Consider the following 56,858-nt stretch of genomic DNA (forward strand, 5'->3'; position numbering starts at 1 on the left):
GGCGTTGATTTTTGGCACGCTGTTGAGTTCTCAAGGAACGGTCGCTTCCTTTGTACTCACCCTCTCGGGCTTTCCTCCGGGCGCTTCCCTTCGGTCTTGCGTTTCCGACTCTATCAGATCTTTTCTGACCCGATTCCCGGTCGGCGGGGGTTGTCTTTCCGGCCGTTGCGGGCCGTTCCGACGAGTGAGACTCTAGCGGATTCCCGGCCCCAGAGCTAATCGGGGGCCGTGTCCTTTCGGACGCGGATTCCTCATTCCGCAAATACACACGCCGAAGCACCCGACGACGTGTCGCCGATTCTTGGCTGTACTTGAGGGATGGCTCTCCGGGGCCGACCAGGGTCAGCGCCTCACACCGGAAAACCCGAAGAACTTTACGGGCCCGTATGGGGGATGTCAAACGGCGGCTGCGGCCGGTCGGGGGGCCCGTCGGCCCGGTCGGTCGGGCCGGGTGGCCGGCGCTCGACCGGTCCCGCCCGGTGGGGGGCTGACGTGGCGTCGGAAACGCCGCAGCGCCCGCGCCGGCCGGAGCCGATGCGGGCGCTGCGCAGCAGGTCAGAGGCCGTATGGCTCGCCTGCGGACGGTAGGCCCTGTGGGACTCGAACCCACAACCAATGGATTAAAAGTCCACTGCTCTGCCAATTGAGCTAAGGGCCCAGCGTTGTTGCCTGTCCGAGCATAGCGGGAGCGGGCCGGGTCTCCGATCGAGTATCGGCGACCCGGCCGCGTCGGGCGGGGTCTCGGGTCCCAGGCCGTCACTTCCCGGCCCGGTCGGGGGCGGCCGCTGGGGCGGGCCGGAGGAACCAGTGCCGGGCCGACGCCCCCCACCAGACCGCCGCGAAGCCCAGGACGACCAGGACGGCGACGGGGGCGTAGTTGAAGGTCTTCCAGGTGACCGGGGAGACCTGCGGAAGCATGAAGAGGACCGTGATCGCCAGGACCCAGAGCACGGAGACCACCCCGACGGGGACCGACCAGCGGCCCAGGTGCCAGGGGCCGCGGGCGAAGGCGGTGCCCTTGCGGACCCGGAGGAAGGTCGGGATGACGTACGCGATGTAGAGGCCGATCACGGCGATCGAGGTCACCGCCGCGTAGGCCGTCGTATTGATCAGGTAGGGCAGGCCGAGCACGAGGGCGGCGAGCGCTGCCAGCCAGACGGCCGCGACCGGGGTGCGGGTGCGCGGGCTGACCGTCTGCCAGAGGCGGGAGAAGGGCAGCGCGCCGTCGCGGGAGAAGGCGTAGATCATGCGGCTGTTGGCGGTGACGGAGGCCATCCCGCAGAAGAGCTGGGCGCCGATCACCACCAGGAGCAGCAGTTTGCCGGTCGTGGCGCCGAGCGCGTCCAGCAGGATCTGGGCCGGGGGCGCGCCGGTGGGGGACGCGACTTCGCGGTCGTAGGACTGGATGGCGAAGGTGAAGCCGAGGAGCAGGACGAAGCCCGCGATCCACGAGGTCCAGATGGAACGGACGATGCCGCGCGGGCCGGCCGTGGCCGCCTCGTGGGTCTCCTCCGTCATATGGGCGGAGGCGTCGTACCCGGTGAAGGTGTACTGCGCCATGAGGAGGCCGAGGAGGACGACGTAGGGACCGCTGCCCCAGCCCGTCTCGTTGACGAAGTGCGTGAACACGAAGGACGCGGACCGGTGGTGGTCGGGGACGAGGGCGAGCGCGCCGACGATGACGGTGACGCCCAGCACGTGCCACCACACGCTGACGTCGTTGAGGAACGCGACGATCCGCACGCCGAAGGTGTTCAGCAGGCCGTGCAGCAGCAGGATCGCGGCGAAGAGCAGGACCGTGCGGCCGGGGGTCACCGCGAAGCCGAACTGGAGGTCGAGCCAGGCGCCGAGGAAGGAGGCCGCGCCGAAGTCGACGCCCGCGGTCACCGCCACCTGGCCCAGCACGTTGAACCAGCCGGTGAACCAGGCCCAGGCCGCGGCCGACCGTGGGGGCGCCAGGCGGTGGGCCCAGAAGTAGAGGCCGGCCGAGGTCGGGTAGGCCGAGCAGATCTCGGCCATCGACAGGCCCACGGAGAGGGTCATCAGTCCCACCGCCACCCAGCCCCAGGTGATGACCGCCGGGCCGCCGGTGGTCATGCCGAAGAGATAGAGGGTCAGGCAGCCGGAGAGGACGGAGATGATCGTGAAGGAGACGGCGTAGTTCGAGAACGCCGACATGCGGCGGGCGAGGACCTGGGTGTAACCGAGCTGGGCGAGCCGTTCCTCGTCCGACGGCGTGTCCACTCGCGCATCTTCTGTCATGCCCCCAGCAATTCCCTCGGCGGGGACGTGACATGCGTCACTGCGGACGGAAGAAGGGCCCGTACGACCGGAGTCGTACGGGCCCTTCGTCAGGTCACTCGGCGTCAGCCGTTGCGCTTCCAGCGCGGCTTGTCGTCGCGGCGGCCGAAGGAGCCGGTGCCGCGGTGGTCGTCACGACGGCCGTACGGGCGCTCGTGGCCGCCGGAGCGGAAGCCCGGACGGTCGTCGCGGCGGTCGCGGTTGAACGGACGGTCGCTGCCCCGGTGCCCACCGCGCTCGTCACGGCGGAAGCCCGGACGGTCGTCACGGCGCTCGAAGCCACCGCGGCCACCACGGTCGCCGCGCTCACCACGGTCACGGTCGAAGGAACGGCGCTCGTCGCGGTCACGGTCGAACGGACGACGGTCGTCACGACGCTCGAAGCCACCACGGCCACCGCGGTCGCCACGCTCACCACGGTCACGGTCGAACGGACGACGCTCCTCGCGACGCTCGAAACCACCACGACCACCACGGTCGCCACGGTCACGGTCGAAGGGACGACGCTCGTCGCGGTCACGGTCGAACGGACGACGGTCGTCACGACGCTCGAAGCCACCACGGCCACCGCGGTCGCCACGCTCACCACGGTCACGGTCGAACGGACGACGCTCCTCGCGACGCTCGAAACCACCACGACCACCACGGTCACCGCGGTCACGGTCGAAGGGACGACGCTCCTCACGGCGCTCGTACGACGCCGAAGCCGCCGGACGCTCCTCGCGCTCGGTCTCGCGCTCCGTCGCCTCCTCGGCCACGGCCAGCTCCTCGGCCGCCGTCGCCTGGGCCTCGGCCACCGCCGTCTCCGGGTCCTCGCCGCGCTCGCGGGCGACCCGGGCGACCAGCCGGTCGGCCTCGTCGCGCAGCTCGGTCGCGCGGCGCTGGGCGCGCTCCAGCTGCTTGGTGAGCTGGGAGACCTCGCGCTCGGCCTGCTGGGCGGCGTTGGCGGCGGACTCGGCCTGCACCTCGGTCATGGAGCGGGCGCCGGTGATCTCGGCGACCTCCGGGTCGAAGGCGGCGCCGCCCTGGATGATGTGGCGGGCCGCGTCGACGCCGGCGTCCTCCATGAGGCGGAAGATCTGGCGGCGCTGGTGCGGCAGGGACAGCGACACGACCGTGCCGGTACGGCCCGCACGCGCGGTACGGCCGGCGCGGTGCAGGTAGTCCTTGTGGTCGCCGGCCGGGTCCACGTTCAGGACCAGGTCGATGCCGTCGACGTGGATGCCGCGGGCGGCGACGTCGGTGGCGACCAGGACGTTGACGTACCCGTCCTTGAAGTCGGCCAGGGTGCGGGTGCGGGCGCCCTGGGTCATGCCGCCGTGCAGCGCGTCGGCCTTCACGCCGGCCTCGCGGAGCTGCTCGGCGACGCGGTCGGCGCCCAGCTGGGTGCGGACGAAGATGATCGTGCGGCCCTTGCGGGAGGCGATCGCGGCGGTGACCGGCGCCTTGTCCTTGGGCTTCACGATGAGGATGTGGTGCGACATGGTCGTCACCGCGCCCTGGGCCGCGTCCACCTCGTGGGAGACCGGGTTGTTCAGGTAGCGGTCGACGAGAGTCTGGATCTCGTTCTCCATGGTGGCGGAGAAGAGCATGCGCTGGCCGCCGGCCGGGACCTGGTCGAGCAGCTCGGTGACCTCGGGCAGGAAGCCCAGGTCGGACATCTGGTCGGCCTCGTCCAGGACGGTGATCTGCACGTCCTCGAGGGAGCAGGCGCCGCGGTTGATGATGTCGCGCAGGCGGCCGGGCGTGGCGACGAGGATGTCGACGCCGCGCTCCAGGGCGTAGATCTGGTTGCCCATCGAGGTGCCGCCGCAGACGACCTTCATCTTCAGGCCGAGGACGTCGCCGTAGGGCTGGAGGGCGTCGGCCACCTGCATGGCCAGCTCACGGGTGGGCGTGAGGATGACGGCACGCGGCCGCTTCTTCTCGGTGCGGCCGCCGGCCAGCGTGGCCAGGGTCGGCAGACCGAAGGAGAGGGTCTTGCCGGAGCCGGTGCGGCCACGGCCGAGGATGTCCTTGCCGGTCAGGGCGTCCGGGATGGTCGCGGCCTGGATCGGGAAGGGGGTGGTGACGCCGTTCTGTGCGAGCTTGCGCACGATTCCCTCGGGGAGGCCGAGGTCGGCAAAGGTGGTCTGGGGGGTGGTGTCAGCGGCCTCGGGGGCCTCGGTGACCTCGGTCGTCTCTTCCACGAGAGAGTCGTTCTCGAACTCGTTCTCGGACACGACGATCTGGTCAGTACTGGACACGGACATGCGAATGCGAAACCTTCCGGAGTCTCTTCGGCACGCGCCCGTCAACTCCGTGATTCGCTCACGACCGCCTCAATGCGGTCCGCCACGGCAAAGGAGAGTACGCGCCACACGGCGCGCTCTGTGGTGGCGCCGGGCAAATGGGATCAAACGATCTACCACCATACGCACCTCCCACCCCTGATGGCAAACCGATCTCCCGGCGACCCCGGTGAGCTGCGCGTTCTCTCACGCGGGCGCCCCCGCCTCCGGGGCGGGTTCCCGCTGCACCAGCTGGGTGCCGGTCTGCTCGTGCGCCGAGGACGACGGTTCGGCCGACGGCGGCGCCGAGGTGACCGGGGGCGGGGTGGAGGCCGGGGGCGGCGGCGGGGCGGCGGAGGTGGCCGGGGGCGGCGGCGGGGTGTCGGTCGGCGCCGGATCGCCGGGCTGCGCGGACGGGGCGGGCTTGCCGGGCTTGCCGGGGGGCCGCCGGGGCGCGGTGGAGGCGCTGTCCCCGGCGGACGGGGCGGCGGCCGAGGCCGAGGCCGACTCCCCGGGCTTCGCCTTGCCGCCGTCGCCGTGCTTGCCGTCGCCGCCCGCGGCCTCGTCCCGCCCCGCGCCGGCCACTCCGGGCGCGGGCCCGCCGTCGGGGGCCTTCGCGCCGTGCCGGTCCGTCGCGTGGGAGGGCCGGGCCGGGTCCGCGTTCGCGCCCACGTTCACGCAGCCTGCGGCGACGGAGACGGCCAGCGCCGTGACGACCAGACGGACAGGTACGTACAAGGGGCGCACGGCGGCCACCTCCGAGGGCGAGGGAAGGAGTCAACCTCCCCAACTCCCGCCGCCCGCAGGAGGACACGCGCCGCGTGCGCACCGCCGGCCCGGCCGCGGCTCACCCGTATCCGAGGCCGTGCAGACGCGCGTCGTCGATGCCGAAGTGGTGGGCGATCTCGTGGACCACGGTCACCTCGGTCTCCGCGACGACGTCCTCGCGGGTCTCGCACATCCTGAGCGTCGGCCCCCGGTAGACGGTGATCCGGTCCGGCAGGACGCCGGCGTACCACTCGCCCCGGTCGGTCAGCGGGGTGCCCTCGTAGACCCCGAGCAGCTCGGGGTCGTCGGCGGGCGGCTCGTCCTCCACGAAGACGGCCACGTTGTCCATGAGCCGCGTCAGCTCCGGGGGGATCCGGTCCAGCGCCTCGGCGACCAGTTCCTCGAACTCCTCGCGCGTCATCTCCAGCACAGGGTCATTGTCCGGTACCGATGCCGCATAGCGCGGCTGGGACTTGGGCATACGGGACCAATGGCCCGCGTCCCCCGCGCAGCCCTGCGCCTCCTGCCGATCCGGACCGCCCGCCGCGCCCGCCGTCCCCGCCCGCATTCCGCCCCGGACCTGCCCGACCTGGACCTCCCTGAGCTGAATACCGCCGCCCGGCGCCGCCCCTGGCTCGGCGCGCTCGGCCTGACCGCGGTCGTCCTCGTCGGCGCCTGGCTGGGCCTGCTGGTCGTCGGGAACGTACGGACCCCGGTCGGCCCGATGGACACCACGATGGCCCTGCGGCCCTCCCTCAGCGGCGGTACGAAGATCAACGTGTCCCCGCTGGGCTCCCTCACCCTGGACAGCCATGTGGCGCCGGTCCGCCTGGACGTCAACGTCGACCAACTGGACCCGGCGCGCTCCCAGGCCCTGGTCGACCACCCGGAGCGGCTCTCCGGCCTCCAGGGCCAGGTGGTCCACGACGTCGAGCACGGAACCCTCGATCTCGCCGTGCGCTCCTGCGCCGCCGTCGTCGTCGGCGCCACGGCGCTCGGCCTCGCCGTCTACCGGCGCCCGCGCCGCGCCCTGACGGCCGGCGGGCTGGCCCTGGCACTGCTCGGCGCCTCGGGCGCGTCGGCGTACGCCACCTGGAACCCGCAGTCGGTACTGGAGCCGAAGTTCTCCGGACTGCTGTCCTCGGCCCCGTCCGTGATCGGCAACGCACGCAGCATCGTCACCGAATTCGACGTCTACCAGCAGGAGTTGGCGCGCCTGGTGACGAACGTGAGCAAGCTGTACGACGTCACGTCCACCCTCCCGGCCTACCAGCCCGACCCCTCCACCCTCCGGGTGCTGCATGTGTCGGACATCCATCTCAACCCTGCGAGCTGGAAGATCATCGCGTCGCTTGTGAAGCAGTACCGGGTGGATGTGATCGTCGACTCCGGCGACACGATGGATCACGGCACGACGGCGGAGAACGCCTTCCTGGACCCGGCCGGCCGCCTGGGCGTGCCGTATGTGTGGGTGCGGGGCAACCATGACTCCGCGGCCACCCAGCGCTATCTGGAGCGCACGAAGAACGTGCATGTGCTGGACGGCGGCCGGGCGGAGACGGTGGCCGGGCTGCGGTTCGCGGGCATCGGCGATCCCCAGTTCACCCCCGACCGCTCGACGGTGCCCGGCGGTGACGCCGCCGAGCGGCTGGCCGGCGACCGGCTGGCCAGCGCCCTGCGGGACCAGAAGGCCCGGGGCACCCCGGTGGACGTCGCCGTCGCGCACGAGCCGGCCGCGGCCCGCGAGACGGACGGCACGGTGCCGCTGGTGCTCTGCGGGCATCTGCACCACGAGGGCACCGAGACACTGCCCTTCGGCACCCTGCTGCGGATGGAGGGGTCCACGGGCGGCAGCGGGCTGCGGGCCGTGGAGCGCTCGTACCCGGCGCCGATCGAGGCCTCGATCCTCTACTTCGACCGGCACGACCACCGGCTCCAGGCCTGGGACGCCATCGAACTGGGCGGACTGGGACTGACAACGGCCGAGGTCAGCCGCCATCTGGCCGACCAGAACCACCCCGGCTCGGCCCCCGGTGGCACCCCGTCCGGGGCGCCGTCCCGCCACTCCCCGTAAACCGTTTTGGCGATCCCCGCCGCCATCCCATATGCTTCTCACGTCCCCGACGCGCTGAGAAGCGCCAGGCGGGCCGATAGCCCTCATCGTCTAGCGGCCTAGGACGCCGCCCTTTCAAGGCGGTAGCACGGGTTCGAATCCCGTTGGGGGCACGCATTACCGTGTGCGACACTGTTGCATACACGCTTGGTCCTGTGGAGCAGTTTGGAGTGCTCGCCACCCTGTCAAGGTGGAGGCCGCGGGTTCAAATCCCGTCAGGACCGCTGGTGTTTCACGTGAAACACCGTGGCTGGGTAGCTCAGTTGGTACGAGCGTCCGCCTGAAAAGCGGAAGGTCGCCGGTTCGACCCCGGCCCCAGCCACAGCCAGAAGGCCCCGTTCGTCAGAACGGGGCCTTCTTCGTTACCGGTGGTTCTTCGTGGGGGAACGATGAGCGGCAGCGAGAGCAAGGTCGTCCGGGACACCGACATAGAGAAGACGCGGGCGCGGTACGGGCTGCTCGCGGTCCTCTTCAGCAATCTGGCGATCGTCGCCGTCGCGGGCATCGGGGTGTGGCGGCTCGACGGGGACAAGGGCGTGATCGTCGGGGTCCTCACCGCCGCGTTCACGGCCGTGAGCAGCATGACGACGGCGTACCTGGGGATCAAGGCCGTCGCCAACACGGCGAGGGCGGTGAGCCTCGGGGGGCATGCACAGCCCAGCGCCTCCACGCCGCCCGCTCAGCCCGCTCCTTCGGCGCCGTCGGCACCGCCCGCGCAGCGGGCCTCCTAGGGCGGCTCGTCCTGGGCTTCGCCGGGCCCGGAGCAAATCGTTCGCGCGTTTTTCGGGCGGGGTGAGATCCTGGATCGCGTATGTCTACGCATCCCGCCCCCGCCCTCGGCACCCTCGCCCCCCGTCTGACCGAGCTGTCGCTGCGTGACGCGCACCGGCTCGGGCGGCGGCTCGAGGGCGCGCGCAAGATCCGTAAGCCGGAAGCCCGTGCCGCCGTCCTCGCCGAGATCGAGGCGGAGGTCGACCGGGCCGAGGCCCGCATGGCCGAGCGGCGCCTCCGCGTGCCGGCGGTCGCCTACCCCGAGCAGTTGCCCGTCAGCCAGAAGAAGGACGAGATCGCGGCCGCCATCCGCGATCACCAGGTCGTCATCGTCGCCGGTGAGACCGGGTCCGGTAAGACCACGCAGATCCCGAAGATCTGTCTGGAGCTGGGCCGGGGTGTCCGGGGCATGATCGGGCACACCCAGCCCCGCCGGATCGCCGCGCGCACCGTCGCCGAGCGGGTCGCGGAGGAGCTGCGGACGCCGCTCGGCGAAGCCGTCGGCTGGAAGGTGCGCTTCACCGACCAGGTGAACCAGGACGCCACCTTCATCAAGCTGATGACGGACGGCATCCTGCTCGCGGAGATCCAGACCGACCGCGAGCTGCGCGCCTACGACACGATCATCATCGACGAGGCCCACGAGCGGTCCCTCAACATCGACTTCCTGCTCGGCTATCTGGCACAGCTGCTGCCCAAGCGGCCGGATCTCAAGGTCGTCATCACCTCCGCCACCATCGACCCCGAGCGCTTCTCCCGGCACTTCGGCGACGCGCCGATCGTCGAGGTGAGCGGGCGGACGTACCCGGTGGAGGTGCGCTACCGGCCGCTCCTGGAGGAGGACTCGGAGGACGCCGACCGGGACCAGATCACGGCGATCTGCGACGCGGTCGAGGAGCTCCAGACCGAGGGCAAGGGCGACATCCTCGTCTTCCTCTCCGGCGAGCGGGAGATCCGGGACACGGCCGACGCACTGGAGAAGAAGAAGTACCGGTTCACGGAGATCCTTCCGCTGTACGCCCGGCTGTCCCATGCCGAGCAGCACCGGGTGTTCCAGCCGCACACCGGGCGCAGGATCGTTCTGGCGACCAACGTCGCCGAGACCTCCCTCACCGTGCCCGGCATCAAGTACGTCATCGACCCCGGCTTCGCCCGGATCAGCCGCTACAGCCACCGCACCAAGGTCCAGCGGCTGCCCATCGAGCCGATCTCGCAGGCCAGCGCCAACCAGCGCAAGGGCCGCTGCGGCCGGACCAGCGACGGCATCTGCATCCGGCTGTACAGCGAGGACGACTTCCTGTCCCGGCCGGAGTTCACCGACGCGGAGATCCTCCGCACCAACCTCGCCTCCGTCATCCTCCAGATGACCGCGGCCGGCCTCGGCGACATCGAGAAGTTCCCGTTCATCGACCCGCCGGACCACCGCAACATCCGCGACGGCGTGCATCTGCTCCAGGAGCTGGGCGCGCTCGACCCCGCCCAGAAGGACCCGCGCAAACGGCTCACCGACCGCGGCCGCAAGCTCGCCCAGCTGCCCGTCGACCCGCGGCTGGCCCGGATGGTGCTGGAGGCCGACCGCAACGGCTGTGTCCGCGAGGTCATGGTCATCGCGGCCGCCCTGTCCATCCAGGACCCGCGGGAGCGCCCGGCCGACAAGCAGGCCCAGGCCGACCAGCAGCACGCCCGCTTCAAGGACGAGACCAGCGACTTCCTCGCCTACCTGAATCTGTGGCGGTACGTCCGCGAGCAGCAGAAGGAGCGGGGCTCCAGCTCGTTCAGGCGGATGTGCAAGCAGGAGTACCTGAACTTCCTGCGCATTCGCGAATGGCAGGACATCTACACCCAGCTGCGCACGGTCGCGAAGCAGATGGGCATCCATCTCAACGAGGAGGACGCCCCGGGCGACCGCATCCATGTCTCGCTGCTCGCCGGCCTTCTCTCGCACATCGGGATGAAGGACGTACGCGACGGCAACAAGAACGAGTACCTGGGCGCCCGCAACGCCAAGTTCGCGATCTTCCCGGGTTCGGCGCTGTTCAAGAAGCAGCCGAAGTTCGTGATGTCGGCCGAGCTGGTGGAGACCAGCCGGCTGTGGGCGCGGGTCAATGCCAAGATCGAGCCCGAGTGGGTCGAGCCGCTCGCCGGACACCTGCTGAAGCGGACGTACAGCGAACCGCACTGGGAGAAGGACCAGGCGGCCGTGATGGCGTACGAGAAGGTCACGCTGTACGGCGTACCGATCGTCGCCCAGCGGAAGGTGAACTACGGGCGGGTCGACCCCGAGGTCAGCCGCGAGCTGTTCATCCGCAACGCGCTGGTCGAGGGCGACTGGCGCACGCACCACAAGTTCTTCGCGGACAACCGCAGGCTGCTGAGCGAGGTCGAGGAGCTCGAACACCGCGCCCGGCGCCGGGACATCGTCGTGGACGACGACACGCTGTTCGACTTCTACGACCAGCGGGTGCCCGAACACGTCGTCTCCGGCGCCCACTTCGACTCCTGGTGGAAGCGGAAGCGGCACGAGCAGCCGGACTTCCTGGACTTCGAGCGGGAGATGCTCATCCGGGAGTCGGCGGAGGCGGTCACCAAGGCCGACTATCCGGACTCCTGGCGGCAGGGCGACCTCACCTTCCGGGTCACCTACCAGTTCGAGCCGGGTGCGGACGCGGACGGTGTGACGGTCCACATCCCGCTCCAGGTCCTCAACCAGGTGGCCGACGAGGGCTTCGACTGGCAGATCCCGGGTCTGCGCGAGGAGGTGGTGACGGAGCTGATCCGTTCCCTCCCCAAGCCGATCCGCCGCCACTACGTGCCCGCGCCGAACTACGCGAAGGCGTTCCTGGAGAAGGCGGTGCCCCTCCAGGAGCCGCTCACCGTGGCGATGGCCCGGGAGCTGAAGCGGATGGTGGGCGTGCCGTTCGAGGCGGACGACTTCGACTGGTCCAAGGTGCCCGACCATCTCAAGATCACCTTCCGGATCGTCGACGAACGGCGGCGGAAGCTGGCCGAGGACAAGGACCTGGAGACGCTGCGGCTCCAGCTGAAGCCGAAGGCGCGCAAGGCGCTGTCCCAGGCCGCCGCGGCGACCGCGTCCCGCGAGGGCGGCGAGTCCCTGGAGCGCAAGGGGCTGACCGACTGGACGATCGGCACGCTCAGCCGGGTCTTCGAGACCCGCCGGGCCGGCCAGCCCGTGAAGGCCTACCCGGCGCTCGTGGACGACGGGGACACGGTCTCCGTGCGTCTCTTCGACACGGAGGCCGAGCAGGCGGAGGCGATGTGGAAGGGCACCCGGCGCCTGATCCTGCGCAACATCCCGGTGAACCCGGCGAAGTTCGCGTCCGAGAAGCTGACCAACCAGCAGAAGCTCGGCCTGTCGGCCAACCCGCACGGGTCCATCCAGGCCCTCTTCGACGACTGTGCGATGGCGGCGGCGGACAAGCTGATCGCGGACTTCGGCGGGCCGGTGTGGGACGAGGAGTCCTACCGGAAGCTGTACGACAAGGTGCGCGCGGAGATCGTGGACACGACGGTCCGTACGGTCGCCCAGGTGCAGCAGGTGCTGGCGGCCTGGCAGGCCTGTGAGCGCCGTCTGAAGGCCACCAGCAGCCCGGCGCTGCTCGCGAACCTGACGGACGTCCGCAAGCAGCTGGACGCGCTGGTGAAGCCCGGTTTCGTCACCTGGGCCGGGATACGGCGGCTGCCCGACCTCATGCGCTACCTGGTGGCCGCCGACCGGCGCCTCCAGCAGATGCCGACGGGCGTCCAGCGGGACACCACGCGCATGGAGAAGGTGCACGAGATGCAGGACGAGTACGCCTGGCTCCTGGAGCAGCTCCCCAAGGGCCGCCCGGTGCCGGCCGCCGTCCTGGACATCCGCTGGATGATCGAGGAGCTGCGGGTCAGCTACTTCGCCCACGCTCTGGGCACGGCGTACCCGGTGTCGGACAAGCGGATCGTGAAGGCGATCGACACGTTGGCACCGTAACGGACTGCACACGGAGGGTGAGTTCGACCAGACACCTCACCCTCCTGTACAGTCCTTCTCGCAGCGCAGGAAAGAAACAAAGCGCCGCGAAACCTGGTCCTGTGGAGCAGTTTGGAGTGCTCGCCACCCTGTCAAGGTGGAGGCCGCGGGTTCAAATCCCGTCAGGACCGCACAGTAGAGAAGGGCCCTCATCCAAGCGGATGAGGGCCCTTCTTCGTGTCTCCGTCAGGGGTCCGCGTAGGGAGCGGTGGAGGGCGGCCGGGGTTGACGGGGGTGGGTTCCGTCGGTAACCAGGGAGCAGGGTCCGTTCCGCCGTGGGGGGCTCCGGAGGTGGCGTATGGCGGCATCGGTCAGGCATGAGACGCGGGCGCTCCTGAGGGCGCATCTGGCGGCCGCCTCGTCGTACCGGCACCTCACCCGGCACTGTCCGGTCTGCCACCACCTCCTGCGGCTCGCCATGGCCGCCGGCCCGCTGCCCCCGGAGGGCGAGGAAGAGGCGGACGAAGGTCCCGGGAGCGCGTGACCCCGAGGATGCCTGCGGATGTCCCAACGCCCTTACGGGTATGGGAATCTGGAACAGGTGATTCCACTAGTGGATGAGGGCCACCGGCGACAAGCGCCCAGGCGTGTGACGGGAGTCACCGCATGTGTTTTTGAAATGGTGGAACTTAACCCCTCCCTACAACAGGTCAATTTAATATGTGCAATTGCACCTCCCCGAGGGGCACCGCACAGCGCTTCCGACAGCCCTCCCCAGACTCCGACAAGCCCGCTCACAGGGCCGCCCCCACACGGCACCCGGCGCACAAAAAAGATCGCGCTGGACTCGGCGGAGTCCAGCGCGATCTACGACGCACCCTGTGTCGCTGCCTGCAACGTTGTCTTCGGCTTGGGCGAGGGATCTGTTGGGGCAGGTCCCGCGTCGCTTGGAGCTAGGGGTTCGGGCACCACGGCCAGTTGGGGGACCTGCCGTTTTGCCCGGTTATGCAGTTGTTCAGGCCTCGCTGCGCTGCTGCGGGATGCCCGCCAGCAGAGCGCGGACCTCAGCCTCGCGGTAGCGGCGGTGTCCGCCGAGCGTGCGAATGGACGTGAGCTTGCCGGCCTTCGCCCACCGCGTGACCGTCTTGGGGTCGACACGGAACATGGTGGCGACCTCAGCCGGGGTCAGCAGCGGCTCGGCATCAGGGGTGCGAGCGGTCATGAGCGGCCTCCTCGGGAGAACCGAACCTTCTCGGTTCTTTCCTCTAAATTCTGCACCTTGACCCGCGTTGCCCGAAATGGCGGACGCGAGTCGAGTCGGTTATAGGACGAACGGCTTGTCCTCGGCACTACAACTACACCATCTGTCCAGCCCCGTCGGCCAAACCGATGGAATTGCCCTCCCAGGTGTTCATCAGCGACGGAAGCCGATGGACCATGCCATAGCGGACAGTCACGCCACTGTGACGATCAGTCACAGGACGATCAGGAGTCACCAGACCCCCCAAAGCGTGCAATGCGGAGATTCCGCCCATAGTGGAGCATAGTTGGACGGTGAGAGCCCTCCCCGGGCTCCTTGTCCTATTTTGGCACGAGGGGCGGCAAGAGGCGCAAGGGCCGCGTAAGTGCAGTCCGTCACCCTTGACGTGAAAGTCCGGATCGGGACCAACGTCCCGTCACACCGTCAAGTGCCCTAGACCGTACGTCGTTCGAGGCCGTTCGAGCCGTGACCTACGTCACTCAGTTCGCGGAGCGCCGGTCCCGTACCGTGCGCCACCGCTCCACGAGCCGGGTGTACGCCTCCCCGGCCGCCCCGCCGTCGCCCCGGCGCAACGCCTCGATGCCGGCCGCCACGTCCGCCGCCGAGTGGTCGTCCGACAGCTGCCCCGCCGGCACCACGTGCACCAGTCCGCCGTAGTCCAGCTCCACCAGCGAACGCGGATGGAACTCCTCCAGCCAGCGGCCGACGTCCACCACGCCGTCGATCAGCGGGCCCTCCTCGACGGTGTCCCGCAGCGTGCGCAGCGCCCGTGCCACCCGGCGTCGGGCCTGGACCATCGGGGTGCGGTAGCGCAGCACCGGGGGCAGCTCGGGGGTGCCCGGGTCGTAGCTCCGCTCCTCGTCCGAGACCAGCACGAACCAGTTCAGCGGCACCTGCCAGGTCGCCGTACGGATCCACGGGCGGGCGTCCGGATTGCGGGCGAGCCAGCGCTCGTAGTCCTGGGCCGCCTGGTGGCGCACCAGCGGGGGCAGCACCGCGTCCAGCACCGCCGCCGGCAGCTCCTCGGCCAGCTCGCCGAGCGCCTGCCAGCCGCGCAGCCGGGTCCGCCAGGGGCAGACGCAGACCACGCCGTCCAGCTCCAGCACGAAGGCGTCGCCGCTCTCGTGCACCGGCACCGCGACCGGCGGGGTGGGCAGCAAGTCCGCCAGGGAGCGACGCAGTTCGTCCTGGTAGGAGGGGCGCTCGGGGCGGCGGGCGTAGCGCGCCCAGTGACTGCGCTCGGGCTCCGGGAAGGCGCCCAGCGGCTCGTACACGCGCAGATACGCGGCATAGGGGACGACCACGGAGGACACCTTCGGCACGCCTGCTCCCTCCCCACCCGGCCCGGCTCGAAAACCGCGGCGGAAACCGCGGCAAAACCACGGCAAATCGTGCCACGCTCATACGTGCGGAACGGGCGCGGGAGAGTGATCCTGAACACTGCACGGATGGTGGTCGTGCCAAGGCTCTACGCTCATGCCACGGCACCCCGCCACCCGTACGGGGTCCGGCCCCACCCGCCGCTATGTACACAGGAGTCACCACAGTGACCGACGTAACCGGCGCACCTGCTGATGTCCTGCACACCCTGTTCCACTCGGACCAGGGAGGCCATGAGCAGGTCGTGCTCTGCCAGGACCGCGCGACCGGTCTGAAGGCCGTCATCGCCATCCATTCCACCGCCCTGGGCCCGGCCCTCGGCGGCACCCGCTTCTACCCGTACGCCACCGAGGCCGAGGCCGTCGCGGACGCCCTCAACCTCGCGCGCGGGATGTCGTACAAGAACGCCATGGCCGGGCTCGACCACGGCGGCGGCAAGGCCGTGATCATCGGCGACCCGGAGCGCGACAAGACCGAGGAGCTGCTGCTCGCCTACGGCCGTATGGTCGCCTCGCTCGGCGGCCGCTACGTGACCGCGTGCGACGTCGGCACCTATGTCGCCGACATGGACGTGGTGGCCCGCGAGTGCCGCTGGACCACCGGCCGCTCCCCGGAGAACGGCGGCGCCGGCGACTCCTCCGTGCTCACCGCCTTCGGCGTCTACCAGGGCATGCGCGCCTCCGCCCAGCACCTGTGGGGCGACCCCTCGCTGCGCGGCCGCAAGGTCGGCGTCGCCGGTGTCGGCAAGGTCGGCCACCACCTGGTCAGACACCTGCGCGACGAGGGCGCCGAGGTCGTGATCACCGATGTGCGCGCGGACGCCGTCCAGCGCGTCCTCGACCAGCACCCCGAGGGCGTGACGGCGGTCGCCGGCACCGAGGAGCTGATCCGGGTCGAGGGGCTGGACATCTACGCCCCCTGCGCGCTCGGCGGCGCCCTGAACGACGACACCGTCCCGGTGCTCACCGCCTCGGTGGTGTGCGGCGCGGCCAACAACCAGCTCGCCCACCCGGGTGTGGAGAAGGACCTCGCCGACCGCGGGATCCTCTACGCGCCGGACTACGTGGTGAACGCGGGCGGGGTCATCCAGGTCGCGGACGAGCTGCACGGGTTCGACTTCGACCGGTGCAAGGCCAAGGCGGCGAAGATCTTCGACACCACGCTGGCAATATTCGCACGTGCGAAGGAAGACGGGATCCCGCCGGCCGCCGCGGCCGACCGGATCGCGGAGCAGCGGATGGCGGAGGCACGGGCCGCCGGCACCGCGGGCTGAGCCGGTCCGAGCCGGAATCGATCGCACATATGAGCGGTACCCGCCGGTGGGACTTCGAGAGAACTCTCACTTCCGTCGGCGGGTCGTTCCCCGATAAGTGGTTAAAATCGCCACTGACCAGCGAGGACAGGGCGCCTCGAAGGTCCTGGGCACACGCGCGTGCTGCGGGCGACGTACCGTATGGGCGCGGGCTCAGGTACCGTGGAAGCCCTACGGACCGGCCTCTCCATGGAGAGTCCGTTCCAGAACATGAACGCGTGTCAGACTCTGGGGCCGTCGAGCCCCGTCGTTGAGGGGGTCGAGCCATGGGGCGCGGCCGGGCCAAGGCCAAGCAGACGAAGGTCGCCCGCCAGCTGAAGTACAACAGCGGTGGGACGGACCTCTCACGCCTGGCCGAGGAGCTGGGCGCATCGACGTCGAACCAGTCGCCGAACGGCGACCGTTTCGAAGACGCCGATGAGCATGACGACGACGACCTGTACTCCCGTTACGCCGACCTCTACGAGGACGACGAGGACGACGAGGACGCGGGTCCCTCACAGCACCGTCGAGGCGCTTGACCTTGTGCTGAGCAACAGTCCGGTCGGTGGCACCGCCACCGACCGGCTTCTGTGCTGTCCGCACACAGGTCTGCACAACGGTCCGCGCAGCGGTCCGTACGGCCGCCCGCGCGAACGGGCGGCGTCCGGTCAGACGGCGTAGTCCCCCACCAGCTCCGCGCCGGTCTCCTGCGCGCCACGCTCGGTGATCTCGCCCGCGACCCAGGACTCGACACCCCGGTCGGCCAGCGTCGTGAGGGCCACCTCGACCGACTCCTGCGGGACGATCGCCATCATGCCGACGCCCATGTTCAGGGTCTTCTCCAGCTCCAGGCGCTCGACGTTGCCGGTCCTGCCGACCAGATCGAAGATCGCACCCGGGGTCCAGGTGGAGCGGTCGACGGTGGCGTGCAGCCCGTCCGGGATCACCCGGGCCAGGTTGGCCGCGAGCCCGCCGCCGGTGATGTGCGAGAAGGCGTGCACATCCGTCGTACGGGTCAGCGCCAGGCAGTCCAGCGAGTAGATCTTCGTCGGCTCCAGCAGCTCCTCGCCGAGGGTGCGGCCCAGCTCCGCGATCTCCGCCTCCAGGGCCAGCCCGGCCGTCTTCAGCAGGACATGGCGGACCAGGGAGTACCCGTTCGAGTGAAGACCGGAGGACGCCATGGCGATGACCGCGTCACCCGTGCGGATACGATCCGCGCCCAGCAGCCGGTCGGCCTCCACGACGCCCGTACCGGCGCCGGCGACGTCGAAGTCGTCCTCGCCCAGCAGACCCGGGTGTTCGGCCGTCTCGCCGCCCACCAGGGCGCACCCGGCCAGCACACAGCCCTCCGCGATGCCCTTGACGATCGCCGCGACCCGCTCGGGGTGCACCTTGCCGACGCAGATGTAGTCGGTCATGAACAGCGGCTCGGCACCGCACACCACGATGTCGTCCATGACCATGGCGACCAGGTCGTGGCCGATGGTGTCGTACACACCGAGCTGCCGCGCGATGTCGACCTTGGTGCCGACGCCGTCCGTGGCGGAGGCGAGCAGCGGGCGCTCGTAGCGCTTGAGGGCGGAGGCGTCGAAGAGGCCGGCGAAGCCGCCGAGGCCGCCGAGGACCTCGGGACGCTGCGTCTTCTTCACCCACTCCTTCATGAGCTCGACGGCGCGGTCGCCCGCCTCGATGTCGACGCCCGCTGCTGCGTAGCTGGCACCAGTTGTCTCAGACATGACTGTGAGAGCTTTCGTGTCGTACTGCGGGGGTCTACGGGCGACGGATGGCGTCGGCCGCGGCCGTGGCGGCGGGCCCGGCGGCCAGCTCGGTCTCCAGCAGCTGCTTGCCGAGCAGCTCCGGGTCCGGCAGCTCCATCGGGTACTCGCCGTCGAAGCAGGCACGGCACAGGTTCGGCTTGGCGATGGTGGTCGCCTCGATCATGCCGTCGATGGAGATGTAGGAGAGCGAGTCGGCGCCGAGGCTGGTGCCGATCTCCTCGATCGTCATGCCGTTGGCGATCAGCTCCGCGCGCGTGGCGAAGTCGATGCCGAAGAAGCAGGGCCACTTCACGGGCGGCGAGGAGATCCGGATGTGGACCTCGGCGGCGCCGGCCTCGCGAAGCATGCGGACCAGGGCCCGCTGGGTGTTGCCGCGCACGATGGAGTCGTCGACGACGACCAGGCGCTTGCCCTTGATGACTTCCTTCAGCGGGTTCAGCTTCAGCCTGATGCCCAGCTGGCGGATGGTCTGCGAGGGCTGGATGAAGGTGCGGCCGACGTAGGCGTTCTTCACCAGACCCGCGCCGAAGGGGATCCCGGAGGCCTCGGCGTAGCCGATCGCGGCCGGGGTGCCGGACTCCGGGGTCGCTATGACGAGGTCGGCCTCGACCGGCGCCTCCTTCGCGAGCCGGCGGCCCATCTCCACCCGGGAGAGGTACACGTTCCGGCCGGCGATGTCGGTGTCCGGGCGGGCCAGGTAGACGTACTCGAAGACACAGCCCTTGGGCTTCGCTTCCGCGAACCGGGAGGAGCGCAGGCCGTTCTCGTCGATGGCGACGAACTCGCCGGGCTCGATCTCGCGCACGTAGCTGGCGCCGCAGATGTCGAGGGCGGCGCTCTCCGAGGCGACCACCCAGCCGCGCTCCAGGCGGCCGAGGACCAGCGGGCGGATGCCCTGCGGGTCACGGGCGGCGTAGAGGGTGTGCTCGTCCATGAAGACGAGGGAGAAGGCACCGCGCACCTTCGGGAGGACCGTGTGAGCGGCCTCCTCGATGGTCAGCGGCTTGCCGTCCGCGTCGACCTGGGCGGCGAGCAGCGCCGTCAGCAGGTCGGTGTCGTTGGTGGCCGCGACCCGGGTGGAGCGGCTGTTGTTGTCGTTCGGGAGGTCGGCGACCATCTCGGCGAGCTGCGCCGTGTTGACCAGGTTGCCGTTGTGGCCGAGCGCGATCGAACCGTGCGCGGTGGCGCGGAACGTCGGCTGGGCGTTCTCCCACACGGAGGCACCGGTGGTCGAGTAGCGGGCGTGTCCGACCGCGATATGACCCTGGAGCGAACCGAGAGAGGTTTCGTCGAAGACCTGGGAGACCAGGCCCATGTCCTTGAAGACGAGGATCTGGGAGCCGTTGCTTACCGCGATTCCCGCGGATTCCTGACCCCGGTGCTGGAGGGCGTAGAGCCCGAAGTACGTGAGCTTTGCGACCTCTTCGCCCGGAGCCCAGACACCGAAGACGCCGCAAGCGTCCTGGGGGCCTTTTTCGCCGGGAAGCAGATCGTGATTGAGTCGACCGTCACCACGTGGCACGCCACCGAGTGTAGGCGAGGTCGACCACTGGTCCGAATTGGGGATACCGGCCCGTAACCGGGCGGAGGATACCGATCAGTTTGGCGGATCCTGCGTTTGTGCAGGTCAGCGCGGCGTGATGGTGGTGGGTGCGGCCCGTGGGCGGCGCGTGCGGGCGGCCCGTGGCGGCCTCTGTCGTATGCGCGAGTGAGGTGTCGCACATCATTCGGCGGTGGTGCGCACGAGGCGTACGAGGTCTCCGTCACGTGTGGTGAGCACGAGCCGGTCGTGGTCGCGGGCGGCGGTGAGGGTGTGCCCGGCGAGGGTCCGGGCGAGGGCCCGTTCGAAGGTCATCCGCGCCGGGTCGCAGGCCATCCGGGTGGTCCGCAGACCGCCGAAGGTGACGTGGTCGCCGTGCACGGTGGCCTCGGCGCTGAAGCCGTTGCAGCCGAGGTTGCCCGCCGCGCGGCCGTCCGCGTCGATGCGCAGCCGGGCGGTGGCGGGGGCGTGCCGGGTGGTGCCGTCGGCGGTGAGGCTCTCGACCCGCCACTCGACGCCGGTCACCGGTTCCCGTGGGGTCGCCTGTGAGGTCACCGCACCACTGTGCGCCGGGTTGCCGGCGCAGGCCAGGGTGAGCGGCAGGAGCAGGGTGGCGGCGGCGGAGGCCAGGTGCTGCTTGTACCGGTTCATGGTGGTTCGACGCCCGGCCGGCCGGGGCGGTTCCCTCAGCTCATCAGCGGCAGCAGGCCCCCGATGTCCGCGCGCTCCCCGCTCGCGCTGACCTTCGCCGCCGCGACGGCGTCCGCCCAGGCCAGCCGCCCGGTGGCGAGCCGGGTCCAGGTCAGCGGGTCGGTCTCCACCACGTTGGGCGGGGTGCCACGGGTGTGCCGGGGCCCCTCGACGCACTGCACGACGGCGTACGGCGGCACCCGCACCTCGGTCGAGCCGCCGGGCGCCTTCACCGCGAGCGCGTCGGCGAGCAGCCGGGTGGTGGCGGCCAGGGCCTGCCGGTCGTACGGGATCTCCAGGCCGGGTACGGCGGCGGCCAGGTCGTCGGTGTGGACGACGAGTTCGACGGCCCGGGTGACCAGGTAGTCGTCCAGGGACAGCGCGCCCGCGTTGGTCTGGAGCAGCCGGCTGCCGGGGTGCTCGGCGAGCAGCTCGCGCAGGGTGGCGTCGACGTCCGCGAGATAGGCGTCGAGGTCGGGGTGTTCGGCGGCCAGGGCGCGGGTGAACTCGTCGATGGCGGCGGAGCTGGCCGCGGTGGCGAAGGGCCAGTCGAGCAGGACGGCGTCCGCGCGGGCCGGCGCGGGCAGGGCGAGGGCCCGGTGTACGGCGGTGACCGCCATCCCGATGTGCGCGACCAGCTCGCTGACGGTCCAGGCGCCGAGCCGGGTGGGCAGCGCGAGCTGCTCCGGACCGAGACCGCGGGCGGCCGTGCGGACATGGCCCCACTGGGCGAGGACCGCGGCACGGGTCCGGGCGGGGTCGTAGCTGCGGGCGCGCTTCTTGGCCGGGGACATGCCGGCGAGCTTATGCCGTCGGGGCGGCGCTCTTCAGGGCGTTTCCGGGGCGCCGCCGGTCACCGGTGCGGAGTCGCCGCGTCCTGGTCGGCGGTCAGGCGCTCCCGCCACTCGCGGACGCAAGACGGGGACAGGGCGGCCAGGCGGGCTATCTCCGTGTCGTCACGTCCGTCGCCCCACGCCAGCACGCGGGTCACGGTGCGGTTCCGGGCGGCGCGGAAGTCCCTGAGCATCCCTTCGAGGCGTTCCACCTCCTCGCCCTCCTGCACGAGCTGCCGGTCGACGGCGGCCCGTTCCTCGGCGCGCATCTGCCACAGATAGCCGGGCAGGCCGGTGAGGACCAGGCCCTCCTCGCCCGCGGCGTTCTGGAAGCGTTCGGCGAGGGCGCCCAGCACGCAGTCCGGCACATCGGCGAGGGTGGCCCCGGGCGGCTTGGCCGCCTCCCAGGTGCGCCGGCCCGCCTCCGTCGCCTCCAGCCAGCCCCGGGCCTCCGTCGGGGTGCGGTCGCCGCAGGCCCGGGCGCGCCAGGCGTACAGCGCGGCGCGGTGGCCGTAGAAGCGGTACCCCTCCTCGATCCGCAGGCCGCTGTCCTGGCAGATCCGCCCCGGCACCCCGCCGTAACCGGAACCGGAGCCGGAACCGGACTCGGGGTCCGGCTCGGGCCGGTAGTCGGCGTAGGCGTCCAGTTCGGCGTCGGTGGCCGTGGCCCAGGAGGGGTCGCACAGACCGGGGTTGCGGGCGAGGAACGTGCCGACCTCGACCCGCCGGTCCGGCACCGGGCTCATCCGCAGCCGGGGCCAGACGACCGCCCCGGAGGCGTCGAAGGCGTAGGTCGCGGCCTGCTCGATGTCGTCCCAGGCGGTGGCGGCCTCGGCGGACCACTCCAACTCCCCGGCCGGGCCCACCCGGTGCACCGAGTCCACCAGCCGCTGCACGGCGGGCAGGATCCGCGAGCAGAGCCCGTGCAGTTCCTCGGCGGTGAAGAAGTGCCAGGAGTAGCCGCGCTGTTCGTCGTGGGACAGGTGGGTCAGCAGGTGCACCAGCACACCGGGGGCGGGCAGTGCCCCGTCGTCGAGCGCCCCGCGCGGCACGCCCGGAAGCCGGCTGTCGAGCTGCTCGCGCGGGGCCCGCCAGTCGACGTCGCCGAACCAGACCGTGCCGCTGTTCACATCGACGGCCAGCCACTGGTGGTAGCCGGTCCCGGGGCCGTACCGCTCCTCCTGCTGTTCGGCGTCCTCGTCGTGCCAGACGTACTCGGCGGGGGGCGGATTCAGCTGTACGGCCACGAAGCCGTCCTCGGCGCGGTAACCGGTGAGGATCCGGGCCGTTCTCGGCGTGCTGTCGGCGGCGGTCATGAGGGGTGTCCTCTCGGTGGAACAGCAACCGCCGCAACCGTAGTGCGCCCGCCGGGCATTACTTCATTTTTCAGTCATTTAGTACCGGACCGGCCGGGCCCCCGGTCCCCGGCGGCACACGACCGCACCGGCGTCTACGCGCATTGCGATCAGCCGTCAGGTTGGCTTGACGGCGTACCGCCGGATGCGACCTCCGCCACATTCACCGGCGAAGGGCCCGCCCGGACGGTGCCGGGCGGGCCCTCGGGTCGTACGACCGCTTACGCCAGGAGCGCCGGGATCGTCTCCTCGTGGGCCGTGCGCAGCTCCTCCAGGGAGAGGGTGAACTCGCCCTGGACGTCCACCGAGTCGCCGTCGACGACACCGATCCGGGTGGCCGGCAGACCACGCGCACCGCACATGTCGTTGAAGCGGACCTCCTCCGAGCGCGGCACGGCGACGATCGCACGGCCGGCCGACTCGGACAGCAGGAAGGTGAAGGCGTCCAGGCCGTCGGGGACGACCAGACGGGCGCCCTTGCCGCCGAGCAGGGCCGACTCGACCACGGCCTGGATCAGACCGCCGTCGGACAGGTCGTGCGCGGAGTCGATCATGCCGTCGCGGGAGGCGGAGATCAGGATCTCGGCCAGCAGCCGCTCCCGCTCCAGGTCGACCTTCGGGGGCAGACCTCCCAGGTGGTCGTGGATGACCTGGGACCAGGCCGAGCCGCCGAACTCCTCGCGGGTGTCGCCGAGGAGGTAGAGCAGCTGGCCCTCCTCCTGGAAGGCGACCGGGGTGCGGCGCGCGACGTCGTCGATCACACCGAGGACCGCCACGACCGGGGTCGGGTGGATGGCGGCCTCGCCGGTCTGGTTGTACAGGGAGACGTTGCCGCCGGTCACCGGGGTGCCGAGCTGGAGGCAGCCGTCCGCCAGACCGCGCACGGCCTCGGCGAACTGCCACATCACCGCCGGGTCCTCGGGCGAGCCGAAGTTCAGGCAGTCGGAGACCGCGAGCGGCTTCGCACCGGTGGTGGCGACATTGCGGTACGCCTCCGCGAGGGCCAGCTGGGCGCCGGTGTACGGGTCCAGCTTGGCGTAGCGGCCGTTGCCGTCCGTCGCGATGGCGACGCCGAGGCCGCTCTCCTCGTCGATGCGGATCATGCCCGAGTCCTCGGGCTGCGCCAGCACCGTGTTGCCCTGCACGAAGTGGTCGTACTGGGAGGTGATCCACTTCTTGGAGGCCTGGTTCGGGGAGCCGACCAGCTTCAGGACCTGCTCCTTGAGCTCCTCGCTCGTCCGCGGGCGCGGCAGCTTGTTCGCGTCGTCCGCCTGGAGGGCGTCCTGCCAGTCGGGACGGGCGTACGGGCGCTCGTAGGTCGGGCCCTCGTGGGCGACCGTGCGCGGGTCGACGTCCACGATCTTCTCGCCGTGCCAGAAGATCTCCAGCCGGTCGCCGTCGGTCACCTCACCGATGACGGTGGCGATGACGTCCCACTTCTCGCAGATCTCCAGGAAGCGGTCGACCTTCTCGGGCTCCACGACCGCGCACATGCGCTCCTGCGACTCGCTCATGAGGATCTCCTCGGGCGAGAGCGTGGAGTCGCGCAGCGGCACGTCGTCCAGGGTGACGGTCATGCCGCCGGAGCCGTTGGAGGCCAGCTCGGAGGTGGCGCAGGACAGACCGGCCGCGCCGAGGTCCTGGATGCCGACGACCAGCTTCTCCCGGAACGCCTCCAGGGTGCACTCGATGAGGAGCTTCTCCTGGAAGGGGTCGCCGACCTGGACGGCGGGACGCTTCGACGGCTTGGCGTCGTCGAAGGTCTCCGAGGCGAGGATCGAGGCGCCGCCGATGCCGTCGCCGCCGGTCCGGGCGCCGTACAGGATGACCTTGTTGCCCGCGCCGGAGGCCTTCGCCAGGTGGATGTCCTCGTGCCGCATCACACCGATGGCACCCGCGTTGACCAGCGGGTTGCCCTGGTAGCAGGCGTCGAAGACGACCTCGCCGCCGATGTTGGGCAGGCCCAGGCAGTTGCCGTAGCCGCCGATGCCGGCGACCACGCCCGGCAGCACGCGCTTGGTGTCGGGGTGGTCGGCCGCGCCGAAGCGCAGCGGGTCCACCACGGCGACCGGGCGGGCACCCATCGCGATGATGTCGCGGACGATGCCGCCGACACCCGTGGCCGCGCCCTGGTAGGGCTCGACGTACGACGGGTGGTTGTGCGACTCGACCTTGAAGGTCACGGCGTAACCCTGGCCGACGTCCACCACGCCCGCGTTCTCGCCGATGCCGACGAGCATCGCGTCCGACTGGGGCGCCTTCTCGCCGAACTGGCGCAGGTGGACCTTGGAGGACTTGTACGAGCAGTGCTCGGACCACATGACCGAGTACATGGCGAGTTCGGCGCCGGTCGGGCGGCGGCCGAGGATCTCCACCACCCGCTCGTACTCGTCCTTCTTCAGGCCGAGTTCGGCCCAGGGCAGCTCGACGTCGGGGGTCGCGGCCGCGTGCTCGACCGTGTCCAGAGGCGTCCGGCTCATGCGTTGACCAGCTTCTTGAGGATCGAGGTGAAGAAGGGGAGGCCGTCGGTGCGGCCGGTGCCGATCAGCGGCTCGACGGCGTGCTCCGGGTGAGGCATGAGGCCCACGACGTTGCCGGCCTCGTTGGTGATGCCGGCGATGTCGCGGAGCGAGCCGTTGGGATTGAAGTCCAGGTACCGGAAGACGACCCGGCCCTCCGCCTCCAGCTTGTCGAGCGTGTACTCGTCGGCGACGTACCGGCCGTCCATGTTCTTCAGCGGGATGTGGATCTCCTGGCCCTGGCGGTAGTCGCCGGTCCAGGCCGTCTCCGCGTTCTCCACCCGCAGCTTCTGGTCGCGGCAGATGAAGTGGAGGTGGTCGTTGCCGAGCATCCCGCCCGGGAGGAGGTGGGCCTCGGTCAGGATCTGGAAGCCGTTGCAGATACCGAGGACCGGCAGACCGGCCTTCGCCTGTTCGATCACGGAGTCCATCACCGGCGAGAACCGGGAGATGGCCCCGGCCCGCAGATAGTCGCCGTAGGAGAAGCCGCCGGGCAGCACCACGGCGTCGACCTGCTTGAGGTCCTTGTCCTTGTGCCACAGGGCGACCGGCTCGGCGCCCGCGAGGCGGATCGCGCGCTGGGTGTCCCGGTCGTCGAGGCTGCCCGGGAAAGTGACGACGCCAATACGAGCGGTCACTTGGCCGCCTCCGCGACTTCCGCCGGCTCTTCCACCTTGACGGTGAAGTCCTCGATCACGGTGTTGGCGAGGAAGGATTCCGCAAGATCGTGGATGCGGGCGAGCACGGCCTCGTCAACCGGCCCGTCAACTTCCAGTTCGAAACGCTTTCCCTGACGTACGTCCGAGATCCCCTCGAATCCCAGGCGCGGCAGCGCACGCTGGACCGCCTGGCCCTGGGGGTCGAGGATCTCCGGCTTGAGCATGACGTCGACTACGACGCGTGCCACTGGCACTCCCGGTGTGTGGTGCTGAGCAGGTTCCTTCAGACTACCCGCACAAAATTTCTACGCGGGTAGAGTTGTAGGAAACTACGTGAGGCGCATCACGATCGGGTGTCGAAGCCGTACGCTCGGCAAAAATTCTGGGAAAGTTCCCCAGTCCGCCCGCGAGACCTATTGATCCGGGACACGCGGAGGGATTTAGTCGGGCTTCACTTTGCATTGCCAGGCACTGTACAAATGAATTGGCAATAGCCGATACTCGGCACGTCATCGCGTTGAGCTGTATCGACGTGCCGCACGAAGGGACCGATATTCGTGGCGCAAAAGGTCGTGGTCACTCTCTTCGACGACATCGACGGCTCTGAAGCAGCGGAAACGATCGCCTTCGGACTCGACGGCAAGTCGTACGAGATCGACCTGAACGAAACCAACGCCAAGAAACTGCGTACGGCGCTCGCGCCCTACGTCGAGGCCGGCCGCAAGCGCTCGCGGTCCGGCAAGGCGTACAAGCAGACCGAGGTCGCGCCCGACCCGGCGGCCGTCCGCGCCTGGGCACAGGCCAACAAGATGGACGTCCCCGCGCGCGGACGCATCCCCAAGAAGGTCTACGAGGCGTTCAGCGCCGCGCAGTGAGCCCCGCCCAGGGGCCGGCCGAGCCCGCGAAGGGGCAGCCCTCAGGGTCCGTCAGCGCTCCCTGAGGGCCGTTCACTTGGGCCCGGCGACGGTGCGCGGGCGGTCTACGGGGAGCCGACTTGCGCTACCCCCCTGCTGATCAGCTAATGTCTGGAGCACGCCGAGGGGCGAGGCCGAAAGGCCGGATCCCAAGGACATGCGGGTGTAGTTCAGTAGTAGAACATCCCCCTTCCAGGGGGAAGGCGCAGTGTGCGATTCCTGTCACCCGCTCTGACACCGGTCAGAACCACTCTTGTGGATCAGGTAGGCTGGTGTTCGCACCGATCGGTGGGAGCCGGTCGGGAGCAGTGCGGACGTAGCTCAGTTGGTAGAGCGCAACCTTGCCAAGGTTGAGGTCGCGAGTTCGAGCCTCGTCGTCCGCTCGGGAAAAAGACCCCGGTCCTCTGGACCGGGGTCTTTTCTATGCGCGCGCACTTCCGATATCGGAGCGACCCGCTCGCACGCCCCCGCTCGAACACCTGTGAACGTCGCCACATCCAGGCCTTCCCCGGGCGCACCGGAAAGGCCCCGCGATCGGCGCCGAGGACTCGCGAGACATCCTGTAGGGGACGGCGAAAGCCCTGACAGCAGGCCGAAGTTGACTGCCGGAAGGCCGGCCGGGGGAACTCACGGAGATCGCCGGAGCGCCCCTTCCCCACCACTGCCGGATCCAGTGCCGAGCACCTCTCCGCGGAAGTGTGTCCCGCACCCCCGCCGGGTTGGGTATAGTTGCTCTCGCGCCACGGCGCAAGGCGGACGTAGCTCAGTTGGTAGAGCGCAACCTTGCCAAGGTTGAGGTCGCGAGTTCGAGCCTCGTCGTCCGCTCCAGAGAAAAGCCCCCCGGCTTCCACCGGGGGGCTTCTTCGTGTTCTACGGCATTCCGTCGGCGCGCCCTACGACCAGCGGGTGCCGGTCAGCCGCTCGTAGGCCTCCACGTACTTCTGCCGGGTCGCGGCCACGACGTGCTCCGGCAGCTCCGGCGGCGGCTGCTCGCTCTTGCGGTCCCAGCCGGACTCGGCGGAGGTCAGCCAGTCCCGGACGAACTGCTTGTCGTACGACGGCTGCGCCCGGCCCGGCTGCCACTGGTCGGCCGGCCAGAAGCGGGACGAGTCCGGGGTGAGGACCTCGTCGGCCAGGACCAGCTCGTCGCCCTCGAAGCCGAACTCGAACTTGGTGTCCGCCAGGATGATCCCCCGTTCGCGGGCGATGTCCCGGGCGCGCGAGTACACCGCCAGGGTGGCCTGGCGCAGCTGGGCGGCGGTCTCGGCGCCGACCTGGCGGGCGACCTCCTCGTAGGAGACGTTCTCGTCGTGCTCGCCGACCTCGGCCTTGGTGGCCGGGGTGAAGATCGGGGCGGGCAGTTCGGAGCCGTCGACCAGGCCCTCGGGGAGGGCCAGGCCGCAGACCGTCCGGGACTCGTCGTACTCCAGCAGGCCCGAGCCGGTGAGATAGCCGCGCGCCACGCACTCCACGGGGACCATCTTCAGCGACTTGCAGATCAGCGTGCGGCCCGCCCAGTCGGCGGGGGCGCCCTCGGGCAGCTCGGTGCTGATCACATGGTTGGTGGCCAGGTCACGCAGCTGGTCGAACCACCACAGGGAGAGCTGGGTGAGGATGCGCCCCTTGTCGGGGATCTCCGTGGGCAGCACCCAGTCGTAGGCGGACATACGGTCGCTGGCGACCATCACGAGGTCGCCCGCCTCGTTCCGGTACAGCTCGCGCACCTTTCCGGTGTGCAGGTGCACCAGGCCCGGAACCTGAATCGGCTCGGGCTTTTCTACGAATCCGGACACGGTTCCTCCCCGTGGTTCTGTCCAAGTGCCTCGATTCTCCCTTACGGGGGCGATGGGTTTCGGTCAGGGGTCAGTCGCGTTTGCAGATGCGGTCCAGCAGGTTCGCCGTGGCGCGCTGGATCCGGGGGTCCACATGGCCGGGGCGGTCCAGCGCCGGGGACCAGGCGAAGGTGCCGGAGGCGAACACCCAGGCGCCGGAGGGGGCCCGGTAGAGGGAGGTCTCCTGGTGGCGCAGGACGCCGGCGGTGTCGGTGTAGGGCGAGTGGGCGAGCAGGATGCGCTCGTCGTGCTCGGGCAGCGGGGTGCGCGGGAAGTAGCGGTCCGCCTCACCGGCCACCAGCCCCGGGATCTCGTCGCCCTCGACCGCCCCGGTCGCCTCCCACAGCCAGTGGCCGGCGTTGCGGACGACCAGCGGGTGCGGCTCGGGGACGCGGCCCGCGTACTGGATGCCGACCAGTTGCTGCTCGGGCCGGTCGATCTCCCGCCACAGCACCGGTTTGCCGGGTCCCTTGCGCTTGCGGCAGGTCAGCAGCCGGTCCGGGACGCCGGACGGCGAGGGGGCCAACTCCACCTGCCAGTACATGGTGTTGGCCGACAGGAACACCAGCGAGGTGCCCCGGTCCCGGGCGCCCTCGACGGCCCGGCGCATCGGCACCGACCAGTACTCGTCGTGGCCGGGGAAGACCAGCCCCCGGTAGCGGGCGGGGTCGACGCGGCCGGCGTGCAGGTCGCGGGCGTCGGCGTAGGCCAGGTCGTAGCCGTAGCGCTCGGCCCAGCGGATGAAGTCGTAGGCGTGGCCCACGTGGAGCGGGAGGCCGGCGCCGGCGTAGGGGCGGTCGAAGGAGACCGTGGTGGCCGCGTCCGCCTCGCCCAGCAGCCGGCCCTGCTCGTCCCAGGCGTGGTAGAGGCTGGCGCCGGTACGGCCGTCCTCCGGATAGAGGTTGTACGCCTGCCAGGTGATGTCCGGCAGCAGCAGGAGCAGGTCCGCCGGGCGGTCGTCGCGGACCGTGAAGGGCACATGGGAGCGGTAGCCGTCGGCGGTGGTCAGCACGGCCACATAGGCACCGGTGTGCCAGTGGGCGGGCACCTGGAGGCGCCAGGACAGCCACCAGTGGTGGCAGGAGACCGTGCGGTCGGCGGCCAGCGGCGGCGGCTGCACGATGCCCGACAGCCGGGGGCTGGTGGTGATCTTGGCTGCGCCGTCGCCGCCGTAGTGGCCGATCCGGTAGACGTCGACACCGAACTCCTGCGGCGGGTCGACGGTGATGTGGAAGTCGATCGCCTCGCCGGGCGCGACCGCGCCGGTGGCGGTGAAGCCCTTGATCTGCCGGTGCACGTCGTCGGCCGAGCGCGGGCCGGGCACGCGCGGGGCGGTGCGCACGCCGGTCAGCTGCTGCGGGCCCGGGTCGACGTACCACGGCAGGATGGCGCCGGAGTCGTAGTAGGTCTCGCTTCCGCGCAGCCAGGGCACCGGGCCCAGGCCGAAGGGGTCCGTGACGGCGTGCGCGAGTGCTCCGGACTCCCAGCGGGGGATGTGGTCCGAGGCCATGGTCGCTTCCCCTCCCTCGTGCCCCCGTGTGCTGTGTCGGTGGTGAACGGTGGTGGTCGGTGGTGATCGCTCGCGGTGCTGGGGTGGTGCTCGGCGGGCGCGGCCGGCTCACGGTGCCCGGCTGTGCTGTCGTATGTCGCACGCCTTTGCCAAGGGCGTGGTCGTCCCAGCACATCACATAACGCACGGGCTCGGTCACTACTCGTTGCGAATTGACCTGAAGTGGAAGTCCCTGCTCCGTTACAGCCGGTGATACGACCGTCGGACCAGGGCCCTCAGACGAGTCGTACGGGCTTCTCCGGGCGTATCCCGGACGCGGCCAGCCAGTCGCGCAGCGGGCCCGGGTCCCCCTCCTCGATCAGCCGGAGCACGCGGGGTGTCAGATCGGCGGCCCGCTCGCCGTCGAGCAGCAGCGCCGGGCCGTCCAGCCAGTCCAGGGCCGGGACCGCTCCGGCGGTGTCGACGGCCGCACAGCACACCATCGCCGTGACGTGGTCGGTGAGCAACTCCCGTGCCGTGCGCGGGGGTTGCAGCGGGGACAGCGGAAGTCCGCCGCCGTCCCACAGGGCGCTCTCGGGGCCCTGGCCGGGGGTGCCGGGACCGGCCGGCGCGGCGGCCTCCTCGCGGGCCAGCTGGGCGCAGAGCCCGGCGGCCAGCGCGGCGCTGCGTTCGGTGCCGGGGTCGGTGTCCTCGTCGTCGTCCAGGTTCGGGCAGCCGTCGGCGTCGTACGGGGCCGGGTAGGCGTCGGCGTCGTACGGGTCCGGATAGGCGTCGGCGTCGTACGGGCCCGGGTAGCCGTCGGCGTCGTACGGCTCGGCATTCGGGTCCGGGTCCGGGTCCGGGCCGGCGGCCGTGGGGCGGGGGTGCGGGGGCCGGGCGAGGGGCGGGTCCTCGGGCGGGAGCTCGGTGAGGTGGTCCAGGACCCGGGCCAGCGTGGGTCCGCCGGGGTCGGGGACCGCCGGGTCGAGGGAGGGGCGGACGCCGAGGGAGTCCAGGACCCGGTGCAGCCGGGCCGCGTCCGCGCGCCAGGTGCGGTCCACCACCTCCTCCGGGTACGCCTGCCAGTCGACCGGGGCCCAGTCGGGGCCGGGCTCGGCGGGGCCGCCGTGGAAGAGGCGGGCGGCGAGCAGGGAGGTGGCCTCGTCCACCGAGCCGGGCTCCTCCAGGAGGTCGCAGGCGGGCCGCTCGCCGAGCCGGGAGGCGAAGCCCTCGGCGAGGCGGTCGCGGCGGGACAGCTCGGTGAGCGCGGCGACCACCCCCGCGTCCAGCCGGGACGGCCAGCGGCCCATCCGCCAGGCGGGCAGCGCGACCCGGGTCAGCAGCCGGTCCCAGCCCGCGTAGGCGAGGCCGACCTGTTCCTGCGCGACGATCCGCAGGCCGTAGTCCACCGACTGGGCCCGCTCCGCCGCCGCGGCCGCCACCCCGCGCTCCATCTGCGTCGCATGCTCCTGGCAGCCGCGCAGCATCAGCCGCGCCACCCAGCCGAGCGCCCCGCACACCCCTCGGGCCAGCGGTCGGCGGCCCTGCGCCGAGGCGACCGCCACCGCCGCGTCCAGCCCGCGCACGAAGCGCCGGGCGGCGGCTATGTCGGGGTGGGCGGAGGGGCCCGTACCGGCGACGACCGGGGCGAGGACGGCGCGCAGCTCGCCGACGCGCATCCACCACAGGAACGGGGAGCCGATGACCAGCACCGGCGCCGCGGGGGCGCGGTGCCGACGGCCCGGGGGCGCCGTCCCGTCGGGCGCCGGGCGCGGCGGCGGGCCGTGGGCCGAGCGGCTGCGGTCCTCCAGCCAGCTGTCGCAGTCCGGGGTGAGCGCTATGGCCGAGGGCGCGGGCACGTCCAGCCGGTCGGCCAGGTCCCGCACCATCCGGTACAGGTCCGGGGCGGACTCCTCCCGGATCGGCACCGTGGGACTCATGGCGGGGCGGGCGCGGGCCACGACCAGGGCGACGCCGGCCGCGGCCAGCAGCACCAGCACGGCGAGCACGCCCACGATCCAGCGGGCCGCGTCCCAGCCGGGGCCGACGAGATGGCCGGTGGAGCCACCGGCCAGCAGGATCACCGCGGCGCCCGCGGGCAGCACGGCCACCGCCAGCGCCCGGCCCCGGACCCGCAGCACGGCAAGGGCGCGGGAGCGCGCGGCCTGCGCGCCCATCTCCATACCGATCCCGGTCACGAGCCGTCCTCGCCCCCTCCCTGCCGATGCCGTGCCGTCCTGGTCTTGCTCACTCCCCCACTGTGGCACCCGCCACTGACATCGCAATGCCGGTGGGCCAAGTGCCGGAACGCTTGCGCGGCACCCTAGTTGGGGGTCCGGCCCCCGTCAGCCGTATGGGCGATTGCTCACTCGATGGAATGGCTTTGGGCAGAGGTGGGTGACAGAAAGCGAAGATCGGGCCCCGGATTCCGTTCCGGGGCCCGATCGGGTACGTCCGCTGCCGTCACCTCGGCTTACGCCTGGCTGGCCGCCTGCGCTTACGCCTGGGTGGCCGCCTCTGCCGCCGCCTTGGCCGCGATGTCCGTGCGGTGCTGGGCGCCGTCGAGGCGGATCCGGCCCACCGCCCGGTACGCGCGCTCGCGCGCCTCGGTCAGGTCCTTGCCGGTCGCCGTGACGGACAGCACCCGGCCGCCCGCGCTGACCACCGCGTCGCCGTCCCGCCGGGTCCCGGCGTGCAGCACGTACGCGTGCGGGGCGTCCTCGGCGGCCACCTCGTCCAGGCCGGTGATGGGGTCGCCGGTGCGCGGGGCGCCGGGGTAGTTGTGCGAGGCTACGACCACGGTGACGGCCGCGTCCTCGCTCCAGCGCAGCGGCGCCAGATCGGCGAGGGTGCCGGTCGCGGCGGCCAGCAGGACACCGGCCAGCGGGGTCTTCAGCCGGGCCAGTACGACCTGGGTCTCGGGGTCGCCGAAGCGGGCGTTGAACTCGATGACCCGGACGCCGCGGCTGGTGATGGCCAGACCGGCGTAGAGCAGCCCGGAGAACGGGGTGCCGCGGCGGTGCAGCTCGTCCACCGTCGGCTGGAGCACCGTCTGGAGCACCTCGTCGACGAGCTTGGGGTCGGCCCACGGCAGCGGGGAGTACGCGCCCATGCCGCCGGTGTTCGGGCCCTCGTCGCCGTCCAGGGCGCGCTTGAAGTCCTGGGCGGGCTGGAGCGGGACGACCGTCTCACCGTCGGTCACGGCGAAGAGGGAGACCTCGGGGCCGTCCAGGAACTCCTCGATGACCACGCGCTCGCAGCCGGCCGCGTGCTCCTTGGCGGCGGCCAGGTCGTCGGTGACGACCACGCCCTTGCCGGCGGCCAGCCCGTCGTCCTTGACGACGTAGGGGGGACCGAAGGCGTCCAGGGCGTCGGCGACCTCCTCCGGCGTGGTGCAGACGTAGGAGCGGGCGGTGGGCACCCCGGCCGCCGCCATGACGTCCTTGGCGAAGGCCTTGGAGCCTTCCAGGCGGGCGGCCTCGCGGGAGGGGCCGAAGACGGGGATGCCGGCCTCGCGGACGGCATCGGCGACCCCGGCGACCAGCGGGGCCTCCGGGCCCACGACGACCAGGTCGGCGCCGAGGCGGCCGGCCAGCCCGGCCACGGCCGCGCCGTCGAGCGCGTCGACCGGGTGCAGCTCGGCGACCTCGGCGATGCCGGCGTTGCCGGGGGCGCAGTGCAGCGCGGTGACGTCGGGGTCGAGGGACAGGGAGTGGCACAGGGCGTGTTCGCGGGCGCCGCTGCCGATGACGAGGACCTTCACGGGGGTCAGCCTACTGGCAAGGTCGCCGAAGCCCGGGGCCCGGGTTTGTCGGACTTTCCTCCAAAGGACCTCTTCTCCTCGTGCGGGAGGCCTCCGCTACCCGTCTGCTCGGAGACCTCCGCTGCCCGTTCGGGAGGCCTCCGTTGCCCGCCTACTCGTTGGAGAACTCCTCCACCACGGTCGCCCCCAGCTCCCGGACGATCAGTTCATGGCCGGAGAGGGCCGACTCGTCCAGGTCCGGGTCGTCGTCCTCCGGGATGTCGTCCTCCGGGGCCACCGGAGGCATGGGCGGCGGTTCGGGGGCCGCCGACCGCTGGGGGGCGGAGGGGGGCGCCGACTGGGCCCCGGGACGGCCCTGCCCGGCGGCAGAGGCCTGGGGGGAGCCCTGCTGGGGGGCGGCGGGGCGGGGGGCCGAGGGGGCGCCGTAGCCACCGCCGGGCGCGCCGCCGTAGCCGCCCGCGGAGGCGCCGCCGTAACCGCCTGTGCCGCCGAAGCCCTGCGCGCCGGCCGGGGGCGCGGAGCCACCGGACGGGTCGACGACCGCCTCGATCTTCCACTGCACGTTGAACTGCTCGGCCAGCGCCGCCCGCAGCACGTCCTCGCTGCCGCTGCCGGCGAAGTTGTCGCGGGCGCCGGCGTTGACGAAGCCGAGCTGGAGGGTGGTGCCGTCGAAGCCGGTCACCTGGGCGTTCTGGCTGAGCAGGATCCAGGTGAAGCGGCGGCGGTTCTTGACGGCCTCCAGGATGTTCGGCCACAGCGCGCGGGGGTCGAGACCGCCGACGGGAGCGGAGGCCGGGACCGGAGCGGGGGTGGCGGCCGGCGCGGGGTGGTGCTGCGGCTGCGCCTGGTGCTGGGGCTGGTGCTGCGGCTGTGCGGCCGCGGGACGGCTGGGGGTGGCCTGCGCCTGCGGTCCGCCCTGAGCGGTCTGACCGACCTGACCGCCTTGGCCGCCCGGTCCACCTGGACCGCCCGGTCCGCTGCCCGGAGCGGCGGCCGTGGGCCAGCCGCCGGGCCGCCGGCCTGCGCCCGCCGGGGCGGCGGTGGGCCAGGCGCCGGGGGCGGCCCCGGCCGCGGCCGCGGCCGGGGCGGGAGCGGCGGGCTCGGGAGCGACGGGCTCGGGCGCGGTGGGGGCGGGTGCTGCGGGGGCCGTGGGCGCGGCCGGGGCGGGCGGCCCGGCAGGAGTGGCCGGAGAGGCAGAAGGGGTCGGAGCAGGGGCCGGAGCCGGAGCCGGAGTAGATGGAACGGCCGGGGCGGAGGCATCCGCGCCACCGCCGTTGGACCGTACGGCCGCGCGGGCCGCGGCGGGGCCGCCGCCGGGCGGCACCGACGGCACGGGGACACCGCCGCCGTGGCCCGCGTGGCCACCATGGGCCTCGGGACCGGGGACGTACCCCATGGCGGGCGCGCCGCTCCCGGCCGAGAAGTTGACGCCGCGCTCCAGGCGGTCCAGGCGGGCCATCATCGAGCGCTCGTCGCCGTACGCGGCGGGCAGCAGCACGCGCGCGCAGATCAGCTCCAGCTGGAGCCGGGGCGAGGTGGCGCCGCGCATCTCCGTCAGGCCCTCGTTGACCAGGTCGGCGGCGCGGCTCAGCTCGGCGGCGCCGAAGGTGGAGGCCTGGGCCTGCATGCGCTCCAGGACGTCGGCCGGGGCGTCGATGAGCCCCTTCTCCGTGGCGTCCGGGACGGCCGCGAGGATCACCAGGTCGCGCAGCCGCTCCAGCAGGTCGGCGACGAACCGCCGCGGGTCGTTCCCGCCCTCGATGACGCGGTCCACGACCTCGAAGGCCGCGGCCCCGTCACCGGTGGCGAAGGCCTCCACGACGGAGTCGAGCAGCGAGCCGTCGGTGTAGCCGAGGAGGGAGGTGGCCATGGCATAGGTCACACCCTCGGCGCCCGCACCGGCGAGGAGCTGGTCCATGACGGACATGGAGTCACGGACGGAGCCGGCACCGGCGCGCACGACCAGCGGCAGCACGCCTTCCTCGACCGCGATGCCCTCCTTCTGGCACACCTCGGCGAGGTACTCCCGCAGGGTGCCGGGGGGCACGAGCCGGAAGGGGTAGTGGTGGGTACGGGACCGGATGGTCCCGATGACCTTCTCCGGCTCGGTCGTGGCGAAGATGAACTTCAGATGCTCCGGCGGCTCCTCGACGACCTTCAGGAGCGCGTTGAAGCCGGCCGACGTGACCATGTGGGCCTCGTCGATGATGTAGATCTTGTAGCGGCTGCTCGCGGGCCCGAAGAAGGCCTTCTCGCGCAGCTCGCGGGCGTCGTCCACGCCACCGTGGGAGGCGGCGTCGATCTCGATGACGTCGATCGAACCCGGGCCGTTGCGGGCGAGGTCCTGGCAGGACTGGCACTCCCCGCACGGCGTGGGGGTGGGACCCTGCTCACAGTTCAGACAGCGGGCGAGGATGCGCGCGCTGGTGGTCTTCCCGCAGCCGCGCGGTCCGCTGAACAGGTACGCGTGATTGACCCGGTTGTTCCGCAGCGCCTGCTGCAACGGGTCGGTGACATGCTCCTGCCCGATGACCTCGGCAAAGGTCTCGGGACGGTAGCGGCGGTACAGCGCGAGAGACGACACGCATACGAGGTTATAGGCGCCCACCGACAAAGGGCCCCGGCCGCAGGAACGCGAACGCCCCCCACGCACCCGCCAGAGCCGACCTACCCTTGCTGCCTTCCGGCCCTGGGGGAGTTCAGTCAGATAGCGCCGCGTGAGGGGCTGCGCACAGCGTACCCGATGCCGGCCTGCGAGAACGAGTTCGCAAGCACTCCCGTCGGTCATGTAATGTTTGCCGCGGAGGATTCGCCTAGAGGCCTAGGGCGCACGCTTGGAAAGCGTGTTGGGGGCAACCCCTCACGAGTTCGAATCTCGTATCCTCCGCCTTCACGAAGGCCCCGACCGGTTCGCCGGTCGGGGCCTTCGTCATGTCGGAGGCGAGCCGCCAGGGGTGCTTCCGGCGATTCCGTCAGGCGGGTTGCTTGCGGATGCGCCAGAAGGCGAGGGCGGCCAGGAAGGCTGTCAGGGCAGCGAAGAGTGCGGTCTCCGCGAACTGAAAGGTCCAGTAGCGGTCGGCCGGCTGTTCGGCAATCTCGACGTGGACGTTGCCCTTGGCCAGGCAGGTGGGCAATTCCGAGAGTGAGCTGTGGTTCATGCAGTCCTGGAACCAGGGTGTGTGGCCGACCTCCTTGCCGGAGGAGTCGAGGATGGCGCTGGTCTCGACGACCCATGGGCCGCCTGGGATGCGCAGGCCGCCGATGTCGCCGTAGGTGCCGATCTTGGTCAGGCGGCCGATCAGTTCGGCGGTGAGCGGGACCGAGGTGCGGGTCGGCGTCTGGTAGTGGGGGCGGATCAGGGCGGGGACGGCGATCTGGAGGGCGGCGAAGACCACCACGGTGGCGGCCATGGCCGGGACGGCACGGCGCAGGACCAGGCCCAGGGTGGCGCCCAGGACGAAGGAGAAGCCCGTGTAGGCGAGCGGGGCGAGGTTGCGGGAGGCAAAGAGCACCGGCTCGAACCGGTTGTTGAGGACGGTGGTGACCGGGCCCGCCGCCCAGGTGAGCAGCAGGCTGTACAGGCCCGCGGTGGCCACGCTCAGCAGGCCGACCAGTCCGAGTTTGGCGGCGAGCCAGCGACCACGGGTCACGCTCTGGTTCCACGCCAGGCGATGGGTGCCGGCCTCCAGTTCCCTGGCGATCAGCGGGGCTCCCCAGAAGACGCCGAGGGCGCCGGGGGCGGCAAGCAGCAGGTAGCCGAGCAGGTCGGTCTGGAGGCTGTAGCGGTCGGCGAAGGCTCCGAGCGGTCCCGCGCAGGACTCGCGGGTGGCGCAGTGGGCGAGGGTGTCGTCGTACGCGCCGTGGATCTGCCCGCCGAGCACGACCAGGTAGACGGCCAGGAGCACAAGTGCCCCGAGGCCGATGAGCGCCTGGGCGCGGAACTGGCGCCAGGTCATCCAGATCATAGGTGAGCCTCTGCAACGGTCGGGGTGGGGCGGCGGCCGGACTGTTCCGCCCGGCCGAGGTAGGCGAGGACCAGCTCTTCGAGGCCGACCTCGGCGACGGCCCAGGGGCCACCGGCCAGCAGTGCGCGGTCGGCGCGCACGACGGCGATGCTCTCGTGTTCGGTCCGGTCGGTGCGCAGGATGCTCTCGGCACCGGCGGGCAAGGCTGCGAGGTCCGTACGGCGGGCGGTCACCCGGACGTGGCGGTGGAGCAGGTCCACGACGTCGCCGGCCAGTTGAACGCGCGAGTCGGCCAGCACGATCAGGTGGTCGCACACCCGCTCCACGTCAGGGAGGGCGTGGGAGGAGAGGACGGCGGCGGCGCCGAGCTCCGTGACGGACTCCATCAGGTCGTCCAGGAACGTGTGCCGAGCCAGCGGGTCCAGGGCGGCGGCGGGCTCGTCGAAGATCAGCAGCTCGGGGCGTTTGGCGGCGGCGATGGTCAGGGCGAGCTGGGCGCGCTGGCCGCCGGAAAGCCGGCCGGCCTTGTGCCGGGGGTCGAGGTCGATCCGGGCGAGTCGGCGGTGGGCGAGGTCCGCGTCCCAGCCCGGGTTGAGCCGGGCACCCATCCGCAGGTGGTCGGCGACGGACAGGTCGGCGTAGACCGGGGTGTCCTGGGCGACGAAGCCCACCTTGGCCAGGTGGGCCGGACCGGCGGCGGGGGTGTCGCCCAGCACGCGGATCGTGCCCGAGCTGGGCGTGATCAGTCCACAGGCCAGTTGCAGCAGCGTCGACTTGCCCGCGCCGTTCGGGCCGACCAGCCCGATCACGCGGCCGGGCGGAACGTTCAGGTCGACGTCGGTGAGGGCGTGGTGGCGGCCGTACCGCTTGCCCAGACGCACGGCTTCGAGGACCGGTGTCATGTCGCTCCCCCCGGTCAGCCGCGCCGGGGGGCGCGCTGCGCGCGCAACGACCGGACGAGGCGGTACACGCCGTAGCCGACCGCGATCAGGACGGCCAGATTCAGGGCCCACCAGGCGTACAGCAGCGGGCTCCGCTCGGTCTTCTCGGCCTGGGCTGCCATGGCGAACACGACAGGGGCGGCAATCTCGGTGGGTGCAGAGGTGAAATGAAGCATGCGCCCAGCCTGCGGACCGGCCACGGCCACCACAGCGACCGAAAGGACGGTCCGCAGGCCGTCGAGTCGTACTTTCGGCTGGTTCGGGGCCGGAAGGGATCGCCTAGCGTGGTACGGGTGAGTAGAGCGGAACGGCTGGTCCGGCGGCCGGCGACCATGGTGAACGCCGCACTGGGACTGCTGTTCGCCTCAGTGCTGATCATCATGGCCGCCCAGTACGCGGCCCAGGGCAGGATCTGGGCATTCGACGTGGCGGTCGGCACCATGGTGTGCCTGCTCGCGCTCGGCCGCGAACGGCACCGGGGCTGGGCGGCGGCCCTCGGGCTGCTGGTGGCAGGCATCGCAGCGGTGATCGCCCGGTTCGCCCATCTGCCCGGTGAGCCGGGAGCCGCCGCGGTGCTCGGGCTACTCGTCCTCGGGGGCTCCGCCGCACGAGTGCTCGCCTGGCGGCAGGCCGGCGCCCTTGCGGCGGCCGGACTGGCTCTGATGGCGGCCGGTCTGCTGACCGTCGAGGCGCCGGGCACCCCGTTCCGGGTCGGGATCGAGGTCTGGACTCTGGCGCTGGGGGCCGGGCTCGGCCTGCGCTTCCTCGACCACCGCCGCCTGGCCGCCGCCGAGGCCGTACGCCAGGACGAACGGCTCGCCCTGGCACGGGAGTTGCACGATGTGGTCGCCCATCACATCACCGGCATGGTCGTCCAGACGCAGGCCGCCCGGATCGTGGCCAGGCGCCGGCCCGAGAGCCTGGACTCCACCCTCGCCGACGTCGAGGACGCCGGCGGCGAAGCACTCGCCGCGATGCGCCGAGTGGTCGGCCTGCTCCGCGACACCGAAGACGTCGCCACCACCGCCCCCACGGCGCCCAGCCAAGAGCAACTGGCCGAACTGGTACGACGGTTCGATGGTCACGGGCCCGAGGTGGAGCTGAGGATGCCCGCCGGACCGACCGAATGGCCGCCCGAGGTCGCCACCACCGTCCACCGGATCGTCCAGGAGGCGCTGACCAACATCGCCCGCCACGCCGCACACGCCCGCACCGCCACCGTCGACATCACCCACGGCACGGCGGAGGTCACCGTCACGGTCACCGATGACGCCGCCCCGGGGCGCACCCGGCACAAGCACCACGGCGGCTACGGCCTCATCGGCATGCGCGAACGGGTCGAGGCCATCGACGGACGGCTGTCGGCCGGGCCCGGCCAGGACGGCGGCTGGTCGGTCCGCGCCACCCTGCCGGTACCGGGGAGGGCGACCCGTTGAGCATCCGCGTCCTGCTCGCCGACGACCAGGCGATGATCCGCGGCGGCCTGCGCCTCATCCTGGAGGACCAGGACGACATCACCGTGATCGGCGAGGCCGCGGATGGCGCGGAGGCGGTCGAACTCGCCCGCCGGCTTCGGCCGGACGTGTGCCTGGTCGACATCCGGATGCCGGGGCTGGACGGCATCGCCGTCACCCGTGCCCTCGCCGGGCCCGGGGTCGCCGACCCTCTCAGGGTGGTCATCGTCACCACCTTCGACCTGGACGAATACGTACAGGGGGCGCTCCACGCGGGGGCGGTCGGCTTCGTCCTCAAGGGCGCCGCGCCCGCCCTCCTCGTCGAAGCCGTCCGAGCCGCGCACGCCGGAGACGCCCTGATCTCTCCGGCCGTCACCCTGCGCCTGCTACGCAACCTGGCCCCCGCCCGCACCACCTCGGCCGCCTCACCCGCCCAGCCGCTCTCCGCGCGGGAGACGGAGGTGATCAGGGCCATCGCCCGGGGCCGCACCAACCAGGAGATCGCCGCCGCTCTCTTCATCACGCTCAGCACGGTCAAGAGCCACCTGGCGACCATCCAGAACAAGCTCGGCGTCCGCAACCGCGTCGAGATCGCCGCCTGGGCCTGGGAGAGCCGGCTGATGGACACCCCGGAGGAACGTGCCTGAGCTCCTGCCGGCACGGTTCAGAGCCCAACCATCGGGTCGCTCCGCCGCAGGCCGGGACGCCTGCGGACCTCGCCGGACAACCGGACGAACGTGTGGAAAGCGTGTGGGGGCACCCCCTCCCGAGTCACGAGGATCAGAAGCACGGTCACGGCGGTGGGGCGGCCGTCGTGAAGCCGCCCGACCATGACCGACTCGATCTCTCCAGCCAGGACGAGCCGGAAGCACCTCGTACGGCCGAAAGTGAGGCGACGAGCCACGTCTCGGCGGCGCTGAGGCCGATGCCGGCGAAGCCCCAGTGGGCGAGGACGTAGGTCATGTCGGGGCAGCGTCGCCGACTGCGGGTCCGTGACTGGTAGGTGATCGGCTAGCGGCCGGAGTGGTCGATCACGTTGCCGTTCGAGCAGTTGTTGGTGTGATCGCCCACCCAGTCACCGAGGACAGGCACGACGGCCACCTCTTGGAGGCAGACCGCTGCGGCGGAGAAGTTCCAGTTGTTCGCGGCGTTGACGGCGTTCCCCAGGGCGTCGCCGGTGTCGGCGTCGGCGGGGGCGGCGATGGCCAGGGCGGCCGCGGTGAGGGCCACAGTCGCGATGATCTTGCGCATGTGTCGTGCAACGACCGACATCACCGGCAGGCACGGTCCCCGGTGGAGGTGTCACCCGCGCACCTGGCGGCGGTGGCGGCCGGGGTCTCCTCCTCGTCGCTCGGCTCCCGAAAGATCTGGGGATCTTCGCGGCAACCTTTTCGGCCTCTGTGACCACTCGGTGGTGTCCGGCCAAGTGGTCCGGTCAGACGCAACGGCTGAAAGAGAGCACACGCGTGTCCCTGGAACGAGAGCCCAGACATGTCCCCGGCCCGCCCACGTCATCGGGGGCGTCCCGCGCCGACGGCGAGCGCGGTGGTCGTCCGAAGCACCGTGGCCGTCGGTTGCTCGCGCGTCGGGGTTTCTGGGCGGGTCTCGCCCTGGTGGTGGCGGCCGGCTCGGCTGTCGTGGTCAACCAGGCGTCGGCGGAGCAGAAGACCCTGGATCTGAAGAAGTGGTACGTGCTGGTCAACCGCGACAGCGGCAAGGTGCTGGACGACCGCGGTGCCGCCACGAACGACGGCGCGCCGGTGGTGCAGTGGGCGCGTCACGGCGGGGCCAACCAGCAGTGGCGGTTCATCGACGCGGGTGACGGCTACTACCGGCTCCAGAACCGCAGCTCCGGCAAGGTGCTGGACGACCTCGGCTGGTCGAAGAGCGCCGGTTCCGCCCTGGTGCAGTGGAAGGACCTGAACGGCACCAACCAGCAGTTCAAGCTGGCCAAGTCGCAGGGCGGCTACGTACGTCTGGTCAATCGCTTCAGTGGCCTGGCCGTCGATGTCCGCAACGGCGCCAAGGCCGACGGGGCCGATGTCGTCCAGGACCGCGACCGGGGCGGCGCCGACCAGCAGTGGCAGCTCGTCCCGGCCGGGAGTGTCGGCAGCGGTACGCCCACCGCGCCGGGCGACAGCTCGACGAAGCGCTTCATGGGCAGCAGCACGGTGCTCATCGGCGGCTCGGTGTCCGACGCCTCGGCGGCCGCCGCGCCGTTCGATGTGCGGTACGCCTATGTGCACAGCCAGCCCGCGCCCTCGTCGGACTACTATTCGGCGGCGCGCTGCCACGACGATTGGTCGGGCTGGTGGGGCTGCTGGAACGGCAGCACCACGGCGCCCGGCACCTACGTGACCTGGCGGGACTCGGTGGTGGCCCACGCGACGTACAAGGGCAGCCCGCGCCCGCAGAAGATGCTCTGGACCTGGTACTCGCTGCGCGACCTCGGGGACGCTGCGGGCCAGGGCGACGGTCCGGGCGAGGTCGTGGCCATCAACCGGCGCGACCTGCTCACCCGGTACATGAACGACTACCGGTTCTTCCTCCAGAAGATCGGCAACTCGAACGACATGATCGACCTCGAGCCCGACTTCTGGGGTTACGTCCGGTCGCTCGGCGATCCCCACAAGGTCGCCGCGCAGGTCTCGGCCGCGAATCCGACGGACTGCGGATCGCAGGAGAACAGCGCCGCCGGACTCTCCCGCTGCTTGATCGGCATGGCGCACAAGTACGCGCCGAACGCCGCCGTGGGGATGCACCTTTCCTGCTTCGACTGGGAGAACGACACCCAGAAGTGCGTCAAGGACTACGCGAGCCTCGGGGCGCAGAACGCCGACTTCCTGGTCTCCGATGTGACGGACCGCGATGCGGGCTGGTACGCACAGCCGGCCCACGGCGGCCGTGACACCTTCTGGAACGACCAGAAGGCCGCTGCCCGCCTGGCGTTCTACAAGACGATGGCCGAGTCCGTGGGCAAGCCGGTGGTCCTGTGGCAGATCCCCGTGGGCAACATGGCGCAGAACAACACCCTGAACCACTACAAGGACGACAAGGTGGACTGGCTGTTCGGGCACATGGACCAGGTGGCGAACGCACACATCGCCGGCCTGCTGTTCGGTCCGGGGCAGCAGGAGCAGACCACCGCTGAGACCGACGGCGGAAACCTGATCAACAAGACCATCGCCTACCACAACGCGGGCGGTACGGCCCTCAAGTAGGCAAGCCGGCGAGACATGCGAATGCGACCCCATCGAAGAGATGGGGTCGCATTCGTCTTGTCAGCCGGATGGTCAGTCCGGATCAGGCCGGTCAGCGCTGGAGGGTGAGGACACCCGGCCGCCACGGCAGTCGGTCGTAGGGACCGCTCGCGGACGGCGACTTGCCCTGGTAGAGGAGCTGGAGGTTGCAGGGGTCGACGGTCATGGTCTGGTCGGGGTTGTCGCGGACCAGGTCACCGTGGCTGATGTCGTTGGTCCAGGAGGCACCGCTGTTGGCCTTGCCGGCGAAGGGGTTGCTCTCGGTGGCGGCCTGCGGGGTCCACGAGCCGTTCAGGCTGGTGGCGGTGAAGGAGCGGAAGTAGCGCTGCTCGTTCGCACCCCGCGCCTCCACGATCATCAGGTACTGGTTCTGGCCCTTGACCTTGTACACCTGCGGCGCCTCGAACAGGTTCTTCACCGAGTCGCTCATGACCGTCGTGTACGACGACCCGAAGTTGCCCGGGAAGTTCCCGATCGGCATGCTCGCCCGGTAGATCTTGCCGTTGTCACCGGCGAAGAACAGGTACATGTTCTGGTCGTCGGCGATCAGGGTCTGGTCGATCGGACCGGTGGAGGACTCGGTCTTGGGGAGGCTGCCGGTGAACAGCGGCTGCGGTGCGGACCAGCCGCCCGGGTTGGTGGGGTCGCTCGACGTGCGGTAGGTGAAGGCCGACCCGCCCCACTGGGACGCCAGCACCCAGATCTTCTTGGGCGCGAAGTAGAACAGCGTGGGCGCCACCGCGGACTGGCTCATCCCGCTCTGGCCGGCCGACGCCATGTCCGACCAGTTCGTGAAGGGCCGGAACATCATCGAGCCGTACGACGCCCCCGCCACGCTCGACGCGTAGACCAGGTGCTTGCCGTTGTACGTCACGGTGGTGAAGTCCTTCACCGCGTCCCACCCGTTCGCCGGCTGCGCCAGCGCACCCGTGGACGCCCACCGGTACGTCGACGGAAGAGCACAGGTGCTGCCCGTCTGCGGGGACGTGGTCGCGGTCGACGGCCTGAAGTTCCAGTGCTGGTTGGCGCCGCCGGCGCCCGCGTCCCAGATCTGGACGGGAGTGCCGTCGGCGGTCCGGCCGCCGGGAGTCTCCAGCGCCCGGCCGCTGGCGACGTTGGTCAGGGTGTAGGAGCCGTCGTCGTTCCGGTGGGCCCGCCAGTGCTGGTTGGCGCCGCCGTTGGCGTCCCAGACCTGCACCCGCGTGCCGTTGGCCGTCTGGTTGCCCGGCTCGTCCAGCACCCGGCCGCTGGCGACATTGGTCAGCGTGTAGGTGCCGTCGCTGTTCCGGCTCGCCCGCCACTGCTGGTTGGAGGCACCGCCGGCGCCCCACACCTGGAGCGGGGTGCCGTTGCCGTTGTATCCCGCGGGCTCGTCGAGAACGCGTCCGGAGGCCGCGTTGGAGAGCGTGTAGACGGTGCCGGGGGTGATGCCCGCGGCCTGCGAGCCGTCGCCGCTGCCGCTGCCGCCCAGGGCTGTGAGCACCGAGCTGTACGCGGGCTTCTTGTTGCCGCCCCCGTCGAACAGCAGCGGGTTCTCACCGGTGCGCCAGGAGTCGCTGTCCCTGATCCCCCACACCGTGATGCCGGTGCAGCGGGCGACGTTCATGCACGCCTGGACGGCGCCCGCGTACGCCGACGGCGACGCCTGGGCGATGTCCAGCTCGGTGATCTGGACGTCGACGCCGAGCGCGGCGAACTTGGACAGGGTGGTCTGGAAGCTCGCGGGCGGTCCGCCGGCGCCGAAGTGGGACTGGAAGCCGACGCAGTCGATGGGCACTCCGCGCGACTTGAAGTCCTTGACCATCGCGTAGACGCCCTGGGTCTTGGCGTCGGTCCAGTTCTCGATGTTGTAGTCGTTGTAGCAGAGCTTGGCCGAGGGGTCGGCGGCCCGGGCGGTGCGGAACGCCTCCTCGATGAAGCCGTTGCCCAGCACGTCCTGGAAGACCGAGCTGCGGTGCTGTCCGCTGCCGCCGTCGGCGAACGCCTCGTTGACCACGTCCCAGGCGTAGATCTTGCCCTTGTAGTGGGACATCTCGGTGGTGATGTGGTTGTCCATCACCCTGCGCAGGGTGTTCGGGTCGGTGATGGACTTCACCCACGCGGGCAGCTGGCGGTACCAGACGAGGGTGTGGCCGCGCATCCGCTGGCCGTGCGCGGAGGCGTGGGCGACGATCGAGTCGGCCGGGCCGAAGGTGAAGGTGCCGCGGGACGGCTCGGTGGCGTCCCACTTCATCTCGTTCTCCGGGGTGACCATGTTGAATTCCCGGTCGAGAACGGTGGAGTACGTCGAGTCGCCGAGCCTGCCCGAGGCCACTGCCGTACCGAAGTAGCGGCCGCTGTCGGCCGCCGCACCGGCCAGGGTCGGCGTACCGGCGTGCGGCGTGCGTGCGGCCTGGGCGACCAGGGGTACGGCGGCACCGGCGGCGGCGAGGACCGCGGCGGCGGCGAGCACGCGACGGGCCGCCGGACGGCGGCGATGAGGGCGGTTCTGATCTGACAAGGGCATGTCCTTCTGGCACAACGGGCCTTGATCCGGCCCCGGTTACCCGTCAGTTGCCGCCACGCGCACAAAGGGTTGCCGCGATGGAGGAAGGAGTTTTCCCGGTCGCCGTCCCCCACCCGGTGCCGCGGCGTTCAGCGGGTCGGGACGAACCCTCCCCGGACCGACCCGGAGCCGCCCGGACCCTGCGCGTCGACGCGGTAGCCGTCGCCCGCGGCAGTGCGCTTGCCACTGCCGTTGTTGAACTGGGCGGCGAACTCATAACCCCCGGCCGGCACGGTCAGGCCCGGCTTGAGGACCCAGCGGTAGACCAGCGTGCCGCCGGCCTCCTGGACGGTGACGGTGAAGTCGGCGCCCGGCAGGGTCTGCCAGGTGCCGGTGCTCTGCACCCCGCCGGTCTGCGCGATCCGCATCTCGACCGTGAGCGAGGTGAGCGGCCGGGTCGTCTTGAGGACGAGGTTGCTCTGCGTCCAGTAGACGGTGCTTTTCGGGTCCAAGGAGCCGGCCGCCGACAGCGCGCCGTCGGGGCTCTCGCCGGCGGTCGGCGAGGGACTGGTGGCCGGCGGAGTCGGGCGCGCGCTGCCCGGGGAGGTGACCGGGGCCGGCGCCGCAGGGGTGGGCCGGGCGGATCGGTCCGGTGTCGGGTGCGGGGAGCCGCCGGTCGGGGACGGGGTGGCGGGCGTGGTCACGGTGGCCGGCGGCGACGAGTGCGCGACGATCGCGGCGACGGCCAGGCCGCCGGTCGCCAGGATGCCGGTGGCGGCGAGCCCGGCGAGCGCGATCCTGATCCCGGACCTCGCGAACGGCCGCGCGCGGTGCCGGACGGCCGGGCCGGCCATGCCGCGCTGCACCCGGGCCAGCATCCTTACGCGGTCGGGCCGGTGGTCCTCGGCGGCCTCGCGCAGCCGACGGGTGATCTCCTCGTTCACCGGTTCCTCCTCCCTGCCACCAGGTCCCCGGCCGCGCGTGCGCCCAGCATCCTCTCCAGCTCGGCCATGCCCTTCGAGGTCTGGCTCTTGACCGTACCGACCGAGATGCCCAGCGCCGCCGCCGTGTCCTTCTCCGACAGGTCGAAGGCGTGCCGCAGCACCACGCAGGCCCGCTTGCGGAACGGCAGCCGGGCGAGCGCCCCGCGGACGTCCAGCACGGCGGCCACGTCCGGCCCGTCCACTTTCTCGGCGGTGCGGGACCAGAACAGCGTGATCCGGCGTCGCTCGCGCACCGCGCTGCGGATCCGGCCGCGCGCCAGGTTGGCCACCACCCCGCGGGCGTACGCGAGCGGATGGTCGGCCCGCCGCAACCGGTCCCAGCGCTGCCACAGGGCGACCAGGGCATCCGCCGCGAGGTCGTCCGCCGCGTCGGTCTCGCCGGTCAGCAGGTGTGCGAGACGGGCGAGTTCGGCATAGTGGCGCTCGAAGAACTCATGGAACTCCGCGGACGCGTCGTCGAGGACCATCCCCCGGTCGCCCTCTCCTGGCAGATGATGTGCGCGTTGGTTGCGCGTTTAACAACAACGGGTGGCGCAGCCTAACAGTGCCCGCCGGCCGCCACCGACCCGGCAAGGCGGCCTACGGGGCGACCCGTACGGGTGCCGACACCGTCGTCTGGTCCGTCTCCGAGGTGCGGACCGTCGCCTTCAGGGTCCAGGTGCCGGGCAGCGGGAGGCGGAAGGAGTCGGTGGCCCAGTAGCCGCCGCGGTCGGTGATCCGCGTGTCCAGGGGGCCGATGCGCCGGGCGTCCAGGGTCAGGGTGACCCGGAGTTCGGGGACCGTGGACAGGCCGCCGTCGGGGCCGTAGACCACCGCCTGGACGGAGGTGCGGCCGACCCGTCCGGGGTCGAGGGTGATCTGCACACTGCCGTGGCCGCCGGGGCTGCCGGTGTCGAAGGGGAGGGTGGTGACCGACGCGGTCGGGATGCCAGCGGTGGCCGTGGGCCCGGTGGCCTCCGCTGTCGCCGTGCGCCCCGGGGCGGTCGCCGTGAGCAGGGTCGTCAGGGCCATCACCACCAGGGCCACGGCCGCCTCGGCCAGCACCGAGCGGCGCAGTTGGGGCAGGGCGGCCCCGGTGGACAGCCGGGACGTCCAGGTGCGCGAGCAGGCCGCCGCCAGCAGCAGCGCGGCGACCGCGGCCAGCTTGGCCAGCAGGGTGCGGCCGTACGACGTCTCGGTGAGCGCCTGCCAGGAGCCGAGGCCCCGCCAGGACTGGTAGACGCCGGTCACGGCCAGGACCGCCACCGAGGCGAGGGCCAGCCGGGAGAAGCGGGTCACGGTCGTGCGGGCGTCGGAGGCGCTCGGCAGGATCCGCAGGAGCGCGGCGAGACCGCCGAGCCAGGCGGCCATGGCCAGCAGATGCACGGTCGCCACGGTGATCGCGGGCACCACCTGGATGCCGGCCGCGGCGTGTCCGGCCGCCGTCCAGGTCAGCGCCAGGGGCAGGGCGAGGGCCGCCGCGGTGACCAGGGCGGTGCGCCGGGTCCGCCGCAGCAGCACGACGGCACCGGCCAGGAGCAGCAGCGCCAGGCGGGCGAGGAGCAGCGCGCCGGGGCGGGTCGTCGCCGTGTGGGCGAGGGCGGAGAGGGTGAGGGCGCTGGTGGGGGAGGTGCCCTCCTCGTAGGGGGCGCGCAGCAGGAAGAGGGCGATGGTGGTGGCCGCGAGGGTGCCGGCGGCGGCCGTGGCCGGGGTGCGCAGGGGGGCGGTCGTGGGCGGGCGGCAGTACGCCACGAACGCGGCCGTGCCCAGCAGGAGGGCCAGGGAGAGGTAGGCGAGGTAGCGCGCGATGGTGTGCAGGGCGGTGGTGACCGGGTTCTCCGCGCGCTGCGGCGGCGGTCCCGGCGGTGTGGCGCTGGGCTCGCCCACCGAGAAGGTGAACGCGCCGGACACCGGGTGGCTGTCGGCCGAGACCACCCGCCAGGCGACCGTGTAGGTGCCGGACGCGGCCCGGGCCGGGAAGCCGACCCGGACGGTGTCCGAGCGGCCCGGGGCGTGCTCGGCGGGGCCGGTGCGGACGGGGTGGTTGTGCGGGTCGTAGATCCGGACGGAGTCGGTGAGCAGGGCGACCGACTCGGTGAAGGCGAGGGTCAGCTGCCGGGGCGCGGTGCGCACCACGCTGCCGTCGGCGGGGGCCGTGCCGCGCAGGGCGGCGTGCGCCGCGGCGGGGGCCGCGGTGCCGAGCAGCAGCAGCGGGAACAGGAGCAGTCCGAGGAGGAGGTTCCGCAACGGAAGACGGCCCGGGCGTGCCTCGTCCGTCCGGCGCACGTCGTCCACCTGGTCCCTCCCTCACCGGATGCCGGCCTGCCGCCTGCGCTCGGCCGCCTGCCGCCTGTCGCCTGTCGCCTGTCGCCTCGGTAGAGGTACGCAGCGACGGGCCGAGCTGCTCACCAGGTCGGGCGGGCCGAGACGCCGCCGTCCACCACCAGGTCGTGCCCGGTGATCCAGGAGGCGAGCGGGGAGGCGAGGAACACGCATGCGTCCGCCACGTCCTTCGGGCGGCCGAGGCGGCCCGCGGGGGCGGCGGCGAGCCAGCGGCGGACGCCGTCCGGCCAGTCCCCGGCCAGCCCCGGGCGGTCGATCAGCCCCGGTGACACGGTGTTGACGCGGATGCCGAACGGGCCGTACTCCAGGGCCGCCGCGCGCGCGTGCGTCACCACCGCCGCCTTGGCCGCGCTGTAGTGGGCGTGGCCCGGGGCCGGGTGGCCGGCCTCGATGGAGGCGATGTGGGTGACGGTGCCGCCGCCGTGGGCGCGCAGATGCGCGGCGGCGGCCTGGGTGCAGGAGAAGACGCCGGTGAGGTCGGTGTCGACGACCGTGCGCCACTCGGCCGCCGTCATACCGGGCAGCGGCTGGACGGGCTGCACGGCCGCGTTGTTGACCAGCGCGGTGAGCGTGCCGCCGGACCACCGCACCGTCTCCCGGATCAGCCGGTGGCAGGCCTGTTCGTCCGTCAGGTCGGCCTGGAGTACGACCGCCTCGCCGCCCGCGGCCCGGATCCGCCCGGCGGTGTCCTCGGCCGCCGCGCGGGAGGTACGGCAGTGCAGGGCCACCTTCGCGCCCTCCTCGGCGAACCGCAGGGCGATGGCGCGGCCGATGCCGCCGCCGGCACCGGTGACGAGGGCGGTCTGTCCCGCCAGCAGAGGGGTGGGCCGGCTCATGGACGGCACAGTTCCCTGATCCGGGCGGCCTCGGCCGGATAACGCGCCGCAAGGACGTCCGCGTCGCCGTGTTCGTAGTCCGGGTAGGTGAATCCGGGGGCCATGGTGCAGCCGAACAGGCTCCAGGCCCCGCCCTGCGCCACCCGGGCCCCCATCCAGGTGCCCGCCGGAACGGTGAACTGGAGGTGCTGGCCGACGCGCAGGGCGGGGCCGAGGACGGCCGTGCGGGTGCTGCCGTCGGGGGCGAGGAGCAGCAGGTGGAGCGGGTCGCCGAGGTAGAAGTGCCAGATCTCGGCGAAGGGCAGGCGGTGCAGGGCGGAGAAGTCGTCGGCGGTGAGCAGGGCGACGATGGCGGTCCCCTCCGGCCGGCCGTCCGGCCGCTCGGGCCCGGCCCAGGTGCGCCGGAACAGGCCGCCCTCGCGGGGGATGGGTTCGAGGCCGTAGTGAGCGATCAGTTCCTCGGGGGTCGGCGCGCCGGACGTGCGGGCCGGGTGCGGGTCCGGGTTCGTCACCCGGGGAAGGCTACCTCCCGCGGCAGGAAGGCGAGTTGGGCCCGCTTCTCCGGGAGGTACACCTCGGGGAGGTCGACCTCCGGGAGGACGACCGCCGGCCCCCGGACGAATCCCTGGCGTTCGAAGCGGGCGATCGCCTTGGCGTTGCGGACGTCGGGGTCGACCACGAGCCGCTGCCGGTCGAGGACCAGCAGGGCGTATCCGGTGACCGCGGTGAGCAGGGCGGACGTCCAGCCGGGGCGCGGACCCTCCGGCCCGGCCGGGGCGAGCAGCAGGTGGACGCCGAGGTCGCCGGGGCGTACGTCGTAGACCTCGCCGACCCGGTCGGCGGCCGGTTCGTACGTCTGGAGCAGGGCCGCCGGCACGCCGTCCCTGGTGACCAGGTGGGCGTGGTGGGTGTCGAGACCGGCCATGTGGGTGTAGATCTCGGCGACCTGGTCGCGGGTGAGGCCGGTCATACCCCAGAAGGCGGCGCGCTCCTCGCTGACCCAGGCGTGGATCACGTCCGCGTCGGCGGCCGGGTCGAGGGGGCGGACGCGGACGGTGCCGTAGCCGTCGATGTGCTCTTCGTGGGGGAGGTGCGGGTCAGTCATCGGTCTCCTCGGTGGGGTCGGGGGTGAGCGAGGTCCAGTCGGTGACGACCGGGGCCAGTTCTCCCGCCCGCCACAGCGGGAGCTGGTCGTGGTGGTGCGGGCTGCCGGGGACGCCGTCGGCGCCGAAGGGGACCACCCAGCGGCTGTTGGCGCGGTCGGCGAGGTCCCAGACGTAGCGGGCGGCGGGACCGCGGGCCGCGCGGTCGGTGACGCCGGGCACGGCGGAGGTGCACAGCACGCAGTCGTGGTCCCCGGCGAGACCGGGTTCCGGCTCCGGCTCCTGCTCCGGCTCCTCGGGCAGGGCCCGCCAGGCGGCGAGCCGGTGGGTGTCCGCCCAGGTGCCGGTGGGCGGCGCGGCCGCGGTCTCCTCCAGGGCGGCGCGGACCAGGGCGGGGCGGTCGATGCCGTACAGCTTCTCGGCGCGGAGCAGGTGCTCCAGGGCGTAGCCGACGCGCGGGAGCAGGGCCAGCCAGGGGAGCAGCAGGTCGGGGTAGGCCGGGGGCTCGGCGAGCGGGGCGAGGACGGGGTGCGCGGCGATCCGGCGTACGACCGCGCCGCGCAGCGCGGCGTAGGCCGCCGCGTCGGTGCTGTCGGCGTCCATACGGCGGTCCCAGGCGAGCAGGCGGTCGCGCAGCCGGGCCGCGGCGGGGGTCAGCCCGTCGAGGGCGGCGAGGTGGTCGAGGAGGGGTCCGGCGGAGCCGAGGTGGGTGTCGGTGTGGAGCGCGGGCATGGCGTCGGCGGTCCAGGTGGGGCGCGCGTCGAGCAGGTCCTGGATGCGGGTGGCGCGGTGCGGCGGGGCGAACTCGACGCCGAGGGGGGAGGCGAGGCCGCGCTCGTTGGCCATGACGGCGGTGCCGTCGGGCGTGGGCGCGTACGGCGTCTCGTGCCAGCCCTGCCACTCGTGGCCGGGGAGCCAGGCGGGCACGGGGTGCAGACGGTTGGCACGGGCGCGGAGCGGGACCCGGCCGGCGATGCGGTGCAGGGTGCCTCCGGCCGTGTCGGCGGCCAGGACGGTGTTGACCGGTTCGGCCCAGGAGTCCAGGGCCCGGTCGACGTCGGCGACGGTGCGGGCGCGCAGGAGGGGGAGGAGGGCGCTGAAGCCGAGGTCCTCCGTGACCCGGGGCGGGTAGCGCAGGGCCAGGGCGGTGGTGTCGTCGCCGTCGCCCACGACGCCCGGATCGGCACCCTCTATGACGCCCGCGTCCAGGCCCTCCGGCCCTCCGGCGATCACCGGGCCGCGCGGGGTCTCGATCAGCTCGATCTCCAGCGGGGGTTCGTGCGCGATGTGGACCGTCTCGGTGTGGCGGGTGGCGCGGTGCCAGTGGCCGTCGGGGCCCAGGGCCTCCACTCCCGCGCCGGTGCGGCGCAGCCGCTCGCGGTAGAGGTCCTGGTAGTCGGCCATGGCGTGGGTGATGGCCCAGGCGACCTGGCCGGTGTGCCCGAAGTGGGCGATGCCGGGGATGCCGGGGACGGCCAGGCCGACCACGTCGAACTCGGGGCAGGACAGGCGGATCTGCTGGTAGACCCCGGGGTCCTCGATGAAGCGGTGGGGGTCGCCGGCGATCAGGGCGTGCCCGGTGTCCGTGCGGTCGCCGGTGACCAGCCAGCCGTTGCTGCCGGCCGTGCCGGGGCCGTCCGTGGCGAACAGGCCGACGGCGTCGGGGCCGAGGTGCCGGATCGCCTGCTCGCGCCAGAGCTTGGCGGGGAAGCCGGCGAAGAGGATGTGGGTGGAGAGCCAGACGGCGAGGGGTGTCCAGGGCTGCCAGGGGCCGGGGGTGAGACCGGTGCGGGCGAACTCGGGGGCCCGGCGGGCGCCGCGCGGCAGGCCCTCGTTGACCCCCTCGACATAGGCGCGGACCCAGTCCGCCGTCTCCGCGTCCCGGCGTTCCAGCGCGGTGAAGCAGCGGCGGGCGGTGTCGTCGAGGCGGGCGCGGCGGGCGAGGACGTCCCAGGAGAGGGCGGCGGCGCCGAGGAAGGCGGCCGAGGTGCCCTGGGCGCGGTGGCGTTCGACCTCCAGTTGCCAGGCGCGGTCCAGCGCGGTCACCCGGCCCTGGGCGCGGGCGAGTTCGCGGGCGTCGGCGGCGCGCAGGTGCGGGATGCCCCAGGCGTCGCGCCAGGTCTCGGTGGTCACCCGGGACCCCCTTCACTTTAGGTTAGCCTTGCCTAACTTAATGGTCGAATCGTACGTGAGCGGTGGCCCTGCACGGCACCCGCACCCGGGTCGCGGGAGACCGGCCATGCCGGATCACCGGCCGCGCGGGATCATCGACCCATGGACGTCACCCTCCACCTCGCCCAGGACCCCGACGCCGACGCGCTGCTCGGACGCTCCCCGCTCGCCGCGCTCGTCGGCATGCTGCTGGACCAGCAGATCCCGATGGAGTGGGCGTTCAAGGGGCCCCGGACCATCGCCGACCGGCTCGGCGCCGAGGACCTGGACGCGCACGACATCGCCGCGATGGACCCGGAGGCCTTCGCCGCGGTGCTCTCCGAGAAGCCGGCGGTGCACCGGTACCCGGGCTCGATGGCCAAGCGGGTGCAGCAGCTGTGCCAGTACCTGACCGACCACTACGACGGTGACGCCGAGGCCGTCTGGCGGGACGTCGCCACCGGCGCCGAGCTGCGGAAACGACTGGAGGAGCTGCCGGGGTTCGGCAAGCAGAAGGCGCAGATCTTCCTCGCCCTGCTGGGCAAGCAGCTCGGGGTCGCGCCCGAGGGCTGGCGGGAGGCCGCGGGGCCGTACGGCGAGGCGAAGTCCTTCCGGTCCGTCGCCGACATCACCGGACCCGAGTCGCTGGCCAAGGTGCGCGCCCACAAGCAGGAGATGAAGGCGGCGGCGAAGGCGGCGAAGGCCTCCGGCACGTCGAGCGGCACCGGCTGACCCGGCCCGCCCCGGCCCCGGCCGGGCGGGCCGCGGTGTCACCCGTTCGGACGCTGCCCGCTGGCAGGGCCGTGGGCGCCGGGCCAACGATGGATCATGACCGAGGCACCGAACAGCGGCCCGGACTGGGGCCGCGAGTACGACGACCGGCATGTGCACGCGAGTACGCCACCCGGTGGCGGCACCCGGGAGTCCGCGCCGCCGGGTGGCGGCCACCGGGAACCCGAGCCGCCGTTCGAGGGGCCGCTGCACGCCCTGTCGCAGGCCGCCTGGCAGGTCGTCCTGGTCACCGGCATCGCCTCGCTGATCCTGGGCGTCCTGGTGCTCGTCTGGCCCGGCCCCTCGCTGCTCGTGGTCGGCGTCCTCTTCGGCGTCTACCTGCTGATCAGCGGCGTCTTCCAGCTGGTCGCCGCCTTCGGCACGCACAAGGCGACCTCGCTGCGGGTGCTGGCCTTCGTCAGCGGCGCCCTGTCGGTCGTGCTCGGCCTGTTCTGCTTCCGCGGGCCCATGCAGTCGATCCTGCTGCTCGCCCTGTGGATCGGCATCGGCTGGGTGATCCGCGGCATCACCCAGACCCTGGCGGCCGCCTCCGACCCCCGCATGCCCGCCCGCGGCTGGCAGGTGTTCCTCGGGGTCCTCACCTTCCTCGCCGGCATCGTGCTGATCGACTCACCGTTCCGCTCGGTCGCCGTACTGACCCTCGTCGGCGGCATCTGGCTGGTCGTGGTCGGCATCGTGGAGATCGTCACCGCCTTCGGCATCCGCAGCCGGGCCCGCCAGATCCCACGGACCGTGTGAACCCGGTCAACCCCGCACCCACCCCGTTCACCCGGCTCCCGGTCCACAGCCTGTGCATAACGGCCGGGCGGGCGCAGCGCCCAGCGCGGTGACCCCCGCTCCGCCCACGCATGCTCCCGGTAATCCCCGTTATGTTCTGTTTGCGAGATCTTTTCCAGGCTGGCACTCCGTCGCCATGGCTGCGCCCGGAACGTCTTGACCGGTAGGCTTTCCGTGTGATCTTCAAGCGCATCGGAAACGGCCGGCCGTACCCCGACCACGGCCGGGAAAGCACCCGGCAGTGGGCGGACGTCGCGCCGCGCCCGGTCCGCCTCGATCAGCTCGTCACCACCAAGCAGCAGCTCGATCTCGAGACCCTGCTGGCGGAGGACTCGACGTTCTACGGCGACCTCTTCGCGCACGTCGTGAAGTGGCAGGGCGACCTCTACCTGGAGGACGGACTGCACCGCGCCGTCCGCGCCGCCCTCCAGCAGCGCCAGGTGCTGCACGCGCGCGTGCTCGAGCTGGACTGACCGGCCCCGACCGGCCCGGCGCGACACGGCCGTTGGCCCTTTCGGGTTCCACTGGGCGGCATCGACTGATCATCTAATAGGCAGCGCCGCCCGGGCGCACTACGCTGCGCCCATGAGCATGCTGACTCCTCCCGGCATGGGCGGCCAATACCGGATCACGGGGGACAAATACCCTCGGATGCGTCCGCCCCGGCGACGCGGCAGGCTCGTCGCCGCCGTGGTGGCGTCCGCCGCCGCGCTCGGTCTGATCGGCTGGGGCACCGTGCAGCTCATCGACGTCTTCACCGGCGGCGAGAAGGCGACAGCGGCCACGCCCAAGGCCGGCTGCCGGACCAAGGTCGCCCCTGCCGCCCACGCCAAGGCCCTGCCCGAGCCGGGCCAGATCACGGTGAACGTCTACAACGCCACGAAGCGCACCGGACTCGCCAAGGACACCGCCGACGCGCTGAAGAAGCGCGGCTTCAAGATCGGTGACGTGGGCAACGCCGGCAAGGAGTACGACAAGAAGGTCAAGGGCACCGGGATACTGCTCGGCCCCGCCGGCGCCCGGAACACCTCGCTCCCGGTGCTGGCCACCCAGCTGGCCGCCGCCGAGCAGCGGGTCGACGGCCGCAAGGGAGCCGACCTCGACCTCATCATCGGGGACGGCTTCAAGGGCCTGGCCAAGCCGGCGGACGCACAGCAGGCCCTGGCGGCGCTGACCACGCCCGACGCGACGGCGGAGTCCGCCAAGAAGGGCTGCTCGTAGGAAACGCGTAGGAAAAGGCGCGTAAGAAAAGGGGAACCCTGGGCGCCTCCTCAGGCACCCCTGGGCTCCCCTGAGCCGCCCGCAGGCGGGGAAACCTACTCGGCCGCGCCGTACAGGCGGTCGCCCGCGTCGCCCAGCCCCGGCACGATGTAGCCCAGCTCGTTGAGGTGGTCGTCCACCGCGGCCGTCACGACCGTCACCGGCGTGCCCGCCAGCTCCCGCTCCATGACCTCGACGCCCTCGGGAGCGGCCAGCAGCACCACCGCCGTGACATCGTCGGCGCCCCGCTTGATCAGCTCCTGGATCGCCGCGACCAGCGTGCCGCCGGTGGCCAGCATCGGGTCGAGGACGTACACCTGGCGGCCCGAGAGGTCCTCCGGCATCCGCGAGGCGTAGGTGGAGGCCTGGAGCGTCTCCTCGTTGCGGATCATGCCGAGGAAGCCCACCTCGGCGGTCGGCAGCAGCCGGACCATGCCGTCCAGCATGCCGAGACCGGCGCGCAGGATCGGCACCACCAGCGGGCGGGGCCGGGCGAGCTTGACGCCGGTGGTCTGCGCGACCGGCGTCCGGATGTCGACGGTCTCGGTGCGTACGTCCCGCGTGGCCTCGTAGGCGAGCAGGGTGACCAGTTCGTCGGCGAGCCGGCGGAAGGTCGCGGAGTCGGTGCGCTGGTCGCGCAGCGTGGTGAGCTTGTGAGCGACCAGGGGGTGGTCGACGACGTGGAGACGCATGCCCATAACGGTACCTGCGCCGACGACCGCCCCGCCCTGGCGTCAAACCGGCCGTCCGGGGGAAAGTGGGAGGGAGGACCGGGGTGGTGTGACGTGCCTGACCTGCCTGACCCGCGCGACGCGGGCGAATCCGAGACAGCCGGGGCGAAGGCGCCGGAGAGCGACGCCGAGCGGCGCCGCCGGCGCGCCCAGTTCCTGCGCGACCTCGCCGAGGCCCGCGCCCTGCGCGCCCGCGTCCAGCCCCGGCGCACCAAGGCCGCGCGCCTGCGCCACGCGATGCGGATGCGGACCTTCCGCTGGTAGCCACGCGCGGCCGGTGGAC

The 56,858-nt window shown here is 71.8% G+C and carries 48 protein-coding genes, 9 tRNA genes and 1 other RNA gene; 23 read left to right on the top strand and 35 right to left on the bottom strand.

The features are described from left to right. Positions 1-585 precede the first annotated feature (585 nt). The 5 genes from ACZ5CZ_RS14370 to ACZ5CZ_RS14390 form a co-directional block, all read right to left on the bottom strand. Positions 586-658 (bottom strand) — tRNA-Lys (locus ACZ5CZ_RS14370). A gap of 98 nt (positions 659-756) precedes the next feature. Then, a complete protein-coding gene (locus tag ACZ5CZ_RS14375; RefSeq protein WP_468942660.1) occupies positions 757-2,262 on the bottom strand; it encodes an amino acid permease in 1,506 nt (501 codons plus the stop codon). Positions 2,263-2,366: 104 nt separating this feature from the next. After that, positions 2,367-4,553: a DEAD/DEAH box helicase gene (locus ACZ5CZ_RS14380; RefSeq protein WP_468942663.1), complete on the bottom strand. Its 2,187-nt coding sequence runs from the start codon at positions 4,551-4,553 to the stop codon at positions 2,367-2,369. A 225-nt stretch (positions 4,554-4,778) separates the two neighbouring features. Beyond that, complete coding sequence (locus tag ACZ5CZ_RS14385; RefSeq protein ID WP_468942665.1) at positions 4,779-5,318, bottom strand: hypothetical protein; 540 nt, start codon at positions 5,316-5,318, stop codon at positions 4,779-4,781. Positions 5,319-5,418: 100 nt separating this feature from the next. After that, the gene (locus ACZ5CZ_RS14390) at positions 5,419-5,769 is read right to left on the bottom strand and encodes a metallopeptidase family protein (protein WP_385841364.1); all 351 of its coding nucleotides are present in this window, start codon (positions 5,767-5,769) and stop codon (positions 5,419-5,421) included. A 60-nt stretch (positions 5,770-5,829) separates the two neighbouring features. Between ACZ5CZ_RS14390 and ACZ5CZ_RS14395 the strand changes: the two genes are divergently transcribed. From ACZ5CZ_RS14395 to ACZ5CZ_RS14430, 8 genes are all read left to right on the top strand, one after another. Continuing rightward, positions 5,830-7,413, top strand: coding sequence for a metallophosphoesterase family protein (locus tag ACZ5CZ_RS14395; protein ID WP_468942669.1), 1,584 nt, complete (start codon positions 5,830-5,832; stop codon positions 7,411-7,413). 79 nt (positions 7,414-7,492) lie between these two features. After that, a tRNA-Glu gene (locus ACZ5CZ_RS14400) sits at positions 7,493-7,565 on the top strand. Between the two features lie 36 nt (positions 7,566-7,601). Beyond that, positions 7,602-7,676, top strand: a tRNA-Asp gene (locus ACZ5CZ_RS14405). 24 nt (positions 7,677-7,700) lie between these two features. Continuing rightward, positions 7,701-7,774: transfer RNA gene (locus tag ACZ5CZ_RS14410), tRNA-Phe, on the top strand. Between the two features lie 67 nt (positions 7,775-7,841). Further along, positions 7,842-8,183, top strand: a complete 342-nt coding sequence (locus ACZ5CZ_RS14415; protein ID WP_385841366.1) for a hypothetical protein — start codon at positions 7,842-7,844, stop codon at positions 8,181-8,183. 80 nt (positions 8,184-8,263) lie between these two features. After that, positions 8,264-12,208 (top strand): ATP-dependent RNA helicase HrpA, encoded by a 3,945-nt coding sequence (gene hrpA, locus ACZ5CZ_RS14420; protein WP_468942673.1) that lies wholly within the window; start codon positions 8,264-8,266, stop codon positions 12,206-12,208. A gap of 95 nt (positions 12,209-12,303) precedes the next feature. Then, positions 12,304-12,378 (top strand) — tRNA-Asp (locus tag ACZ5CZ_RS14425). Positions 12,379-12,545: 167 nt separating this feature from the next. Continuing rightward, entirely contained in the window at positions 12,546-12,731 is a 186-nt protein-coding gene (locus tag ACZ5CZ_RS14430; protein WP_385841368.1) for a DUF6274 family protein, read from the top strand. Between the two features lie 471 nt (positions 12,732-13,202). On the opposite strand, the gene bldC is transcribed toward ACZ5CZ_RS14430, so the two are convergent. Further along, positions 13,203-13,409, bottom strand: a complete 207-nt coding sequence (bldC, locus tag ACZ5CZ_RS14435; protein WP_003949541.1) for a developmental transcriptional regulator BldC — start codon at positions 13,407-13,409, stop codon at positions 13,203-13,205. Positions 13,410-13,927: 518 nt separating this feature from the next. After that, positions 13,928-14,770, bottom strand: a complete 843-nt coding sequence (locus tag ACZ5CZ_RS14440) for a DUF8083 family protein (RefSeq protein ID WP_385841369.1) — start codon at positions 14,768-14,770, stop codon at positions 13,928-13,930. A gap of 224 nt (positions 14,771-14,994) precedes the next feature. Between ACZ5CZ_RS14440 and ACZ5CZ_RS14445 the strand changes: the two genes are divergently transcribed. Together ACZ5CZ_RS14445 and ACZ5CZ_RS14450 are read left to right on the top strand one after the other, a co-directional pair. Beyond that, positions 14,995-16,101, top strand: a complete 1,107-nt coding sequence (locus ACZ5CZ_RS14445; protein WP_468942677.1) for a Leu/Phe/Val dehydrogenase — start codon at positions 14,995-14,997, stop codon at positions 16,099-16,101. 305 nt (positions 16,102-16,406) lie between these two features. Continuing rightward, the gene (locus ACZ5CZ_RS14450) at positions 16,407-16,661 is read left to right on the top strand and encodes a DUF3073 domain-containing protein (RefSeq protein ID WP_385841371.1); all 255 of its coding nucleotides are present in this window, start codon (positions 16,407-16,409) and stop codon (positions 16,659-16,661) included. A 129-nt stretch (positions 16,662-16,790) separates the two neighbouring features. On the opposite strand, the gene purM is transcribed toward ACZ5CZ_RS14450, so the two are convergent. The 8 genes from purM to purS form a co-directional block, all read right to left on the bottom strand. Beyond that, positions 16,791-17,858, bottom strand: coding sequence for a phosphoribosylformylglycinamidine cyclo-ligase (purM, locus tag ACZ5CZ_RS14455; protein ID WP_385841373.1), 1,068 nt, complete (start codon positions 17,856-17,858; stop codon positions 16,791-16,793). 34 nt (positions 17,859-17,892) lie between these two features. Next, positions 17,893-19,422 (bottom strand): amidophosphoribosyltransferase, encoded by a 1,530-nt coding sequence (purF, locus tag ACZ5CZ_RS14460; RefSeq protein ID WP_385841374.1) that lies wholly within the window; start codon positions 19,420-19,422, stop codon positions 17,893-17,895. Between the two features lie 201 nt (positions 19,423-19,623). Continuing rightward, on the bottom strand, positions 19,624-20,091 hold the full coding sequence (locus ACZ5CZ_RS14465; protein WP_468942682.1) for an META domain-containing protein: 468 nt from the start codon (positions 20,089-20,091) through the stop codon (positions 19,624-19,626). 35 nt (positions 20,092-20,126) lie between these two features. Beyond that, positions 20,127-20,924, bottom strand: coding sequence for a maleylpyruvate isomerase family mycothiol-dependent enzyme (locus tag ACZ5CZ_RS14470; protein WP_468942684.1), 798 nt, complete (start codon positions 20,922-20,924; stop codon positions 20,127-20,129). Between the two features lie 59 nt (positions 20,925-20,983). Beyond that, the gene (locus ACZ5CZ_RS14475) at positions 20,984-22,279 is read right to left on the bottom strand and encodes a hypothetical protein (RefSeq protein WP_468942686.1); all 1,296 of its coding nucleotides are present in this window, start codon (positions 22,277-22,279) and stop codon (positions 20,984-20,986) included. Between the two features lie 260 nt (positions 22,280-22,539). Beyond that, positions 22,540-24,798, bottom strand: a complete 2,259-nt coding sequence (gene purL, locus ACZ5CZ_RS14480) for a phosphoribosylformylglycinamidine synthase subunit PurL (protein ID WP_468942688.1) — start codon at positions 24,796-24,798, stop codon at positions 22,540-22,542. Continuing rightward, positions 24,795-25,475 carry a phosphoribosylformylglycinamidine synthase subunit PurQ gene (gene purQ / locus ACZ5CZ_RS14485; protein WP_385841380.1) on the bottom strand — a complete coding sequence of 227 codons (681 nt, stop codon included), beginning with the start codon at positions 25,473-25,475 and terminating at the stop codon, positions 24,795-24,797. The genes purL and purQ overlap by 4 nt, the downstream gene beginning before the upstream one ends. Beyond that, positions 25,472-25,744, bottom strand: coding sequence for a phosphoribosylformylglycinamidine synthase subunit PurS (purS, locus tag ACZ5CZ_RS14490; RefSeq protein WP_385841381.1), 273 nt, complete (start codon positions 25,742-25,744; stop codon positions 25,472-25,474). Before purS ends, purQ begins: the two co-directional genes overlap by 4 nt. Positions 25,745-26,053: 309 nt before the next feature. Between purS and ACZ5CZ_RS14495 the strand changes: the two genes are divergently transcribed. From ACZ5CZ_RS14495 to ACZ5CZ_RS14510, 4 genes are all read left to right on the top strand, one after another. After that, complete coding sequence (locus ACZ5CZ_RS14495; RefSeq protein WP_385841383.1) at positions 26,054-26,371, top strand: histone-like nucleoid-structuring protein Lsr2; 318 nt, start codon at positions 26,054-26,056, stop codon at positions 26,369-26,371. A 198-nt stretch (positions 26,372-26,569) separates the two neighbouring features. Further along, positions 26,570-26,641 (top strand) — tRNA-Gly (locus ACZ5CZ_RS14500). 79 nt (positions 26,642-26,720) lie between these two features. Next, a tRNA-Gly gene (locus tag ACZ5CZ_RS14505) sits at positions 26,721-26,793 on the top strand. A 369-nt stretch (positions 26,794-27,162) separates the two neighbouring features. Continuing rightward, positions 27,163-27,238 (top strand) — tRNA-Gly (locus ACZ5CZ_RS14510). A gap of 65 nt (positions 27,239-27,303) precedes the next feature. Here ACZ5CZ_RS14510 and ACZ5CZ_RS14515 read toward each other — a convergent pair. From ACZ5CZ_RS14515 to ffs, 6 genes are all read right to left on the bottom strand, one after another. After that, entirely contained in the window at positions 27,304-28,203 is a 900-nt protein-coding gene (locus ACZ5CZ_RS14515; protein WP_385841384.1) for a phosphoribosylaminoimidazolesuccinocarboxamide synthase, read from the bottom strand. Positions 28,204-28,273: 70 nt separating this feature from the next. Next, entirely contained in the window at positions 28,274-29,752 is a 1,479-nt protein-coding gene (locus tag ACZ5CZ_RS14520; RefSeq protein ID WP_385841385.1) for a N,N-dimethylformamidase beta subunit family domain-containing protein, read from the bottom strand. Positions 29,753-30,027: 275 nt separating this feature from the next. Continuing rightward, entirely contained in the window at positions 30,028-31,929 is a 1,902-nt protein-coding gene (locus ACZ5CZ_RS14525; protein ID WP_468942693.1) for a hypothetical protein, read from the bottom strand. A 299-nt stretch (positions 31,930-32,228) separates the two neighbouring features. Beyond that, positions 32,229-33,494: a phosphoribosylamine--glycine ligase gene (gene purD / locus ACZ5CZ_RS14530; RefSeq protein WP_385841387.1), complete on the bottom strand. Its 1,266-nt coding sequence runs from the start codon at positions 33,492-33,494 to the stop codon at positions 32,229-32,231. Positions 33,495-33,645: 151 nt separating this feature from the next. Then, entirely contained in the window at positions 33,646-36,078 is a 2,433-nt protein-coding gene (locus tag ACZ5CZ_RS14535) for a DNA polymerase III subunit gamma and tau (protein WP_468942696.1), read from the bottom strand. A gap of 47 nt (positions 36,079-36,125) precedes the next feature. Further along, positions 36,126-36,224, bottom strand: an RNA gene (gene ffs, locus ACZ5CZ_RS14540) — signal recognition particle sRNA small type. A 72-nt stretch (positions 36,225-36,296) separates the two neighbouring features. On the opposite strand from ffs, the gene ACZ5CZ_RS14545 reads away from it, so the two are divergent. Next, a tRNA-Ser gene (locus ACZ5CZ_RS14545) sits at positions 36,297-36,381 on the top strand. 85 nt (positions 36,382-36,466) lie between these two features. Here the strand turns inward: ACZ5CZ_RS14545 and ACZ5CZ_RS14550 are convergent. The 3 genes from ACZ5CZ_RS14550 to ACZ5CZ_RS14560 are packed head-to-tail and all read right to left on the bottom strand — an operon-like array spanning position 36,467 to position 38,522. After that, the gene (locus ACZ5CZ_RS14550) at positions 36,467-37,450 is read right to left on the bottom strand and encodes a hypothetical protein (protein WP_468942699.1); all 984 of its coding nucleotides are present in this window, start codon (positions 37,448-37,450) and stop codon (positions 36,467-36,469) included. 5 nt (positions 37,451-37,455) lie between these two features. After that, on the bottom strand, positions 37,456-38,361 hold the full coding sequence (locus tag ACZ5CZ_RS14555) for an ABC transporter ATP-binding protein (protein ID WP_468942701.1): 906 nt from the start codon (positions 38,359-38,361) through the stop codon (positions 37,456-37,458). Between the two features lie 14 nt (positions 38,362-38,375). After that, a complete protein-coding gene (locus tag ACZ5CZ_RS14560; protein WP_385841392.1) occupies positions 38,376-38,522 on the bottom strand; it encodes a hypothetical protein in 147 nt (48 codons plus the stop codon). A gap of 171 nt (positions 38,523-38,693) precedes the next feature. Between ACZ5CZ_RS14560 and ACZ5CZ_RS14565 the strand changes: the two genes are divergently transcribed. Then, positions 38,694-39,836, top strand: coding sequence for a sensor histidine kinase (locus ACZ5CZ_RS14565; RefSeq protein WP_385841394.1), 1,143 nt, complete (start codon positions 38,694-38,696; stop codon positions 39,834-39,836). Further along, on the top strand, positions 39,833-40,501 hold the full coding sequence (locus ACZ5CZ_RS14570; protein WP_468942705.1) for a response regulator: 669 nt from the start codon (positions 39,833-39,835) through the stop codon (positions 40,499-40,501). The genes ACZ5CZ_RS14565 and ACZ5CZ_RS14570 overlap by 4 nt, the downstream gene beginning before the upstream one ends. Before the next feature lie 145 nt (positions 40,502-40,646). Here the strand turns inward: ACZ5CZ_RS14570 and ACZ5CZ_RS14575 are convergent, their stop codons facing one another. Together ACZ5CZ_RS14575 and ACZ5CZ_RS14580 are read right to left on the bottom strand one after the other, a co-directional pair. Beyond that, on the bottom strand, positions 40,647-40,817 hold the full coding sequence (locus ACZ5CZ_RS14575; protein WP_468942708.1) for a hypothetical protein: 171 nt from the start codon (positions 40,815-40,817) through the stop codon (positions 40,647-40,649). A 48-nt stretch (positions 40,818-40,865) separates the two neighbouring features. Then, the gene (locus tag ACZ5CZ_RS14580; RefSeq protein ID WP_468942711.1) at positions 40,866-41,105 is read right to left on the bottom strand and encodes a hypothetical protein; all 240 of its coding nucleotides are present in this window, start codon (positions 41,103-41,105) and stop codon (positions 40,866-40,868) included. A gap of 323 nt (positions 41,106-41,428) precedes the next feature. Here ACZ5CZ_RS14580 and ACZ5CZ_RS14585 point away from each other — a divergent pair, with 323 nt between their 5' ends. Continuing rightward, positions 41,429-43,075 (top strand): RICIN domain-containing protein, encoded by a 1,647-nt coding sequence (locus tag ACZ5CZ_RS14585; protein ID WP_385841399.1) that lies wholly within the window; start codon positions 41,429-41,431, stop codon positions 43,073-43,075. A gap of 91 nt (positions 43,076-43,166) precedes the next feature. On the opposite strand, the gene ACZ5CZ_RS14590 is transcribed toward ACZ5CZ_RS14585, so the two are convergent. From ACZ5CZ_RS14590 to ACZ5CZ_RS14625, 8 genes are all read right to left on the bottom strand, one after another. Then, positions 43,167-45,620, bottom strand: a complete 2,454-nt coding sequence (locus tag ACZ5CZ_RS14590) for a non-reducing end alpha-L-arabinofuranosidase family hydrolase (protein WP_468942714.1) — start codon at positions 45,618-45,620, stop codon at positions 43,167-43,169. Between the two features lie 128 nt (positions 45,621-45,748). Continuing rightward, positions 45,749-46,543: a hypothetical protein gene (locus ACZ5CZ_RS14595; RefSeq protein ID WP_468942717.1), complete on the bottom strand. Its 795-nt coding sequence runs from the start codon at positions 46,541-46,543 to the stop codon at positions 45,749-45,751. Continuing rightward, entirely contained in the window at positions 46,540-47,070 is a 531-nt protein-coding gene (locus ACZ5CZ_RS14600) for a SigE family RNA polymerase sigma factor (protein ID WP_385841402.1), read from the bottom strand. The genes ACZ5CZ_RS14595 and ACZ5CZ_RS14600 overlap by 4 nt, the downstream gene beginning before the upstream one ends. Positions 47,071-47,182: 112 nt before the next feature. Next, the gene (locus tag ACZ5CZ_RS14605; protein WP_468942720.1) at positions 47,183-48,877 is read right to left on the bottom strand and encodes a copper resistance CopC/CopD family protein; all 1,695 of its coding nucleotides are present in this window, start codon (positions 48,875-48,877) and stop codon (positions 47,183-47,185) included. Between the two features lie 110 nt (positions 48,878-48,987). Further along, on the bottom strand, positions 48,988-49,761 hold the full coding sequence (locus tag ACZ5CZ_RS14610; protein WP_468942723.1) for an SDR family NAD(P)-dependent oxidoreductase: 774 nt from the start codon (positions 49,759-49,761) through the stop codon (positions 48,988-48,990). Further along, a complete protein-coding gene (locus ACZ5CZ_RS14615; RefSeq protein WP_468942726.1) occupies positions 49,758-50,273 on the bottom strand; it encodes a cupin domain-containing protein in 516 nt (171 codons plus the stop codon). Before ACZ5CZ_RS14615 ends, ACZ5CZ_RS14610 begins: the two co-directional genes overlap by 4 nt. Then, positions 50,270-50,866, bottom strand: coding sequence for a GNAT family N-acetyltransferase (locus tag ACZ5CZ_RS14620; RefSeq protein ID WP_468942728.1), 597 nt, complete (start codon positions 50,864-50,866; stop codon positions 50,270-50,272). The genes ACZ5CZ_RS14615 and ACZ5CZ_RS14620 overlap by 4 nt, the downstream gene beginning before the upstream one ends. Continuing rightward, positions 50,859-52,997, bottom strand: a complete 2,139-nt coding sequence (locus tag ACZ5CZ_RS14625) for a penicillin acylase family protein (RefSeq protein ID WP_468942731.1) — start codon at positions 52,995-52,997, stop codon at positions 50,859-50,861. The genes ACZ5CZ_RS14620 and ACZ5CZ_RS14625 overlap by 8 nt, the downstream gene beginning before the upstream one ends. Before the next feature lie 141 nt (positions 52,998-53,138). Here ACZ5CZ_RS14625 and ACZ5CZ_RS14630 point away from each other — a divergent pair, with 141 nt between their 5' ends. The 4 genes from ACZ5CZ_RS14630 (at position 53,139) to ACZ5CZ_RS14645 (ending at position 55,805) form a co-directional block, all read left to right on the top strand. Beyond that, entirely contained in the window at positions 53,139-53,747 is a 609-nt protein-coding gene (locus ACZ5CZ_RS14630; RefSeq protein ID WP_468942733.1) for an HhH-GPD-type base excision DNA repair protein, read from the top strand. 96 nt (positions 53,748-53,843) lie between these two features. Continuing rightward, on the top strand, positions 53,844-54,545 hold the full coding sequence (locus ACZ5CZ_RS14635) for an HdeD family acid-resistance protein (RefSeq protein ID WP_468942735.1): 702 nt from the start codon (positions 53,844-53,846) through the stop codon (positions 54,543-54,545). 215 nt (positions 54,546-54,760) lie between these two features. After that, positions 54,761-55,057: a type II toxin-antitoxin system VapB family antitoxin gene (locus ACZ5CZ_RS14640; protein WP_004943146.1), complete on the top strand. Its 297-nt coding sequence runs from the start codon at positions 54,761-54,763 to the stop codon at positions 55,055-55,057. A 112-nt stretch (positions 55,058-55,169) separates the two neighbouring features. After that, positions 55,170-55,805, top strand: a complete 636-nt coding sequence (locus tag ACZ5CZ_RS14645) for a LytR C-terminal domain-containing protein (RefSeq protein ID WP_385841412.1) — start codon at positions 55,170-55,172, stop codon at positions 55,803-55,805. Positions 55,806-55,900: 95 nt separating this feature from the next. On the opposite strand, the gene upp is transcribed toward ACZ5CZ_RS14645, so the two are convergent. Continuing rightward, positions 55,901-56,536, bottom strand: a complete 636-nt coding sequence (gene upp, locus ACZ5CZ_RS14650) for a uracil phosphoribosyltransferase (protein ID WP_385841413.1) — start codon at positions 56,534-56,536, stop codon at positions 55,901-55,903. A 102-nt stretch (positions 56,537-56,638) separates the two neighbouring features. Between upp and ACZ5CZ_RS14655 the strand changes: the two genes are divergently transcribed. Further along, positions 56,639-56,839, top strand: a complete 201-nt coding sequence (locus tag ACZ5CZ_RS14655) for a hypothetical protein (RefSeq protein ID WP_385841799.1) — start codon at positions 56,639-56,641, stop codon at positions 56,837-56,839. Positions 56,840-56,858 lie beyond the last annotated feature (19 nt).

Source organism: Streptomyces sp. NPDC031418, from assembly GCF_055581605.1.

Coding starts and splice junctions, on each gene's coding strand:
- ACZ5CZ_RS14375 (WP_468942660.1), bottom strand. CDS start 2,262: ATGACAGAAGATGCGCGAGTGGACACGCCGTCGGACGAGGAACGGCTC.
- ACZ5CZ_RS14380 (WP_468942663.1), bottom strand. CDS start 4,553: ATGTCCGTGTCCAGTACTGACCAGATCGTCGTGTCCGAGAACGAGTTC.
- ACZ5CZ_RS14395 (WP_468942669.1), top strand. CDS start 5,830: ATGGCCCGCGTCCCCCGCGCAGCCCTGCGCCTCCTGCCGATCCGGACC.
- ACZ5CZ_RS14415 (WP_385841366.1), top strand. CDS start 7,842: ATGAGCGGCAGCGAGAGCAAGGTCGTCCGGGACACCGACATAGAGAAG.
- hrpA (WP_468942673.1), top strand. CDS start 8,264: ATGTCTACGCATCCCGCCCCCGCCCTCGGCACCCTCGCCCCCCGTCTG.
- ACZ5CZ_RS14430 (WP_385841368.1), top strand. CDS start 12,546: ATGGCGGCATCGGTCAGGCATGAGACGCGGGCGCTCCTGAGGGCGCAT.
- bldC (WP_003949541.1), bottom strand. CDS start 13,409: ATGACCGCTCGCACCCCTGATGCCGAGCCGCTGCTGACCCCGGCTGAG.
- ACZ5CZ_RS14450 (WP_385841371.1), top strand. CDS start 16,407: ATGGGGCGCGGCCGGGCCAAGGCCAAGCAGACGAAGGTCGCCCGCCAG.
- purM (WP_385841373.1), bottom strand. CDS start 17,858: ATGTCTGAGACAACTGGTGCCAGCTACGCAGCAGCGGGCGTCGACATC.
- ACZ5CZ_RS14465 (WP_468942682.1), bottom strand. CDS start 20,091: ATGAACCGGTACAAGCAGCACCTGGCCTCCGCCGCCGCCACCCTGCTC.
- ACZ5CZ_RS14470 (WP_468942684.1), bottom strand. CDS start 20,924: ATGTCCCCGGCCAAGAAGCGCGCCCGCAGCTACGACCCCGCCCGGACC.
- ACZ5CZ_RS14475 (WP_468942686.1), bottom strand. CDS start 22,279: ATGACCGCCGCCGACAGCACGCCGAGAACGGCCCGGATCCTCACCGGT.
- purL (WP_468942688.1), bottom strand. CDS start 24,798: ATGAGCCGGACGCCTCTGGACACGGTCGAGCACGCGGCCGCGACCCCC.
- ACZ5CZ_RS14520 (WP_385841385.1), bottom strand. CDS start 29,752: ATGGCCTCGGACCACATCCCCCGCTGGGAGTCCGGAGCACTCGCGCAC.
- ACZ5CZ_RS14550 (WP_468942699.1), bottom strand. CDS start 37,450: ATGACCTGGCGCCAGTTCCGCGCCCAGGCGCTCATCGGCCTCGGGGCA.
- ACZ5CZ_RS14555 (WP_468942701.1), bottom strand. CDS start 38,361: ATGACACCGGTCCTCGAAGCCGTGCGTCTGGGCAAGCGGTACGGCCGC.
- ACZ5CZ_RS14560 (WP_385841392.1), bottom strand. CDS start 38,522: ATGGCAGCCCAGGCCGAGAAGACCGAGCGGAGCCCGCTGCTGTACGCC.
- ACZ5CZ_RS14575 (WP_468942708.1), bottom strand. CDS start 40,817: ATGACCTACGTCCTCGCCCACTGGGGCTTCGCCGGCATCGGCCTCAGC.
- ACZ5CZ_RS14580 (WP_468942711.1), bottom strand. CDS start 41,105: ATGCGCAAGATCATCGCGACTGTGGCCCTCACCGCGGCCGCCCTGGCC.
- ACZ5CZ_RS14590 (WP_468942714.1), bottom strand. CDS start 45,620: ATGCCCTTGTCAGATCAGAACCGCCCTCATCGCCGCCGTCCGGCGGCC.
- ACZ5CZ_RS14600 (WP_385841402.1), bottom strand. CDS start 47,070: ATGGTCCTCGACGACGCGTCCGCGGAGTTCCATGAGTTCTTCGAGCGC.
- ACZ5CZ_RS14610 (WP_468942723.1), bottom strand. CDS start 49,761: ATGAGCCGGCCCACCCCTCTGCTGGCGGGACAGACCGCCCTCGTCACC.
- ACZ5CZ_RS14620 (WP_468942728.1), bottom strand. CDS start 50,866: ATGACTGACCCGCACCTCCCCCACGAAGAGCACATCGACGGCTACGGC.
- ACZ5CZ_RS14630 (WP_468942733.1), top strand. CDS start 53,139: ATGGACGTCACCCTCCACCTCGCCCAGGACCCCGACGCCGACGCGCTG.
- ACZ5CZ_RS14635 (WP_468942735.1), top strand. CDS start 53,844: ATGACCGAGGCACCGAACAGCGGCCCGGACTGGGGCCGCGAGTACGAC.
- ACZ5CZ_RS14645 (WP_385841412.1), top strand. CDS start 55,170: ATGAGCATGCTGACTCCTCCCGGCATGGGCGGCCAATACCGGATCACG.
- upp (WP_385841413.1), bottom strand. CDS start 56,536: ATGCGTCTCCACGTCGTCGACCACCCCCTGGTCGCTCACAAGCTCACC.